Annotated in this window: 39 protein-coding genes, 1 tRNA gene and 4 pseudogenes (1 of these 44 running past the window's edge); 35 read left to right on the forward strand and 9 right to left on the reverse strand. The window is 69.3% G+C overall.

Annotated elements, in window-relative coordinates:
* The first annotated feature begins 179 nt into the window (after nucleotides 1-179).
* From icmF to ACWDR4_RS32780, 6 genes are all read left to right on the forward strand, one after another.
* A complete protein-coding gene (gene icmF, locus ACWDR4_RS32755; RefSeq protein WP_450413802.1) occupies nucleotides 180-3,407 on the forward strand; it encodes a fused isobutyryl-CoA mutase/GTPase IcmF in 3,228 nt (1,075 codons plus the stop codon).
* Between the two features lie 114 nt (nucleotides 3,408-3,521).
* A complete protein-coding gene (locus ACWDR4_RS32760) occupies nucleotides 3,522-4,607 on the forward strand; it encodes an S-(hydroxymethyl)mycothiol dehydrogenase (protein ID WP_450413749.1) in 1,086 nt (361 codons plus the stop codon).
* Complete coding sequence (locus ACWDR4_RS32765) at nucleotides 4,607-5,236, forward strand: MBL fold metallo-hydrolase (protein ID WP_450413750.1); 630 nt, start codon at nucleotides 4,607-4,609, stop codon at nucleotides 5,234-5,236. Before ACWDR4_RS32760 ends, ACWDR4_RS32765 begins: the two co-directional genes overlap by 1 nt.
* Before the next feature lie 316 nt (nucleotides 5,237-5,552).
* Nucleotides 5,553-5,915, forward strand: a complete 363-nt coding sequence (locus ACWDR4_RS32770; RefSeq protein ID WP_450413751.1) for a bifunctional 3-phenylpropionate/cinnamic acid dioxygenase ferredoxin subunit — start codon at nucleotides 5,553-5,555, stop codon at nucleotides 5,913-5,915.
* Complete coding sequence (locus tag ACWDR4_RS32775) at nucleotides 5,912-7,081, forward strand: NAD(P)/FAD-dependent oxidoreductase (protein ID WP_450413752.1); 1,170 nt, start codon at nucleotides 5,912-5,914, stop codon at nucleotides 7,079-7,081. The genes ACWDR4_RS32770 and ACWDR4_RS32775 overlap by 4 nt, the downstream gene beginning before the upstream one ends.
* A gap of 156 nt (nucleotides 7,082-7,237) precedes the next feature.
* A complete protein-coding gene (locus tag ACWDR4_RS32780; protein WP_450413753.1) occupies nucleotides 7,238-8,359 on the forward strand; it encodes an aromatic ring-hydroxylating oxygenase subunit alpha in 1,122 nt (373 codons plus the stop codon).
* A 100-nt stretch (nucleotides 8,360-8,459) separates the two neighbouring features.
* Here the strand turns inward: ACWDR4_RS32780 and ACWDR4_RS32785 are convergent, their stop codons facing one another.
* Nucleotides 8,460-9,206 (reverse strand): IclR family transcriptional regulator, encoded by a 747-nt coding sequence (locus ACWDR4_RS32785; protein ID WP_450413803.1) that lies wholly within the window; start codon nucleotides 9,204-9,206, stop codon nucleotides 8,460-8,462.
* Between the two features lie 201 nt (nucleotides 9,207-9,407).
* On the opposite strand from ACWDR4_RS32785, the gene betA reads away from it, so the two are divergent.
* Nucleotides 9,408-11,093 carry a choline dehydrogenase gene (gene betA, locus ACWDR4_RS32790; protein ID WP_450413754.1) on the forward strand — a complete coding sequence of 562 codons (1,686 nt, stop codon included), beginning with the start codon at nucleotides 9,408-9,410 and terminating at the stop codon, nucleotides 11,091-11,093.
* Nucleotides 11,094-11,096: 3 nt separating this feature from the next.
* On the forward strand, nucleotides 11,097-11,933 hold the full coding sequence (locus ACWDR4_RS32795) for a 5,10-methylenetetrahydrofolate reductase (RefSeq protein ID WP_450413755.1): 837 nt from the start codon (nucleotides 11,097-11,099) through the stop codon (nucleotides 11,931-11,933).
* A 165-nt stretch (nucleotides 11,934-12,098) separates the two neighbouring features.
* Here the strand turns inward: ACWDR4_RS32795 and purU are convergent, their stop codons facing one another.
* Nucleotides 12,099-12,980, reverse strand: a complete 882-nt coding sequence (gene purU, locus ACWDR4_RS32800) for a formyltetrahydrofolate deformylase (RefSeq protein ID WP_450413756.1) — start codon at nucleotides 12,978-12,980, stop codon at nucleotides 12,099-12,101.
* A gap of 242 nt (nucleotides 12,981-13,222) precedes the next feature.
* Between purU and ACWDR4_RS32805 the strand changes: the two genes are divergently transcribed.
* From ACWDR4_RS32805 to ACWDR4_RS32855, 11 genes and pseudogenes are all read left to right on the forward strand, one after another.
* Entirely contained in the window at nucleotides 13,223-14,695 is a 1,473-nt protein-coding gene (locus tag ACWDR4_RS32805) for an aldehyde dehydrogenase family protein (protein WP_450413757.1), read from the forward strand.
* Between the two features lie 20 nt (nucleotides 14,696-14,715).
* On the forward strand, nucleotides 14,716-15,804 hold the full coding sequence (locus tag ACWDR4_RS32810; protein ID WP_450413758.1) for a quaternary amine ABC transporter ATP-binding protein: 1,089 nt from the start codon (nucleotides 14,716-14,718) through the stop codon (nucleotides 15,802-15,804).
* Complete coding sequence (locus ACWDR4_RS32815; protein ID WP_450413759.1) at nucleotides 15,804-17,822, forward strand: ABC transporter permease; 2,019 nt, start codon at nucleotides 15,804-15,806, stop codon at nucleotides 17,820-17,822. The genes ACWDR4_RS32810 and ACWDR4_RS32815 overlap by 1 nt, the downstream gene beginning before the upstream one ends.
* Nucleotides 17,823-17,835: 13 nt before the next feature.
* Entirely contained in the window at nucleotides 17,836-18,816 is a 981-nt protein-coding gene (locus tag ACWDR4_RS32820) for an ABC transporter substrate-binding protein (RefSeq protein ID WP_450413760.1), read from the forward strand.
* Between the two features lie 392 nt (nucleotides 18,817-19,208).
* Nucleotides 19,209-21,656: a GcvT family protein gene (locus ACWDR4_RS32825; RefSeq protein ID WP_450413761.1), complete on the forward strand. Its 2,448-nt coding sequence runs from the start codon at nucleotides 19,209-19,211 to the stop codon at nucleotides 21,654-21,656.
* 129 nt (nucleotides 21,657-21,785) lie between these two features.
* Nucleotides 21,786-23,018, forward strand: coding sequence for a sarcosine oxidase subunit beta family protein (locus ACWDR4_RS32830; protein ID WP_450413762.1), 1,233 nt, complete (start codon nucleotides 21,786-21,788; stop codon nucleotides 23,016-23,018).
* 24 nt (nucleotides 23,019-23,042) lie between these two features.
* Nucleotides 23,043-26,282, forward strand: coding sequence for a sarcosine oxidase subunit alpha family protein (locus ACWDR4_RS32835; protein WP_450413763.1), 3,240 nt, complete (start codon nucleotides 23,043-23,045; stop codon nucleotides 26,280-26,282).
* Nucleotides 26,275-26,883 carry a sarcosine oxidase subunit gamma gene (locus tag ACWDR4_RS32840; RefSeq protein ID WP_450413764.1) on the forward strand — a complete coding sequence of 203 codons (609 nt, stop codon included), beginning with the start codon at nucleotides 26,275-26,277 and terminating at the stop codon, nucleotides 26,881-26,883. The genes ACWDR4_RS32835 and ACWDR4_RS32840 overlap by 8 nt, the downstream gene beginning before the upstream one ends.
* 13 nt (nucleotides 26,884-26,896) lie before the next feature.
* Nucleotides 26,897-27,085, forward strand: a complete 189-nt coding sequence (locus ACWDR4_RS32845; protein ID WP_450413765.1) for a hypothetical protein — start codon at nucleotides 26,897-26,899, stop codon at nucleotides 27,083-27,085.
* 198 nt (nucleotides 27,086-27,283) lie between these two features.
* Nucleotides 27,284-27,370 (forward strand): annotated as a pseudogene (locus ACWDR4_RS32850) (cinnamyl alcohol dehydrogenase); the annotation flags it as partial.
* A 58-nt stretch (nucleotides 27,371-27,428) separates the two neighbouring features.
* Nucleotides 27,429-27,581: a hypothetical protein gene (locus ACWDR4_RS32855; RefSeq protein WP_450413766.1), complete on the forward strand. Its 153-nt coding sequence runs from the start codon at nucleotides 27,429-27,431 to the stop codon at nucleotides 27,579-27,581.
* Here the strand turns inward: ACWDR4_RS32855 and ACWDR4_RS32860 are convergent.
* Nucleotides 27,571-30,699, reverse strand: a complete 3,129-nt coding sequence (locus ACWDR4_RS32860; RefSeq protein WP_450413767.1) for a discoidin domain-containing protein — start codon at nucleotides 30,697-30,699, stop codon at nucleotides 27,571-27,573. The two genes, ACWDR4_RS32855 and ACWDR4_RS32860, sit on opposite strands and share 11 nt — an antisense overlap.
* Nucleotides 30,700-31,412: 713 nt before the next feature.
* Here ACWDR4_RS32860 and ACWDR4_RS32865 point away from each other — a divergent pair.
* The 5 genes and pseudogenes from ACWDR4_RS32865 to ACWDR4_RS32885 form a co-directional block, all read left to right on the forward strand.
* Nucleotides 31,413-33,545, forward strand: a complete 2,133-nt coding sequence (locus ACWDR4_RS32865) for a hypothetical protein (RefSeq protein ID WP_450413768.1) — start codon at nucleotides 31,413-31,415, stop codon at nucleotides 33,543-33,545.
* 486 nt (nucleotides 33,546-34,031) lie between these two features.
* Nucleotides 34,032-35,645 (forward strand): glycoside hydrolase family 27 protein, encoded by a 1,614-nt coding sequence (locus tag ACWDR4_RS32870; protein WP_450413769.1) that lies wholly within the window; start codon nucleotides 34,032-34,034, stop codon nucleotides 35,643-35,645.
* Nucleotides 35,646-35,692: 47 nt separating this feature from the next.
* The gene (locus ACWDR4_RS32875; protein WP_450413770.1) at nucleotides 35,693-37,144 is read left to right on the forward strand and encodes a glycoside hydrolase family 76 protein; all 1,452 of its coding nucleotides are present in this window, start codon (nucleotides 35,693-35,695) and stop codon (nucleotides 37,142-37,144) included.
* A 39-nt stretch (nucleotides 37,145-37,183) separates the two neighbouring features.
* Nucleotides 37,184-38,788 carry an FG-GAP-like repeat-containing protein gene (locus ACWDR4_RS32880; RefSeq protein WP_450413771.1) on the forward strand — a complete coding sequence of 535 codons (1,605 nt, stop codon included), beginning with the start codon at nucleotides 37,184-37,186 and terminating at the stop codon, nucleotides 38,786-38,788.
* A pseudogene (locus ACWDR4_RS32885) lies at nucleotides 38,785-39,057 on the forward strand (beta-1,3-glucanase family protein); the annotation flags it as partial. The gene ACWDR4_RS32880 and the pseudogene ACWDR4_RS32885, both read left to right, overlap by 4 nt.
* A gap of 87 nt (nucleotides 39,058-39,144) precedes the next feature.
* Here the strand turns inward: ACWDR4_RS32885 and ACWDR4_RS32890 are convergent.
* Nucleotides 39,145-39,217: transfer RNA gene (locus ACWDR4_RS32890), tRNA-Arg, on the reverse strand.
* 323 nt (nucleotides 39,218-39,540) lie between these two features.
* Between ACWDR4_RS32890 and ACWDR4_RS32895 the strand changes: the two genes are divergently transcribed.
* The 7 genes and pseudogenes from ACWDR4_RS32895 to ACWDR4_RS32925 all read left to right on the forward strand — a co-directional run bounded on the left by ACWDR4_RS32895 (nucleotide 39,541) and on the right by ACWDR4_RS32925 (nucleotide 48,285).
* Complete coding sequence (locus ACWDR4_RS32895) at nucleotides 39,541-41,160, forward strand: dynamin family protein (RefSeq protein ID WP_450413772.1); 1,620 nt, start codon at nucleotides 39,541-39,543, stop codon at nucleotides 41,158-41,160.
* A gap of 5 nt (nucleotides 41,161-41,165) precedes the next feature.
* Nucleotides 41,166-43,187, forward strand: a complete 2,022-nt coding sequence (locus tag ACWDR4_RS32900; RefSeq protein ID WP_450413773.1) for a GTPase — start codon at nucleotides 41,166-41,168, stop codon at nucleotides 43,185-43,187.
* Nucleotides 43,188-43,493: 306 nt separating this feature from the next.
* Entirely contained in the window at nucleotides 43,494-43,973 is a 480-nt protein-coding gene (locus ACWDR4_RS32905; RefSeq protein WP_450413774.1) for a single-stranded DNA-binding protein, read from the forward strand.
* A gap of 235 nt (nucleotides 43,974-44,208) precedes the next feature.
* On the forward strand, nucleotides 44,209-45,633 hold the full coding sequence (locus ACWDR4_RS32910) for a Cys-Gln thioester bond-forming surface protein (RefSeq protein WP_450413775.1): 1,425 nt from the start codon (nucleotides 44,209-44,211) through the stop codon (nucleotides 45,631-45,633).
* A gap of 260 nt (nucleotides 45,634-45,893) precedes the next feature.
* A pseudogene (locus tag ACWDR4_RS32915) lies at nucleotides 45,894-47,525 on the forward strand (IS200/IS605 family accessory protein TnpB-related protein).
* A 20-nt stretch (nucleotides 47,526-47,545) separates the two neighbouring features.
* A pseudogene (locus tag ACWDR4_RS32920) lies at nucleotides 47,546-47,716 on the forward strand (UTRA domain-containing protein); the annotation flags it as partial.
* Entirely contained in the window at nucleotides 47,713-48,285 is a 573-nt protein-coding gene (locus ACWDR4_RS32925) for a GNAT family N-acetyltransferase (RefSeq protein WP_450413776.1), read from the forward strand. The pseudogene ACWDR4_RS32920 and the gene ACWDR4_RS32925, both read left to right, overlap by 4 nt.
* A 189-nt stretch (nucleotides 48,286-48,474) precedes the next feature.
* Here the strand turns inward: ACWDR4_RS32925 and ACWDR4_RS32930 are convergent, their stop codons facing one another.
* Nucleotides 48,475-49,959 carry a hypothetical protein gene (locus ACWDR4_RS32930; protein WP_450413777.1) on the reverse strand — a complete coding sequence of 495 codons (1,485 nt, stop codon included), beginning with the start codon at nucleotides 49,957-49,959 and terminating at the stop codon, nucleotides 48,475-48,477.
* Nucleotides 49,960-50,410: 451 nt separating this feature from the next.
* On the opposite strand from ACWDR4_RS32930, the gene ettA reads away from it, so the two are divergent.
* The 3 genes from ettA to ACWDR4_RS32945 are packed head-to-tail and all read left to right on the forward strand — an operon-like array spanning nucleotide 50,411 to nucleotide 53,183.
* On the forward strand, nucleotides 50,411-52,075 hold the full coding sequence (gene ettA / locus ACWDR4_RS32935; protein WP_450413778.1) for an energy-dependent translational throttle protein EttA: 1,665 nt from the start codon (nucleotides 50,411-50,413) through the stop codon (nucleotides 52,073-52,075).
* 2 nt (nucleotides 52,076-52,077) lie between these two features.
* Complete coding sequence (locus ACWDR4_RS32940; RefSeq protein ID WP_450413779.1) at nucleotides 52,078-52,506, forward strand: acyl-CoA thioesterase; 429 nt, start codon at nucleotides 52,078-52,080, stop codon at nucleotides 52,504-52,506.
* Entirely contained in the window at nucleotides 52,503-53,183 is a 681-nt protein-coding gene (locus tag ACWDR4_RS32945) for a hypothetical protein (RefSeq protein ID WP_450413780.1), read from the forward strand. Before ACWDR4_RS32940 ends, ACWDR4_RS32945 begins: the two co-directional genes overlap by 4 nt.
* 24 nt (nucleotides 53,184-53,207) lie before the next feature.
* Here ACWDR4_RS32945 and ACWDR4_RS32950 read toward each other — a convergent pair whose 3' ends face one another.
* A complete protein-coding gene (locus tag ACWDR4_RS32950; RefSeq protein ID WP_450413781.1) occupies nucleotides 53,208-53,612 on the reverse strand; it encodes a globin in 405 nt (134 codons plus the stop codon).
* Between the two features lie 100 nt (nucleotides 53,613-53,712).
* Between ACWDR4_RS32950 and ACWDR4_RS32955 the strand changes: the two genes are divergently transcribed.
* On the forward strand, nucleotides 53,713-54,708 hold the full coding sequence (locus ACWDR4_RS32955) for a methyltransferase domain-containing protein (RefSeq protein ID WP_450413782.1): 996 nt from the start codon (nucleotides 53,713-53,715) through the stop codon (nucleotides 54,706-54,708).
* A gap of 21 nt (nucleotides 54,709-54,729) precedes the next feature.
* On the opposite strand, the gene ACWDR4_RS32960 is transcribed toward ACWDR4_RS32955, so the two are convergent.
* From ACWDR4_RS32960 to ACWDR4_RS32970, 3 genes are all read right to left on the reverse strand, one after another.
* A complete protein-coding gene (locus ACWDR4_RS32960; RefSeq protein ID WP_450413783.1) occupies nucleotides 54,730-56,133 on the reverse strand; it encodes an FHA domain-containing protein in 1,404 nt (467 codons plus the stop codon).
* Between the two features lie 41 nt (nucleotides 56,134-56,174).
* A complete protein-coding gene (locus ACWDR4_RS32965) occupies nucleotides 56,175-57,521 on the reverse strand; it encodes a vWA domain-containing protein (protein WP_450413784.1) in 1,347 nt (448 codons plus the stop codon).
* 102 nt (nucleotides 57,522-57,623) lie between these two features.
* A protein-coding gene (locus ACWDR4_RS32970; RefSeq protein WP_450413785.1) for a PP2C family serine/threonine-protein phosphatase crosses the window boundary here: on the reverse strand, nucleotides 57,624-57,671 show its 3' end. The gene runs 1,320 nt beyond the window's last position; the window shows 48 of its 1,368 coding nt (coding positions 1,321-1,368); its start codon lies off the right edge, out of view; the stop codon is at nucleotides 57,624-57,626.

The raw sequence follows: 57,671 nt of genomic DNA on the forward strand, positions 1-57,671 counted from the left end.
GGGGGGGGGCGGTTGACTGATTGGCGGGGGTTATAGCGCCCCGCACTCCCCCGGGCGCGTGGGAGGGGCCCCATGTGCCCGGCGCCCGGGGGGGGGCGCGTCGCCTCCCCCCCCCCATTTACTTGGACGTCCTAGTATCCTCTTTACTAGGACGTCCAAGTAAATGGGAAGGCATGACAGTGAGCGATCTCCACCGTCCCGTGCACCCCGTCCGGCTGGTCACCGCTTCGGCGCTGTTCGACGGGCATGACGCCTCGATCAACATCATGCGGCGGATCTTCCAGTCCCAGGGCGCCGAGGTGATTCACCTGGGGCACAACCGGTCGGTGCGGGAGGTCGTGGACGCGGCGCTCGAAGAGGACGCGCACGGTGTCGCTGTCTCGTCCTATCAGGGCGGGCATGTGGAGTATTTCGAGTACCTCGTCGAGTCGCTGCGGGGGCAGGGGGCCGAGCACATCCAGGTGGTGGGTGGCGGGGGCGGCGTCATCGTGCCCGACGAGATCGCCCGGCTGCGGCGGAGCGGTGTCACCATCTTCTCGCCCGAGGACGGGCAGCGGATGGGGCTTGCCGGGATGGTCAACTCCGTGGTCCGGGACTGCGATTTTGATCTTTGGGACAGTAAGGCTGTTGACGCCGCCGCCGTTCTCACTGGTGACCGGTTCGCCATCGCCCGTGCCATCACCGGTGCCGAACTGGGCAAGCTGCCCCCCGAGTTGCTGGAACAGGTGCGTGCCGCCGCTGCCGCGCGGGTCACGCCCGTCCTCGGGATCACCGGTACCGGCGGCTCCGGCAAGTCCTCGCTGACCGACGAACTCGTACGGCGGTTCCGCGTCGACCAGCAGGACAAGCTGCGGATCGCCGTGATCGCCGTCGACCCCACCCGGCGGCGCGGTGGCGGGGCGCTGCTCGGCGACCGGATCCGGATGAACTCCCTGGACGGGAGCCGGGTCTTCTTCCGGAGCCTGGCCACGCGTGGGAGCCGTGAGCTGCCCGAGCATCTGTCCGACGTGATCGATGTGATCAAGGCCGCCGGGTTCGACCTCGTGATCGTGGAGACGCCTGGTATCGGCCAGGGCGACGCGGCGATCGTGCCGTACGTCGACACGTCCATGTATGTGATGACGCCGGAGTTCGGCGCCGCCTCGCAGCTGGAGAAGATCGACATGCTCGACTTCGCCGATGTCGTGGCCATCAACAAGTTCGAGCGGCGTGGTGCCAAGGACGCGATGCGTGATGTGGGGCGTCAGCTTGTGCGCAACCGGGAGGCCTTCGGGAAGAAGCCCGAGGACATGCCGGTGTTCGGCACCTCCGCCGCCACCTTCAACGATGACGGTGTCACCGCGCTCTATCAATATCTGAAAGCCGATCTGGCCGAGCGGGGGCTGCCGTTGTCCGACGGTGCTCTGGCGCCGGTCGCCGTGCGGCACTCCTCCGGTATCCGGCGCGTGGTGCCCGCCGAGCGGGTGCGCTATCTCGCCGAGATCACCGAGGCGGTCCGGGCCTATCACGCCCGGACCGAGACGCTTGCCGACGCGGCCCGGCGCGTGCAGCGGCTGGATGCCGTCATGGGCGAGCTGGTCGAGGCCGACGCCGATCCGGGGGGCGTCGAGGCGCTGCTCGCCGACGCCCGGCGGGCCCTCCCGCCCGACATCGGGGACCAGATCCGGAACTGGCCCGCGGTCGTGGCGTCGTACTCCGGAGACGAGCAGGTGGTGAAGGTACGGGACCGGGAGATCCGTACGGCGCTGAACCGTGAGTCCCTGTCCGGCAACAAGATCCCCCGGGTCGCGCTGCCCGCCTTCACCGACCACGGGGAGCTGGTGCGGTTCTGGCGGCGGGAGAATCTGCCCGGCCTCTTCCCGTTCACCGCCGGGGTGTTCCCCTTCAAGCGCGACGGCGAGGACCCGGCGCGGATGTTCGCCGGGGAGGGCGATCCGTTCCGTACGAACCGGCGCTTCAAGCTGCTCTCGGAGGGGCAGCCGGCCACCCGGCTGTCCACCGCGTTCGACTCCGTCACCCTCTACGGCCGTGACCCCGACGAACGCCCCGACATCTACGGCAAGGTCGGCACGTCCGGGGTCTCAGTGGCCACGCTGGAGGACATGAAGGCGCTGTACGACGGGTTCGATCTCGTCGCGCCGATCACCTCCGTGTCGATGACGATCAACGGGCCCGCGCCGACCGTCCTCGCCTTCTTCCTCAACACCGTCATCGATCAGCGGGTCGATGCCTTCCGTACGGCCGAGGGGCGTGATCCGTCGGCCGAGGAGGCTGCCGAGCTGCGGGCGTACGCGCTCGCGAACGTGCGCGGGACCGTGCAGGCCGACATTCTCAAGGAGGACCAGGGGCAGAACACCTGTCTGTTCTCCACCGAGTTCTCGCTGCGGATGATGGCCGACATCCAGGAGTGGTTCATCGAGCAGAAGGTCCGCAACTTCTACTCCGTGTCCATCTCCGGCTACCACATCGCCGAGGCCGGGGCGAACCCGATCAGCCAGCTCGCCTTCACCCTCGCCAACGGGTTCACGTACGTCGAGGCCTATCTGGCACGGGGCATGAGCATCGACGACTTCGCGCCCAATCTGTCCTTCTTCTTCTCCAACGGCATGGATCCGGAGTACTCCGTGCTGGGGCGGGTCGCCCGGCGGATCTGGGCCGTCGCCATGAAGGAGCGGTACGGGGCGAACGAGCGCAGCCAGAAGCTGAAGTACCACGTCCAGACCTCCGGGCGCTCCCTGCACGCCCAGGAGATGGACTTCAACGACATCCGCACCACCCTGCAAGGGCTCATCGCCATCTACGACAACGCCAACTCCCTGCACACCAACGCCTACGACGAGGCCGTCACCACCCCGTCGGAGGAGTCGGTGCGGCGGGCGCTGGCCATCCAGCTGATCATCAACCGGGAGTGGGGGCTCGCCATGAACGAGAACCCGCTCCAGGGGTCGTTCATCATCGACCAGCTCACCGATCTGGTCGAGGAGGCCGTGCTCGCCGAGTTCGACCGCATCAATGAGCGGGGTGGCGTGCTGGGCGCGATGGAGACCGGGTATCAGCGCGGGCGTATTCAGGACGAGTCGATGCTGTACGAGCAGCGCAAGCACGACGGCTCGCTGCCGATCATCGGTGTCAACACCTTCCGCCGGCCCGGTGGCGAGGGAACGCCTCACGAGGTCGAGCTGGCCCGCGCCACGGAGGCGGAGAAGGAGTCCCAGCTCACGCGCGTCCGCGACTTCCAGAACGCGCACGGGGCGGAGGCCGCGCAGGCGCTCGCCCGGCTGAAGGAGGCCGCCGTGGGCGGCGAGAACGCCTTCGAGGCCCTGATGGCCGCGGCCAGGGTGTGCACGCTCCGCCAGGTCACGGAGGCGTTCTTCGAGATCGGCGGCCAGTACCGGAGGAACGTCTGAGGAACTTCCAGCATTCTTGACCGCTGCTTGGCGCTCCACGATGCTGTGTTGCGGCACATGAGGTGTGTGCCGTAATGAGCAACATCCAGGTTCTGGATCAGCCGAGGAGTGGCCATGACTCATCAGGTCCGTGCTGTCGTCGCGAGGGGGAAGGGCGCCCCCGTCAGCCTGGAGACGATCCTCGTGCCGGACCCCGGTCCGGGTGAGGCGCTGGTGCAGATCCAGGCCTGCGGGGTCTGCCACACCGACCTGCACTACCGCGAGGGCGGGATCAACGACGAGTTCCCCTTCCTGCTCGGCCATGAGGCGGCCGGGGTCGTGGAGTCGGTCGGGGAGGGCGTCACGGACGTGGCCCCCGGTGACTTCGTGATCCTCAACTGGCGTGCCGTGTGCGGGAATTGTCGGGCGTGTCTGCGCGGGCGGCCGTGGTACTGCTTCAACACGCACAACGCCAAGCAGAAGATGACCCTGCTCGATGGGACCGAGCTGTCGCCGGCGCTCGGGATCGGTGCCTTCGCCGAGAAGACGCTCGTCGCGGCCGGACAGTGCACCAAGGTCGACCCGGCCGCCTCGGCCGCTGTCGCCGGGCTGCTGGGGTGCGGGGTGATGGCCGGTATCGGTGCCGCCATCAACACCGGGAACGTCGGACGCGGTGACACGGTCGCCGTCATCGGCTGCGGGGGTGTGGGCGACGCGGCGGTCGTCGGGGCCAGCCTGGCCGGCGCCGCGAAGATCATCGCCGTTGACATCGACGACCGGAAACTCGCCACCGCCCGCACACTGGGCGCGACCCACACGGTCAACTCCAAGGAGACCGACGCCGTCGAGGCGATCAAGGAACTGACCGGCGGCTTCGGTGCCGACGTCGTCATCGAGGCGGTCGGCCGCCCGGAGACGTACAAGCAGGCCTTCTACGCCCGCGACCTCGCGGGCACGGTGGTGCTGGTCGGCGTACCCACGCCGGACATGAAGCTCGAACTGCCGCTGATCGACGTCTTCGGGCGTGGTGGCTCGCTGAAGTCGTCCTGGTACGGCGACTGCCTGCCTTCCCGTGACTTCCCCATGCTCATCGACCTGCACCTCCAGGGCCGCCTCCCGCTGGACGCCTTCGTGACCGAGACCATCGCGCTCGACGACGTCGAGAAGGCGTTCGAGCGGATGCACGGTGGCGACGTGCTGCGTTCGGTGGTGGTGTTCTGATGGGCGCCCGTATCGAGCAGCTCGTCACCTCGGGCACGTTCTCGCTCGACGGCGGCACCTGGGACGTCGACAACAACGTGTGGATCGTCGGCGACGACAGCGAGGCGATCGTCATCGACGCCGCCCACGACGCGGACGCCATCGCGGCGGCCGTGGGCGGGCGGACCCTGCGCGCCATCGTGTGCACCCACGCCCACAACGACCACATCGACGCCGCGCCCGCGCTCGCCGCGCTCACCGGCGCCCCGATCCTGCTCCACGGCGACGACCTGCCGCTGTGGAAGCAGACCCACCCGGACCGGGAACCCGACGCCCCGCTGGCCGACGGCCAGGTCCTCACCGTGGCCGGGGTCGAGCTGACCGTCCTCCACACCCCCGGTCATGCCCCGGGCGCGGTCTGCCTGTACGCGCCCGCCCTGGCCGCCCTCTTCAGCGGCGACACGCTCTTCCACGGCGGCCCGGGTGCCACCGGCCGCTCCTACTCCCACTTCCCGACCATCGTCGACTCGATCCGCGACCGGCTGCTGACCCTGCCGGGCGACACGGTCGTATACACCGGGCACGGCGACACGACCACCGTCGCCGCCGAGGCGCCGCACCTCCAGGAGTGGATCGACCGCGGTTTCTGACCGCCCGGCCCGTCCACGATCCGTACGCCCCACTACTGGGGGCCCGTTACCGCCCGATGTCCGCCAGACGCCTGTCCGATGCCTGCCCGATGTCTGTCTGAGCTGCTCCGACGCGCTCGTTCCGGCATCGGGCCCGCTTGGTTTCCGGTAGGGGGCTCGCCCGGTTTCATGTTGTGCAATGTGCGTCGCGTTGTTAAGGGCGCAACTCGCGTCGGTGGCTCATCCCGCCTTCTGGACTTCTTGACAAGGGTTCTGGGCGCCCTCAAACTGACGTTGCGCTTACCGCAATCCGTTTCGCTATACGCACCGAGGTGTCATGATGATTCCCGCGTGCCGTCTCGCGGATCTCCCGCGAGGTGAGGCCTTCCGGCTCGACATCGACCCGGCCGTCTCGGTGTTCCATACCGACGACGGCGAGGTCTTCGCCATCGACGACACCTGCACCCACCAGGATGCCTCGCTCGCCGACGGCTGGCTGGAGGGCTGCGAGGTGGAATGCCCGCTGCACGCCTCCAAGTTCGACCTGCGCACCGGCGCGGTCGACTCCCCGCCGGCCAAGCTGCCGGTGCGGACCCACGAGGTCGTCATCGACGACGGCATGATCTACGTACGGGTGTCCACGGACGCTCCCAACCTGCCGCCCTGCGTCGCCGCCCGGCTCGCCGGGGGTCCCGCGTGAGAACAGTGGCCGTGGTGGGCGCCTCGCTGGCCGGACTGTCGGCGGCGCGCTCCCTCCGGAAGCAGGGCTACGGCGGACGGCTGGTCGTCATCGGCGACGAGGCGCACCGCCCGTACGACAGACCGCCGTTGTCCAAGGAGTTCCTGGCCGGAACCCTCGGCGAGGCGGACCTCGGGCTGGAGACGGACGGCGAGGACCTCGGCGCGGAGTGGCTGCTCGGCACCCGCGCCACCGGCCTCGACCGCACCGACCGGTCCGTCCGCCTCGCCGACGGCCGGGCAGTGCGCGCCGACGGCATCGTCATCGCGACCGGCGCCGCCGCCCGCACCCTGCCGGGCGCCGACGGCCTGTCCGGCGTGCACACCCTGCGCACCCTGGACGACGCCCGCGCCCTGCGCGACGAACTGGCCCGCGGCGGACGCCTGGTGGTGATCGGCGGCGGCTTCATCGGCGCCGAGGTCGCCTCCACGGCGTACGCCCTCGGCCTCGACGTCACGGTGATCGAGGCCGCCCCGACACCGCTCGCCGGCCCGCTCGGCGAGACCATGGGCGCCGTCGTCTCCGGCCTCCACGCCGACCACGGCGTACGGCTGTTGTGCGGGGTGGGAGTGAAGAGGCTGAGCGGGGAGCGGCAGGTGGACGCCGTGCTGCTGGAGGACGGGCGGAGCGTGCCCGCCGACATCGTCGTCGTCGGGGTGGGTGCGCGGCCCTGCGTCGAGTGGCTTGAGGGGTCGGGGGTTGTTCTCGACAACGGGGTCAAGTGCGGGGCCGACGGTCGCAGCAGCTTGGCCGGTGTCGTCGCGGTCGGGGACTGTGCCAACTGGTACGACCCTCGGGCGGGCGTTCATCGCCGCGTCGAGCACTGGACCGGGGCGGTGGAGCGGCCCGCTGCGGCGGTGGCCGCGCTGCTGGCCGGCGGGGCGGTGGAGCCGGGGGTGCCCCGGCCGCCGTATTTCTGGTCCGATCAGTACGGGGTGAAGATTCAGTTCGCCGGGTTTGCGGGTGTCGCTGACAGTGTGACGGTCGAAGAGGGTGCTGTTGGTGACCGTAATGTCCTGGCTGTTTATCGGCGGGGTGGGGAGCCGGTTGCTGTGCTGGGGATGAATCAGCCCCGGTTGTTTGTGCGGTGGCGGAAACAATTGGGTGTATTGCCGGGATCGCGGTGATTTTGGCTGCGGGTCGGTGGGGGCTGGTCGCGCAGTTCCCCGCGCCCCTGTCGGGTGCGCCCCTGCGGGGCGCTACCCGACATCAAGTGGGGCGCTGCCCCGACCTATCACGTTGACCGACCTTTGTGATCACTACGTTTCTCCGAGGAGTGCCCTGTGACCTCGACCAGTCTGCCCGACAGTCTGATCGCCACCCTCCCCGGCTCCTCCTATACGGACGCGGGGATCTTCGCCCAGGAGCAGGAGCGCATATTCGAGACCATGTGGTTCTGCGTCGCGCGCGCCTCTGAACTGGCGAAGCCCGGTGCCTTCCGGACCGTCGACGTGGGCCGCGAGAGCATCCTGGTGACGCGGGCCCGGGACAACTCGATCCGCGCCTACTTCAACGTGTGCCGGCATCGCGGCGCCAAGCTCTGCACCGAGGAGACCGGCGAGGTCAAGCGGGCCTTCCAGTGTCCGTACCACGCCTGGACGTACGGCCTCGACGGCAAGCTCGTCGCCGCGCCCAACCTGACCAAGATGCCGGACGTCGGGCGTACCGAGTACGGCCTGGTGAGCGTGGCCGTGCGGGAGTGGCTCGGCTATGTCTGGGTCTGCCTCGCGGAGAACCCGCCCTCCTTCGAGGAGGACGTCATCGGCGAGGTCATCGGCCGGCTCGGTGACGTCGAGTCGATCGAGCACTACGACATCGACAACCTCTCGGTCGGCAAACGGATCGTCTATGACGTGAAGGCCAACTGGAAGCTCATCATCGAGAACTTCATGGAGTGCTACCACTGCGCCACGATCCACCCCGAACTCACCGAGGTGCTCCCCGAGTTCGCCGACGGCTACGCCGCCCAGTACTACGTCGGCCACGGCGCCGAGTTCGGCGGGGAGGTCCAGGGGTTCACGATTGACGGTTCCGAGGGGCTGGACCGTATCCCGGGCGTCGCCGATGACCAGGACCGCCGCTACTACGCGATCACCGTCAAACCGCAGGTGTTCATCAACCTCGTACCCGACCATGTGATCTTCCACCGCATGTACCCGGTGGCCGTCGACCGCACGATCGTCGAGTGCGACTGGCTCTACCTCCCGCACGTCGTCGAGAGCGGCAAGGACGTCAGCCGGTCCGTGGAACTCTTCGACCGCGTCAACCGCCAGGACTTCGAGGCCTGCGAACGCACCCAGCCCGGGATGAGTTCCCGGCTCTATGCCAAGGGCGGTGTCCTGGTCCCGAGTGAGCACCACATAGGCGCCTTCCACGACTGGGTCAACGAACGGCTCGTTCAGTAGGGGGGCGCGGGCATCGGCTTTCAGGGGCGCGAGGCTGTATCTGATCTGCGGCTCCGCCGCGGGGCGCGACAAGCCCCCACCGGACCGGCACCCGACAAACTCACCCCAGATACCCCATCCGGTGACTGATCTCCGCCGCACCCTTCACCAGCAGCGGCGCCAACTCATGCAACCGTTCCGTGGTGAACCGGTAAGAGGGCCCGGACGCACTCACCGCCGCGACGACCACACCATCCCGGTCCCGGACAGGCGCGGCCATCGCGTGCAGCCCGAGCTCCAACTCCTCCCGCGTCCACGCATACCCCCGCTCCCGAGCCTCCGCAAGATCCTTCTCCAGCTTCGACTTCGCGGTGATCGTGTGCGGGGTGACCTTCTTCAGGCCGGCCCCGTTCAGCAGCGCGCCCCGCTCCTTCGTGGGCAGGTGGGCCAGCAGGATCTTGCCGCTGGAGGTGGCGTGCAGCGGGGTCAGCTGGCCGACCCAGTTGTACGCGCTGACCGCTCCGGGGCCGCGTGCCTCGAACAGGTTGACGGCGTAGTGCTCCTGCAGCACAGCGATGTTGACGGTCTCGCCGATCTCCTCGGCGAGCTGCTCGCAGACCGGGCGGCCCTGCTGGGTGATGTCGATGCTCCCCGTCACCGCACCCGCCAGCCGCACGATGCCGAAGCCGAGTCGGTACTTGCCGCGCTCACCCGCCTGCTCCACCAGACCGCGTGCCTCCAGCGCGCCGAGCAGCCGGAACGCGGTGGATTTGTGAACATCGATCTCGGCAGCGACCTCGCTGACGCCTGCCTCGCCGCGTTGGGCGAGGATCTCCAGGACGCTGATCGCGCGGTCGACCGACTGCACTCCGCCGGCCGGTGAATTGGACGTTTCGGTGTCTGTGCTGTGGTTGCTCACAGCGAAACTATACGCGCAGTAAAAAACGCCCCTGCCGGTAACAGCTTCGAAACCAAGACCTTGCATGTTGCGTGTCCCGCAACCTGGTGCGTATAGCGCTACTGGATTAGCATGCGTCGCGTATCTACGGCGCGAGCGAGACGAGAGATCATGGCTCCCCTGCAATACGACTTCGTCATCGTCGGCGGCGGATCGGCCGGCAGCGCACTGGCGAACAGGCTCTCGGCGGACCCGGCGAACCGGGTGCTGGTCCTGGAGGCCGGCCGGTCCGACTACCCGTGGGACGTCTTCATCCAGATGCCCGCGGCCCTGACCTATCCCATCGGCAGTCGCTTCTACGACTGGAAGTACGAGTCCGAGCCCGAACCCCATATGGGCGGTCGGCGCATCTACCACGCCCGCGGCAAGGTCCTGGGCGGCTCCAGCAGCATCAACGGCATGATCTTCCAGCGCGGGAACCCCATGGACTACGAGCGCTGGGCGGCCGACCCCGGCATGGAGAAGTGGGACTACGCGCACTGTCTGCCGTACTTCCGGCGCATGGAGAACTGTCTCGCCGCCGACCCCGACGACGAGTTCCGCGGCCACGACGGCCCCCTCGTCCTCGAACGCGGCCCGGCAAGCAATCCCCTCTTCGGCGCCTTCCTCAAGGCCACCGAGGAGGCGGGGTACGCGCCCACGGACGACGTCAACGGGTACCGGCAGGAGGGCTTCGCCAAGTTCGACCGGAACGTCCACCGGGGACGCCGGCTGTCCGCTTCGAAGGCGTACATCAAGCCCGTCCGCAAGCGGCCCAACCTCACGATCAAGACGCGGGCGCTGGTCACCCGTGTCCTGTTCGAGGGCAAGAAGGCCGTCGGTGTCGAGTACCAGCGGGGCAAGGGGGCGACCCAGCAGGTCCGCGCCAAGGAGGTCATCCTCTGCGGCGGCGCGATCAACTCCCCGCAGCTGCTCCAGCTGTCGGGAGTCGGCAACGCCGAGGAGCTGGGGGCGCTGGGCATCGACGTCGTCCACGACCTGCCCGGCGTCGGCGAGAACATGCAGGACCACCTGGAGGTGTACGTCCAGTACGCCTGCAAGCAGCCGGTGTCCATGCAGCCGTACATGGCGAAGTGGCGTGCTCCGTTCATCGGGCTTCAGTGGCTGTTCCGGAAGGGTCCTGCCGCCACCAACCACTTCGAGGCCGGGGGCTTCGCCCGCAGCAACGAGGACGTCGACTACCCCAACCTGATGTTCCACTTCCTGCCCATCGCGGTCCGTTACGACGGCTCTTCGCCTGCGGGTGGTCATGGGTACCAGGTCCACGTGGGCCCGATGTACTCCGACGCCATCGGCTCGGTGAAGATCAAGAGCAAGGACCCGCGCGAGCATCCGGCACTGCGCTTCAACTACCTCTCCACCGAGCAGGACCGGCGGGAGTGGGTCGAGGCGATCCGGGTGGCGCGCAGGCTCCTCAACCAGCCGGCGATGGCTCCGTACAACGACGGTGAGGTGTCGCCCGGGGCGAAGGTGGACTCGGACGAGGAGATCCTCGACTGGGTCGCCAAGGAGGGCGAGACGGCTCTGCATCCGTCCTGCACCTGCAAGATGGGGCCCGAGGCGGACGAGATGGCGGTCGTCGACCCGGAGAGTCTGCGGGTGCACGGGGTGGAGGGCCTGCGGGTCGTGGACGCGTCGGTGATGCCGTACGTCACCAACGGCAATATCTACGCGCCGGTGATGATGATCGCCGAGAAGGCCGCCGACCTGATCCTCGGCAAGGAGCCGCTGCCGGCTTCCAAGGCCGCGTACTACCGCCTCCGTGACGCCTCCGGCGACGCTCAGCAGGCCGGGTAGACGTTGGGTGCCTCAGGGCTGCGGGCGTTGCTGAAGAACGTCCGGTACGAGGTGCTGCCCGCGAAGGCGACCGAGGACAAGGTTCTGGCCCATGTTCCGCGCGACGTCGTGGTCACGGTGACGGCGTCGCCGGTCAAGGGGCTGGAACCGACCCTCGACCTGGCCGGGCGGCTGGCGGCACACGGTTATCGCGTCGTCCCGCACGTGCCCGCGCGGCTGCTGCGGGGCGACGCCCATGTGAAGGACGTCGTCGACCGGCTGCGGGATGTGGGGGTCGACGACGTCTTCGTGCCGGCGGGGGACTCGGATCCGCCGGCCGGGGCGTACGAGGGTGCCTTGCCGGTGCTGCGGAGGCTGGGCGAGCTGGGCAGCCCGTTCACGCATGTCGGCGTGACCGGTTACCCCGAGAGCCATCCGCTCATCCACGACGACGTCACCATCCAGGCGATGTGGGACAAGCGGGAGCACGCGACGTACATCGTGAGCAACCTGTGCTTCGACGCGCGCGTGCTGGGGGAGTGGGTGGGTCGTATACGGGGGCGGGATGTGTCCCTGCCTGTGTACGTGGGGGTCGCGGGGCCTGTGCAGCGGGCGAAGCTGTTGGCCATGGCGACGAAGATCGGGGTGGGGGAGTCGACGCGCTTCCTGACTCGGCATCCGGCGTGGTTTCTGCGGTTCGCGGCGCCTGGGGGGTATGTGCCGGAGCGGTTGCTGTCGCGGGTGGAGGGGGTGCTGGGGGCGCCTGGGGCGGGGGTGGCGGGGTTGCACGTGTTCACGTTCAACCAGCTGGCGGAGACGGAGAGGTGGCGCTGCGCGCTGCTGGAGCGGTTGGGTGGCTGAGGATCTGTTTTCGCCCCCGCCGCCCCTACCCGTCCCATCCCTTCCTGGGGGCTGTGCCCCCAGACCCCCCTTCGGCCTGAACGGCCTCGTCCTCAAACGCCGGACGGGCTGAGTTAGTGGGGGTCTGGGGGCGCAGCCCCCAGAGGTGGCCCCCGTATACGAACCTCAGCGGAAAACCACCGTCCGGTTGCCCTCCACCATCACCCTGCTCTCGCTGTGCCACTTCACCGCGTGCGCCAGCACCTGCGCCTCCACGTCCCGCCCCACGGTCACCAACTCCCCGGGATCCAGCGAGTGGTCCACCCGGACCACGTCCTGCTCGATGATCTGGCCCTCGTCCAGCTCGGGCGTGACGTAATGCGCCGTCGCGCCCACCAGCTTCACGCCCCGGTCGTACGCCTGCTCGTACGGCCGCGCGCCCTTGAAGCTGGGCAGGAAGGAGTGGTGGATGTTGATCGCCATGCCCTCCAACTCCTTGCACAGGTCGTCGGAGAGCACCTGCATATAGCGGGCCAGGACAACCAGGTCGATGTCCAACTCCCTTACCAGCTCCAGCAACCTCGCCTCCGCCTCCGGCTTCGTGTCCCGCGTCACCGGGATGTGGTGGAAGGGGACGCCGTAGCTCTCCGCCAGGCTCTCGAAGTCGCGGTGGTTGGAGACGATCGCCGGGATCTCGATGTTCAGGCCGCCCGTGCGGCGGCGGAAAAGCAGGTCGTTCAGGCAGTGGCCGAACTTGGAGACCATGATCAGGGTGCGCGTCGGCGTCGACGCCTCCCGTAGGGTCCAGGAGATGCCGTACGCCTCTGCCACAGGACCGAATCGGTAACGCAGGTTTTCCAGATCTGCGTTTGGATCGGAAACATCGAAGTGGACCCTCATGAAGAAACGGCCCTGAAGGCGATCATCGAACTGCTGGCTCTCCAGGATGTTTCCCGAGTTCCGGACGAGAAAGCCGCTCACGGCGTGCACCAGCCCCGAGCTGTCGGGGCACGAGAGGGTGAGGACGTACTCGCTGCCAGTCTGCGGTCGAGGGAACTTAGGGGACACGTCAGCCTCCGTCGGTGCGTATTGCACAACATGGTGAGCGATACGCAACATGGTCGGCTCGGTGGCCGGTCGCGTCAAGGGCGGTCGGGCGCGTGTGGGTAGGGTCGCGCGTGCAACCGTCACGCATGTCGAAATCGTCATCCGCCAACTACTTGACGTATGTCCGCACATTCGCCAAGGTGTTCCACCACAAGCAATTGGGTGCACGATGCGCAACGAATTCCTGCGGAAAGGCTTGGCGCGTGGCAGACCTGTATGTGGACGGTGAATGGCGGGAGCCGGTGGCCGGCGGCCACCGGGAAATCCGATGTCCCGCTGACGGCAGGCTTGCCGCGACCGTTTCGGAGGGGACACGTCCCGATGCCGAGGCCGCGATCGGCGCCGCCCGCCGTGCCTTCGACACAGGACCCTGGCCGCGTACCCCCGAACGGGAGCGCGGCGCGCTGCTGCTGCGGACCGCCGATCTCATCGAGCGCGACGCGAAGGAGTTCGCCCGCGCCGAGTCGCTGGACACCGGCAAGCGGCTGGTGGAGAGCGAGTACGACATCGCTGATGTCGTTTCGTGCTTTCGGCACTACGGCGGGATCGGGGGCGTCGATGCCGGGCGGGTCATCGACACCGGTCGTGATGACGCCGTCAGTCGGGTCGTCTATGAGCCGGTGGGTGTCTGTGGGCTCATCACTCCCTGGAACTACCCTCTCCTGCAAGCCAGTTGGAAGGTCGCTCCGGCTCTTCTCGCCGGTAACACCTTCGTCCTCAAGCCCAGTGAGCTGACCCCCTCCACTTCGATCCTGCTCGTGCGGGCGCTGGCCGAGGCCGGGCTTCCCGCCGGTGTCGCCAACCTCGTCCTGGGGGCCGGGCCCGAGGTCGGTGCGCCGCTCTCCGAGCACCCGGCCGTCGACATGGTGTCCTTCACCGGAGGGCTCGAGACCGGGAAACGGATCATGGCCACCGCCGCCGCGGGCGTGAAAAAGGTGGCCCTGGAACTCGGCGGCAAGAACCCCAACGTCGTGTTCGCCGACGCCGACTTCGAGACGGCCGTGGACTTCGCTCTCACGGCCGTCTTTCTGCACTCCGGGCAGGTCTGCTCCGCCGGGGCCCGGCTCATCGTGGAGGAGTCCATCCACGATCGGTTCGTGGGGGAAGTGGTGCGGCGGGCAGCGCAGATACGGCTTGGTGGGCCCTTTGATCCCGATGCCGAGACCGGCGCTCTGATCTCCGGCCAGCATCTTGAGAAGGTCGAGGCGTACGTCGCGGCTGGGCTCGCCGAGGGGGCCGTGCTGCGGTGCGGGGGTGCGCGGCCGGACGATCCCGCCCTCGCAGGCGGTCACTACTACCCGCCCACCGTCCTCGACGAGTGCACGCAGGACATGCGGGTCGTGCACGAGGAGTCCTTCGGGCCCGTGCTCACCGTGGAGCGGTTCAGCGGCGACGAGGACGATGCCGTCCGCATCGCCAACGACACCGAGTACGGGCTCGCGGGTGCTGTGTGGACACAGGACGCGGGCAAGGCCCAGCGGGTCGCCCGGCGGCTGCGGCACGGCACCGTGTGGATCAACGACTACCACCCCTACGTACCGCAGGCGGAATGGGGTGGCTTCGGGCACTCGGGCGTGGGTCGGGAACTGGGACCGTCCGGCCTGGACGAGTACCGAGAGCCCAAGCACATCTGGCAGAACATCCAACCCCGGCCGCAGCACTGGTTCCGCGGCTGAACGCCGAAAAGAGGTCGATCATGACCCCAGTACAGACCGAGGTGCCGCAGCGGCGCGGTACATCCCAGGACTCGGACGGCACGCCGGTCATCTCCGTGCGCGGCCTGTGGAAGGTGTTCGGGCCGAAGGCCGACCGGGTGCCGGAGTCGGAGGAGCTGTGCGGGCTCACCCGACGCGAGCTGATGGACCGTACGGGATGCACCGCCGCCGTACGGGACGTGCACTTCGACGTGTCGCCCGGCGAGGTGTTCGTCGTCATGGGTCTGTCCGGGTCCGGGAAGTCGACCCTCGTGCGATGTCTCACCCGGCTGATCGAACCCACCGCCGGTGAGATCGTCTTCGAGGGCGAGAACATCCGGGACGCGGACGACAAGCGGCTGCGCGAGCTGCGTCGGCAGAAGTTCTCCATGGTCTTCCAGCACTTCGGGCTGCTGCCCCATCGGCGCGTTGTCGACAATGTCAGCTTCGGCCTTGAGATACGTGGGATGGGCCGGGCCGAGCGGATCAAGCGGGCGCTTGAGGTCGTCGAGCTGGTCGGGCTCTCGGGGTACGAGAACTCCTACCCCGACCAGCTTTCGGGTGGCATGCAGCAACGAGTCGGTCTGGCACGGGCGTTGGCGGGCGATCCCGACGTACTTTTCTTCGACGAGCCGTTCTCCGCGCTCGACCCGCTGATCCGGCGGGACATGCAGAACGAGGTCATCCGGCTGCACCGCGAGGTCGGCAAGACGATGGTCTTCATCACCCACGATCTGTCCGAAGCCCTCAAGCTGGGCGACCGCATCCTCATCATGCGCGACGGCAAGATGGTCCAGTGCGGGACCGGGGACGAGCTGGTGGGCGCCCCGGCCGACGACTACGTACGCGAGTTCGTGAAGGACGTACCGCGTGCCGATGTCCTCACCCTGCGCTGGATCATGCGGCCGGCGGCGGACGGTGACGCCCTCGACGGTCCCGAACTCGGGCCGGACGTCGTCGTACGAGAAGCCACGCGGGCCGTCCTCGCCGCCGAGAAGCCGGTCAAGGTCGTCGAGAACGGCAAGCTGCTCGGCATCGTCGGCGACGAGGAGATCCTCGCCGTGGTCGCCGGGCGGGAAGGCGACGCGTGATGACCGTCGCCGTGGAGAAACCCCCGACGCCCGAGCCGCCCGGCCCGGCGGACGCCGTGCCCGAGGCCGCGCCCGTCGCCGCCGTACGGCAGGTCAGCCGGCGCATGGTGGTCGGCGCGATCCTCGTCGTCTGGCTGGTGCTGTTCGCCGTACTGCGCGGCACGAACACCCTGACGCTCGCGGCGGCCGACCTCACCGGGCTGCACCGGTGGCTGAACGACGTCAACGACTCGATCGGCGCCAACCGCAACTCCAACCCGCTCTTCCTCTACTTCTTCAACGAGATCCGCCTGGTCATCGACAACCTGGTGACCTTCGTCCAGCATCTGATCTCCCAGCCCTCCGACAGCCGTCCGCTGCCGCAGATCGGCTGGCTCGGGGTCGTCGGGATCGCCGGGTTCGTGTCCTGGGCCGTGGGCAACTGGCGGGTGGCGCTGCTGACCGTGGCCGGCTTCACCTTCTTCGGGCTCCAGGGCCTGTGGCAGGAGAGCATGGACACCCTCGCGCTGATCCTGTGCGCGGTGTTCGTGGCGCTGCTGTTCGCGATCCCGCTGGGGGTGTGGGCGGGGCTGTCCGACCGGGTCAACAAGGTCATGACGCCGATCCTGGACTTCATGCAGACGATGCCCACCTTCGTCTACCTCGCCCCGCTGACCCTGTTCTTCCTCATCGGCGGCGCCTCCGCGACCATCGCCACCGTCATCTACGCGGCCCCGCCGGCGATCCGTATCACCGCGCACGCCATCCGGTCCGTGCCGGAGACCACCGTCGAGGCGGCCGACTCGCTGGGCGCGACCCGCTGGCAGGCGCTGCTCAAGGTCCTGCTGCCGATGTCCAAGCGGACCGTCGTCATGGGCGTCAACCAGACGATCATGGCCGCCCTCGCCATGGTGACCATCGCCGCCCTGATCGACGCGCCGGGCCTCGGCAAGACCGTCATGCAGGCACTCCAGTCGCTCGACGTGGGTACGGCCTTCAACGCGGGCCTCGCCATCGTCGTCATGGCCATCGTCCTCGACCGGGTCACGACCGCGGCGAGCACCCGCGCGGAGACGGCCCGGCGCTCGGGCGGCCGGCTCCTCGCCCGGCGACGCCAGCTGGTGGTGGCGGGAGCGGCGGTCGCCGCGGTCCTCGTCTACCTCTCGCACACCTACGTGTGGGCGGCGGAGTTCCCCGGCGAGGGCGATGTCGGCAGCTCCGTCGCGAGCGCCGCCGACACCGCGAGCACCTGGGTGCAGGACAACCTGTCCGGCCTCACCAACGCCTTCCGCGACGCCCTCACCAACGGTCTGCTCAACCCGTTCCAGTCGCTGCTCACCGACTCGCCCTGGTGGCTCGTCGGCGCGGTCCTGATCGGGCTCGGCGTGGTGTTCGGCGGCTGGCGGGCCGGGGTGACGACGGCCGTGTGCGTCGGCCTGCTGGTCGCGACCGGCGTGTGGTCGGACAGCATGACGACCCTGGCGTCCACGCTCGTCGCCACGGTCATGACGATGCTGCTGGCCGTGATCGTCGGCGTGTGGATGGGCCGCAGTCCGCTCGCCGACCGGCTGATCCGGCCCACCCTGGACGCGGCACAGGTCATGCCGCCGTTCGTCTACCTCGTACCGTTCCTGGCGCTGTTCGGCGCGACCCGCTTCACGGCGATCGTCGCCGCGATCGTCTACGCGGCGCCCGTCGCCATGAAGATCATCGCGGACGGTGTACGGAACGTCCCCGCGACCACCGTGGAGGCGGCCACCTCCGCCGGGTGCAACACCTGGCAGATCATCACCAAGGTCCAGCTGCCGATGGCACGCGGCGCCCTGACCCTCGCCACCAACCAGGGTCTGATCTACGTGCTGTCGATGGTTGTTGTGGGCGGCCTGGTAGGCGCGGGCGCCCTCGGCTACGACGTCGTGGCCGGCTTCTCGCAGGGCCAGCTGTACGGGAAGGGGCTGGCCGCGGGGCTGGCCATCGTCCTTCTCGGAGTCATGTTCGACCGGATCACTCAGGCAGCGGCGCGGCGTACCAGCGCGTAAGGAGCTACCCACCATGGCAAGGCAAGCAACAAAGTGGAGAGTCGGCGCGGCCGGCACAGCCGTCCTCGCCCTGACCCTCACCGCCTGCGGCGGCGCGAAGGTCGGCGACACTTCATCGGGCTCCGACACGTCCTCCGGGTCCTCCGCCAAGTGCGGCACCTTCAACCTCGCGGTCAACCCGTGGGTGGGCTACGAGGCCAACGCGGCGGTCGTCGCGTACGTCGCGGAGAACGACCTCGGGTGCAAGGTCACCAAGAAGGACCTCAAGGAGGAGATCGCCTGGCAGGGCTTCGGGACGGGCGAGGTCGACGCCGTCATCGAGAACTGGGGCCACGACGACCTGAAGAAGAAGTACATCACTGACCAGAAGACGGCCGTCGAGGCCGGTGCGACCGGCAACGAAGGTCTGATCGGCTGGTACGTGCCGCCGTGGCTGGCCAAGGAGTACCCGGACATCACCGACTGGAACAGCCTCAACAAGTACGCGGCGAAGTTCAAGACGTCCGAGTCGGGCGGCAAGGGCCAGCTCCTCGACGGCGACCCGTCGTTCGTCACCAACGACGAGGCGCTGGTCAAGAACCTGAAGCTGGACTTCAAGGTGGTGTACGCGGGCAGCGAGACCGCGCTCATCCAGGCCTTCCGCAAGGCGGAGAAGGACAAGGAATGGGTGATCGGCTACTTCTACGAGCCCCAGTGGTTCATGGCCGAGGTGCCGCTGGTGAAGGTCAAGCTGCCGGAGTACACGGCGGGTTGCGACGCGGACGCGGAGAAGGTCGCGTGCGACTACCCCGTGTACAAGCTGGACAAGATCGTCAGCGCGAAGTTCGCGAAGTCGGGCAGCCCCGCCTACGACCTGGTCAAGAACTTCACCTGGACGAACGACGACCAGAACACCGTGGCCAAGTACATAGCCGAGGACAAGATGACCCCGGAGGCGGCGGCGAAGAAGTGGGTCGACGCGAACCGGGCGAAGGTGGATGCCTGGATCAAGTAGCGCCTGAGGTGGAGTGAGTTGAGCATGACGGCCCGGTGGGCGGTGCGCGTGGGTGTGCGCGCCGCCTGCCGGGCATTGCTGTGTTTTTCTCGCCCCCGCCGCCCCTACCCGTCCCATCCTCGGGGGCTCCGCCCCCGAACCCCCGCTCCTCAAACGCCGGAGGGGCTGAGTAGTTCAGCCCGTCCGGCGATTGAGGACGAGCGCGTTCAGCGCGACAGGGGGGTCTGGGGGCGTAGCCCCCAGAAGGACGGGACGGGTAGGGGCGGCGGGGGCGGAACAAGCTCCTTCTCCCGCCCCCGGGACCCTCTTGACACCCACCTGCACGGAAGGCACATTGAGTTGCGCAACCTGAATCATGTTGCGTAGACAGCAACTGAACCGGAGGTGCGGCGATGGCGGGACCCCGAGTGGTCATCATCGGAGCGGGCGTCGTTGGCGCGGCACTCGCGGACGAGATCTCCGCACGAGGCTGGACCGAAGTGACCGTGGTCGACCAGGGACCGCTCCCCGCCACCGGCGGCTCCAGCTCCCACGCCCCGGGCCTGGTCTTCCAGACGAACTCGTCCAAGACGATGACCGAACTGGCCCGCTACACCGTCGAGAAGTTCTGCTCCCTGGACGTCGACGGCAAGCCCTGCTTCCTCCAGGTCGGCGGCCTCGAAGTGGCCACCACCCCCGAGCGCCTCACCGAACTCCACCGCCGCCACGGCTGGATCACCGCCTGGGGCATCGAGGCCCGCCTGCTGACCCCCGACGAGTGCGCGGAGCAGCACTCGCTCCTCAACCCCGACCGGGTCCTGGGCGGCCTCCTGGTCCCCACGGACGGCCTGGCGAAAGCGGTCCTCGCCGTGGAGGCCCAGATCCGCCGGGCCACCGAACGAGGCGTGACCTTCCTGCCCCGCCACGAGGTACTGGACGTCCAGCAGACCGACGGCCAGGTCACCGGCGTGGTCACCGACCAGGGCGAGATCCCGGCCGACATCGTCGTGTGCTGCGCCGGCATCTGGGGCCCGAAGATCGCCCGCATGGTCGGTCTCAACCTTCCCCTCACGCCCCTGGGCCACCAGCTGGCCTGGACCGGCCCGGTCCCCGCGCTCGCGGGCCAGACCGAGGAGTCGGTCCGCCCGATCCTGCGCCACCAGGACGCCGACCTCTACTACCGCGACCGCTTCGACGCCATCGGCATCGGCTACTACGGCCACCGCCCGATGCCGATCACCGCGGACGAGATCCTCTCCTTCGACGAGGCGGACACGGCCGGGGGAATGCCCTCGGTGCTGAAGTTCACCGAGGACGACTTCGAGCCGGCCTGGACGGAAACCCAGTCGCTCCTCCCGTCCACGAAGGACGCGAAGGTCGAGGAGGGCATCAACGGCCTGTTCTCCTTCACCACCGACAACTTCCCCCTCCTCGGCGAGTCCCCGGACGTCAAGGGCTTCTGGGTGGCGGAGGCGGTCTGGGTGACCCACTCGGCGGGCGTCGGCCGTGCCGTCGCCGAGTTGCTGGTCGACGGCTACTGCTCCTCCTTCGACCTGCACGAGTGCGACCTCAACCGCTTCGAGCCGCACCAGCTGTCCCCGGAGTACGTCCTGGCCCGCGACTGCCAGAACTTCGTGGAGGTGTACGACATCCTCCACCCCCTCCAGCCGTCCGGGCACCCCCGCCCGATCCGCACCAGCCCCTTCCACACCCGCCAGCGGGACCTGGGCGCCTTCTTCCTGGAGGCGAACGGCTGGGAGCGCCCGCAGTGGTACGAGGCCAACGCGGGCCTGGTGGAAGGCCGTTCCGTGCCCACCCCGAACGACTGGGCGGCCCAGTACTGGTCCCCGATCGTCGGCGCCGAGGCCCAGGCGACCCGCGAGACGGTCGCGATGTACGACATGACGGCTCTGAAGCGCCTGGAGGTGACGGGCCCGGGTGCCGCCGACTTCCTGGAGGGCCTGACCACCAGCAAGGTCGCCAAGTCCGTCGGCTCGGTGACGTACACGCTCCTCCTGGACCACGACGGCGGCATCCGCAGCGACATCACGGTCGCCCGCCTCGCCCGCGACCTCTTCCAGGTCGGCGCCAACGGCAACCTGGACCTCGACTGGTTCACCCGCCACCTCCCGGCCGACGGCACGGTCCAGGTCCGCGACATCACCCCCGGCACGTGCTGTATCGGCCTGTGGGGCCCGCTGGCCCGCAAGGTCCTCCAGCCCCTGACCGACGAGGACTTCTCGAACGACGGTCTGAAGTATTTCCGCGCCAAGCGTGCCTACATCGGCAGCGTCCCGGTGACGGCGATGCGTCTGTCGTACGTCGGCGAACTCGGCTGGGAGCTGTACACCACCGCCGACCAGGGCCAGAAACTCTGGGACACCCTCTGGCAGGCGGCACAGCCCCTGGGCGGCATCGTGGCGGGCCGCGGCGCCTTCAACAGCCTCCGCCTGGAGAAGGGTTACCGCTCCTTCGGCACCGACATGACGTACGAGCACGACCCGTACGAGGCCGGCGTCGGCTTCGCCGTGAAGCTCGACAAGGGCGACTTCATCGGCAAGGCGGCCCTGGAACGCCGTAAGACCGATGTACGCCGCAAGCTCACCTGCCTGACGATCGAGGACCCGAGGTCGGTCGTGATGGGCAAGGAGCCGGTGTACGAGGGTGACCGCGCCGTCGGCTACGTGACGAGCGCCGCGTACGGCTACACGATCGGCAAGGGCATCGCGTACGCGTGGCTGCCCGCCGAACTGGCCGCCCCCGGAACGACGTTGCACATCGGCTACTTCGACGAGCGTGTCGAGGCGGTCGTCGCAGAGGAGCCGTTGTTCGACCCGACGATGTCCCGCCTCCGTGGGTAGGCGCTCCGCTGTAGGGGCGGCTAGGGGTTGTCGGTTCGCTGCGGCGCCGTCGTGGCTTGTCGCGCAGTTCCCCGCGCCCCTTGGGGGCGCCCCGAGTCCACCACTCACCGCAGAAATCGGAGACGCGCGATGAGCCCCCGTACCCCCGGCGCCGAGCTGCCGGAGCACCCCGACTGGCTGTGGCGTACGCCCGAGCCGAAGCGCAGTTACGACGTGATCGTCGTGGGCGGCGGCGGGCACGGCCTCGCCACGGCCCACTACCTGGCGAAGAACCACGGCATCACGAACGTCGCGGTGCTGGAGAAGGGCTGGCTCGCGGGCGGCAACATGGCCCGCAACACCACGATCATCCGCTCCAACTACCTGTGGGACGAGAGCGCCGGCATCTACGAGCACGCGCTGAAGCTGTGGGAGGGCCTGGAGGAGGAGCTGGACTACCCCATCCTCTTCTCCCAGCGAGGCGTGCTGAACCTGGCCCACAGCCTCCAGGACGTCCGCGACAGCGTGCGCCGGGTCGAGGCGAACCGCCTGAACGGCGTGGACGCCGAGTGGCTCGACGAGCAGCAGGTCAAGGAAGTCTGCCCGATCGTCAACATCTCCCCGGACGTGCGCTATCCGGTGATGGGCGGCACCTACCAGCCCCGCGCGGGCATCGCGAAGCACGACCACGTGGCGTGGGGCCTGGCCCGCTCGGCGGACGCGGCGGGCATCGACATCATCCAGAACTGTGAAGTGACCGGGCTGGACGTGGTCGGCGGGCGGGTCGTGGGCGTACAGACCACACTGGGCCCGATAGCGGCGGGCAAGGTGGCGCTCTGCTCGGCCGGCCACACCTCGGTGCTGGCGGCGATGGCGGGCATCGAACTCCCGCTCCAGAGCCACCCGTTGCAGGCACTGGTGTCGGAGCTGCTGGAGCCCGTGCATCCGACGGTGGTGATGTCCAACGCCGTGCACGTGTACGTCAGCCAGGCGCACAAGGGCGAGTTGGTGATGGGCGCGGGCATCGACTCGTACAACTCCTACACGCAGCGCGGCGCGTTCCACATCATCGAGGAACAGATGTCGGCGGCGTTGGAACTCTTCCCGGTGTTCGCCCGGGCCCATGTGCTGCGCACCTGGGGCGGCATCGTGGACGTGAGCCCGGACGCGTCACCGATCGTCGGCCTGACCCCGGTGGACAACCTGTACCTGAACTGCGGCTGGGGGACCGGGGGCTTCAAGGCCACCCCGGGCGTCGGCTGGGTCTACGCCCACACGATCGCCCACGACACGCCCCACCCCCTCAACGCCCCCTTCTCGCTCGACCGTTTCACCACCGGCGCGCTCGTCGACGAGCACGGCGCGGCCGCGGTGGCCCACTAGGGATCCTCAAGGGAGCCGAACGACATGCTGCTCATCCCCTGCCCGTGGTGCGGGCCCCGCGACGAGGCCGAGTTCCACTACGGCGGCCAGGCACATGTGCCGTACCCGCAGGACCCGTCGACCCTGACCGACGAGGAGTGGGCCCGGTACCTGTTCTTCCGCGCCAACCCGAAGGGCCCGTTCGCGGAGAGGTGGAGCCACGCGGCGGGCTGCCGCAAGTGGTTCAACGCGGTACGGGACACGGGGACGAACGAGATCCTGGCGGTGTATCGGGCGGGTGAGGAACGTCCGGAGACATTTTCAGCCCGTCCGGCGTTTGAGGACGAGCCCCTTAAGGGCGACGGGGGTCTGGGGGCAGAGCCCCCAGCGGGGGTCCAGGGGGCAGGCCCCCTGGTTTCGGGAAGGGGTGGGGTGGGGGAAGAAGAATCCCAGCCGTTCCGACTCCCCACCCGAGGTCGAACACACCGTGACGACCGTCTGACCTTCACTTTCGACGGCACCCGGTACGAGGGCTACCGAGGCGACACCCTCGCCTCCGCCCTCCTCGCCAACGGCATCATCCACACCGGCACCAGCATCAAACTCGGCCGCCCCCGAGGCATCTTCTCCGCCGGCCCCGAAGAACCCAACGCGGTCATCCAGATCGAGGCCCCGTTCCCCGAGCCGATGCTCCCCGCCACCACGGTGGAGCTGTACGACGGCCTCGCGGCAACCAGCCTCCCCGGCCAGGGCAGACTCGCCACCACCCCCGACCCCGCCCGCTACGACGCCGTACACGCCCACTGCGACGTACTGATCGTCGGCGCGGGCCCCGCAGGCCTCGCCGCAGCGGCGACCGCCGCCCGCACCGGCGCCCGCGTCATCCTCGCGGACGACCGCCCGGAACTGGGCGGCAGCCTCCTGGGCACGGGCGAGCACCTCGACTGGGTGGACGAGACAGTCACCCACCTCCAAACGGCCCCCGACGTACGCGTCCTGCCCCGCACCACCGTCTTCGGCTACTACGACGACAACCACCTCCTCGCCGTCGAGCGCCGCACCAACCACCTGGGCGCAGCCGCCCCGGAGAACGTCTCCCGCGAACGCGTCTGGCGCATCCGGGCCCGCCGAGTGGTCCTCGCGACCGGCGCCCACGAACGCTCCCTTGCCTTCGCGGACAACGACCGCCCCGGAGTGATGCTGGCCGCCTCGGCGCGTACGTACGTCAACCGCCACGGCGTCCTGCCCGGCCGCAGGGCGGTCGTGTTCACCACGAACGACAGCGCGTACGCGGCGGCACTGGATCTGGCCGCAGCGGGTGCGGACGTGGCAGCGATCGTCGACACCCGCACCGACCCGGGCGAGTGGGCGGACCGCGCAAGAGCGGCCGGCATCGAGGTGCTGGCCGGATACGCGGTCGTCGGCACGGAGGGCGACGCGCGCCTGACGGCCGTAACAGTCGCCCCGTACGGAGAGTCCGACGGGGAACTCGCCGGGCAGCAGCGGGGGTTCACCGCCGACCTCCTCCTCGTCTCCGGCGGCTGGAACCCGGTGGCCCACCTGTTCAGCCAGGCCGGCGGCAGGCTCCGCCACGACGACACGCTCGGCACCTTCGTCCCCGACAGCTGCCGTCAGGCCGTCGAGGTCGCGGGCAGCACGACCGGCGTCCTGGACCTGCCGACGGTCCTCGCCCAGGGCGTGGGCGCCGCGTCCCGCGCGATCGAGGCGGAGGGCTACACACCGAACGCGCCCCGCCTCCCCGCCCCCGATCCGGCCGCGCAGCCGCTCACCCCGCCCATGCACGTGTACGCCATACCGGACGCCTCCGACACCCGCTCCTTCGTCGACCTCCAACGAGACGTCACCGTCGACGACCTGGCCCGCGCGACCGGCGCCGGTATGCGCTCGGTCGAGCACACCAAGCGCTACACGACCGCGGGCACCGCCAACGACCAGGGCAAGACGTCAGGCCTCCTGGCCAGTGGCATTGTCGCCGCACTGCTCGGCGTCGACATCTCGGCCCTCGGCACGACCACGTTCCGGCCGCCGTACACGCCCGTCTCCTTCGCCGCCCTCGCGGGCCGCGACCGGGGCGCGCTGCACGACCCGATCCGGACGACCGCCCTGCACACCTGGCACACCGAGCACGGCGCGCTGTTCGAGAACGTCGGCCAGTGGAAGCGCCCCTGGTACTACCCGCAGGCCGGCGAGGACATGGAGACCGCCGTCCTGCGCGAGTGCGCCGCAGCGCGCGACAGCGTGGCGTTCATGGACGCCTCGACCCTCGGCAAGATCGATGTACAGGGCCCGGACGCAGGCGTCTTCCTCGACCTGCTCTACACCAACATGATGAGCACCCTGAAGGTCGGCATGATCCGCTACGGCGTGATGTGCCGCCCGGACGGCATGGTCTTCGACGACGGAACCGTCATCCGCCTCGCCCAGGACCGCTTCCTGGTCACCACGACGACGGGCAACGCCGCCGCCGTACTGGACTGGATGGAGGAGTGGTCCCAGACCGAGTGGCCGGACCTGCGCGTCCACTGCACCTCGGTCACCGAGCAGTGGGCCACGGTGGCTCTCGTCGGCCCCCGCTCCCGGGACGTCCTCGGCTCCCTCGCACCCCAACTGGCCGTGGACAACGCAGACTTCCCCTTCATGGCCTGGCGCGAGACACCCGTCGCGGGCATCGACGCACGCGTGTGCCGGATCAGCTTCTCCGGCGAACTGGCCTACGAGATCAACGTGTCACCGTGGGAGGCCCGCGCCCTCTGGGAGGCGCTGTACGAGGCCGGCGCCCCGTACGGCATCACGCCCTACGGCACCGAGACCATGCACGTCCTGCGCGCCGAGAAGGGCTACCCGATCATCGGCCAGGACACCGACGGCACCGTGACTCCGCAGGATCTCGGCATGAGTTGGGTGGTGTCGAGGAAGAAGCCCGACTTCATCGGCAAGCGGTCGTACGCCCGTGCCGACGCCGTCCGCCCCGACCGCAAGCACCTCGTCGGCCTGCTCCCGGACGACCCCGGCACCTTCCTCCCCGAGGGCACCCAGCTGGTCGCCGACAGCGTGCTGCCCGCGCCGCCCGTCCCGATGCTCGGCCATGTCACCTCCAGCTACCGCAGCGCCGCCCTGGGCCGGACCTTCGCCCTCGCCCTGATCAAGGGCGGCCGGGAACGCCTCGGCGAGCGGCTGTACGCCCCCGTGGGCGACCGGCTGGTCCCGGTGACCGTCGCGAGCCCCGTCCTCTACGACCCCGAGGGAGCCCGCCGAGATGGCTGACACCACCACTCTGCTCCGCAGCCCCGTGTCCCCCTTGTCCGACGCGGCCGACCGTCTCGCCACCGCGACCCGCACCTCCGGGGGCGCGATCCGGCTGGCCGAACTCCCCTTCCTGGCCCAGCTGAACGTGCGCCTCGACGCCAAGGGAGCGGCGGCCGACGCGGTCGGGCTCGCCCTGGGCATCCTGCTGCCCCTGGCCCCCAACACCGCTGTACGGGCCGGGGAGTTGGTCGCCCTGTGGCTGGGCCCGGACGAGTGGCTGCTCGTGGGCCCGCCCGGCAGCGAACGGGATCTGGAAAGCCGTATCCGGGAGGCGGCCGGGGACGAGCCGGTGTCCGTCATCGACGTCTCCGCCCAGCGCACCACCCTCCTCGTCACGGGCCCGCGCGCCCGCGACCTGCTGGCCCACGGCTGCGCCCTCGACCTGCACCCGCGCGCCTTCGGCCCCGGCCACTGCGCCCAGACGACCCTCGGCCGAACCCAGGTCGTCCTGGTCGCCCGGGACGAACCCAGAGCCGGCTTCTGGGTCCTGGTCCGCTCGTCCTTCGCCGGCTATCTGACGGACTGGCTGCTGGACGCGGCGACGGAGTACGTGGGCTGAGGGAACCTTCCGGTTGGCTGTGCGTGTACATGGAGGAGTCCCTCGCCATGAAGCTGCTCGTTCTCGGCGCGACCGGTCCCACGGCCGCCATCTCGTCGACCTGGCCCTGCGCTCCGGTGACTCGGTCACGGCCCTGGTGTGCGACCCGACGGCCCTGGGCGGTCTGATCGTCATCGACACGGGCGGACTGCCGGTCAGTTAGCTGGCTCCGCCGGAGAGCTATCGCCCCGCCTAGGTGGCGGCGTACATCGGATCTATTTTCGGCTGGACGTGAGAGTTGACGCGCATCTGGGGCAGTTCTAGGCCCACCCGACAGATAGATCCGATGAATCGCCACCCCCTGGAAGGGCAGATGGCAGCCGGAGGGTTACTCGCCGGAGGCACTGCCTGGCTGATGCCCACCCGGCACTTCAAGAACGGCGTCTACCACCACGGCAGCGGACGGGCCGAGGCCCGCTTCCGCAACATCACCTACTGGACGCGGTGATCCGGCGACGACCTCCAGAAGAGCGGTCATCGGATCGGCGCCGGCCGGAACAACGGCCGTGTCCCTGCCGGGAGTTGCCCAGGCGGCCGACAGTGAGGTCGACGACAGCGAGGTCGACGACAGTGAGGGTGTCACCGCCCCTCCTCCGGGCGGCCGTTGGAAGCTCCGCAACCGTATGGACTCGGACGCGGAGCCGTGGGTCACGAGGTGATGGTGAGGGCCGTGAGTGCGGTGTGGACTTCGGCCGGGGCGGTGACTCGGAGTGCCACATAGCGGGCCCTACTGTCGGTGCGGAGCACTCCCCGCGCCGTCAGCCGTGCCGCTCCGGTGTATGTACGGCCGTCCCCGCTGAACTCGGCCTGCGCCGCCGGGACGTGTCCGCCCCGCCACTGAGTGCGGATCTCCGTGATGTGCCGCTCGGCACCCAGATCGACGACCATCCGACCGCCCGGGCCGGGCGTCCATGCGGTGCCCTCGTCTCCGTCGACCGCGGCGTTCGGGTCCGTCATGCCGGGCGGCAACGGTGCGGTCGGGAAGGCGGGGCGGCCGAGTGCCAGGTCGGCGAGCGGGTACGCCGTGGCGCGCGGCACGGTGACCGTGGTCGTACGGCCCGCACGGACCGTGGCGTCGAGGCTCCTGCCCTGAGCGGAGACGGTGACGTGGCAGGAGGGCCCGCCGAGTCGCACCGTGCGGCCGTCGACCACCTCGGCGCGCAGACCGACGGGAACGCGCTCCCCGGAGAGGACGAAGCGCGCCGGCAGCAACACGGCGGAGGCGGCGGGCAGTTCGGCTCGACAGGCCGTGCCCGATTCGGTGACGGTCTGGACACCCTCGTACAGGCGGATTCCGTCGGTGCGCGAGCCCGGGATCGTCACGGTGGTGGTCACCGGATCCGAGGAGAGGTTGAACAGGCTCAGGTAGTCGTCGGTGAGAGCGGCCTTCACCTGGGCGGACCGTGCCGAGGGGCTCTTGCGGGCGGCTGCGGCGCGCAGCCGCCCGGGAGTCGCGCCCGGGAGGCCCTCGACCAGAAGGCCCTCGGCCGGTCCGTCGGAGAGGACGACCGTGTTGCCGTACACCGAGATCGGGTTGGTGCCGCCGCGCACGACGAGACCGGCACGGCCGTCGATGTCCAGCCAGCCGCCGCTGCTGGTGACGTCCGCCTGCGGCCAGGCGACGAGGTCGGTCCATGTCTGCCCGTCGACCGATCCCTGTATCCGGTACGCGCGGCCCGCCGCGGTCTCCCAGCGCAGCGTCACCCGGTCCAGGTCCAGGGCCGTGCCCAGATCGACGGTGATCCAACTGTCCACGCGAGGACGGTCCGCACGGGACACCGCCCAGCGGGTCGAGCCGTCGCCGTCGACCGCGAGTGCGGGCTCCTTGCCCGGGTCGAAGGAGGACGCGGAGGCCGTCGCCCCGGCGCCGCGCGCCAGGTCGACGCCGGTGACTCCGTCGCGTATCTCGAAGGCGTACAGCGAATAGCCGTACGAGGGGTCGGGGCGTGTCCCGAGCATCCGAAGATGGCGGAACCGGCCGCGAGGGAAGGTGAGTTCGTCGATCCGGGGGCCGGCGGCGGGAGCCGAGGTGCCGGCCTGTGCCGCGATCGTCGTGCTGCCTTCGGCCGCCCGGTACGTGCGGCTTCCGTCCAGCCCCGGCATCCCGGGCATGTTCAGGTTGTGCACCTCGATGTGGCCTTCCCCGGCGGCCGTACCGGAGGTCGCGTAGACGACGGCGCCGGACGGCAGAGTGGTGAACCCCGCGTACCCGGCGTCCAGCGTGAGCAGGCTCGCGCTGCCGTCGAACCCGTCCCGCAGCCGGGAGTACGCGACGACCGACCGTCCGGTGACCTTGGCGCCGGTGCTCGGCAGGAACATCGGCGTCGTACCGCTGAGCGCGAACAGCCAGTCGTCATGGGCCGGTTGCCAGGCGAACTTCACGAAACCGGCCTTGCTGACCGCACCGGCCCACGCGCCCGGTGACTGATGGGAGACGAGGCCGGGAGCCGAGCCGTAGTCGGTGACGCCGCTCGCCTGCTCGAAGAGCTCGCGCTGTGACAGGGGACGCACGGGTGCGTTCCCCGACCGCGCCCGCCACTCGTGGAGCAGATAGCTGATGGCCAGTTCGGCCCGGGCCTCCGGCTCGTACTTGGGCTCGCCCGAGAACTTCGCGAGGCGATACTGCGGCGGGTACTCCTGATACGCCTCCAGCCGCTCGGCCAGGGCCAGTTCACAGCGCGCCGCCGCGCGGTCGCCGACGACCTGGGCCAGGAAGGCGAGGGGAATGACGTCCCGGCCGTAGAGGTGTTCGCGGTCGGCGACCATCGGCATCAGGGGCTCTCCCGCGTCGCTCATCACCCCGAGCAGGGTGCGCCACAACGGCGCGGCATTCGGCTGCTCCGTGAGTACCTCGGGCAGGGCGCGGCCCGCCACGAGGAAGTGGGCGCTGTTGCGTCCCGACGTACGCCAGAGTTCTTCCTGGTAGTGCGGGCCGAACGAGCCGTGGTTCTCGACGATGAACGTGTCGTAGAGGTTCCGCGCGGTGTTCTCGCTGACGGCGACCCCGTCCACGCGGGCCGGGTTGGCGAGGTCGGCGGCCGGGAGCCCCGCCTCGTTGCGGCTCCACCGGCCGAAGGCGGCGCGCCACGCCTCGTACCGCGGATCGTCGCCCGCCCAGGCCAGACCGGGTGCCAGCGACTGGGTGTAGACCCCCATCTCCTCCAGCTTGGTGTCGCCTTCGAACCCCCCGCTCAGGCCGTGCGGGGTCCAGCCGGCGGAGTCGGGATCATCGGCCGTGCCCAACTGGGCGGTGTACTGCGCCTGTTCGCGGGCGATGGTGTCGACGTTGCGGCGCGTCACCTCGTCGAGGTCGTCCCACAGCAGGCGGGCCGCGAGCACGAAGTACGACTGGAACGTGGTGTCCCAGAACAGCTTCCGCCCCCACAGGGCGCCGCCGGTCAGCCGGTTGGATGCCGCGAAGTGCTTCACGGTGGCGAGGGTTCTGGCGCGCAGAGTGTCCTTGTCGACTCCGGCACGCTCGGCGTCGTACGGGCCCCGGGTCAGCAGGACGGCGTTGCCGAGCACGACCCCGAAGCCGAAGTCCTTGTCGGTGTAGTGGCCTTGGGCCGGGTCCCATTGCTGCTCCGACCACCGGGTGTGGGAGAGCAGGACGCGGTAGTACGTGTCGGAGACAGGGTCCCCTCCTGGGGCGTCCGCGGTTGTCGCGGCGGAGGCCCGACCCGAACCCAGGGCGAGCGGGAAAGCGGCCATGGTGCCGGTGGCGCCGATCAGTTGTACGGCCTGACGGCGGGTGAACCCCACGACGTGCTGCGACATTCGGCGATACCCTTCGACAACGTTGTCAGAGTGTGCGGTCATTCTGTGGCCGCGCCGTGTGCACGTCAAGGCTCTTGGGGCCCCCTGTGGCACTCGACGGGTCACGCGTGACGATCGATGCGCCTGCGCACCTGGCCCAATCAAGCATTTCCCGCAGCCCCATTGACCGACTGGTCGAACGCCACTTAGGTTCCCCGGAGGCGAAAGCGCTTGCCGTCGCCCACCGTTCACCCCGCGCAGCCCCATCGGCTGCTTTCCCGCGCCACGTCTCGCTCGCCTGACGGAGAAATCCTCGCGATCATGCGCACACCGCTATCTCCCCTCCGGCGCCCGCCCGCCGTATGGCAACGTTGTCATCACGGCGGGTCGAGGACCGTCGTCAAGGGGGGTTCGCGGGTTCCTGGTCGCGTACCTCGCACGCTCTGTCGGGGAAAACCACCGCGCCTGAGCCCTCGCCCTCCGCACCGCCGCGGATCCGGAGGCGGCGCACGGCTGGCGTCCGGCCCTGCGCCGAGCCGCGACACGCTGCGTTCCCGATCCGGCGGGGTGCACCCTGATCGCGCCCGACATCGGACTGTGCGTCGCGTTCCTGTGGATGCTCTCGCTGCTCGCCCCCCTTCTGCCCGGGCCGCTCTGCCCGGGCCGCCGGCCTTCGCCATCACGGCCGTTGAACTCCGGAACGAGCCTCCCCCCGACGAAAGGTGATCTCCGCCGTGCCCCCTCTGAGCCGCCGTCTCTTCCTCGGCGCGGCCTCGGCCGCCTTCCTTGCCGCGGGCGCCGGACCCGTCGCCGCGGTGTCGGACACCATCCGGCACAGATCCAGAGACTGGACCTTCGAGAACGACTCCCTGCATGCCACCGTGACCTACCGGAACGGCGGGATCCACCTCACCCGGATCCTCAACAAGCGTGCCGGAAGCGACTATCTGAGTGCCCCCTCGTCGCTCTTCGCCCACGAACTCGACGGCGCCGACACCGTACGCGCGGACGACGGAGGGTGGCGCCTGGGAGCGACGACCAGGGAACTCATCACCGTACGCACGAAGGAGAGGTCCTGGCGGGTCGGGGAGCGCGTCCGCATCGCCCTGCGCAGAACCGTGCCCCGCCCGTTCCGCGTCACCCTGGTCTTCGAGATCTACGACGGCGACGCGGGCCTGCGCTACTTCACGCTCGTCCGCAACGAGGACCCGGCCCGCGATCTCACCCTCACCCGCTCCACCGTGATCGACCTGCGGCTGCCCAACCAGCCGCACACCCTCCACTACGTCCCGAACATGAAGTGGTTCAGCACCCGCGGGTCGCTGAGCACCGACCCCGTCGGCAGGTCCTGGCCGAAGAAGGCCCTCACCGTGTACGACACCGGGCACGGCTGGAGCGTGAGTCCCGAGCTCAACTGGAAGACCCAGCGGGGCAACGGCAACTACCCGACCGACTACATGCTGCCGCCGTTCGCCGGCATCAACGCCTGGCACGAGCAGGACACCGTCTCCGTGGACACGCACCCCGAATCGCTGCGACTGACACTGCGGCCGGGGGAGGAGTTCGAGTACCTCGCGGTGAACCTGACCGTGTTCGAGGGGGATGTCGTCGACGGCAAGATGGCCGACGAACTGCACTTCCGCAAGCGCTTCAAGTACCACCACACGACCGCGCTCTTCCACCAGAACGACTGGGACTACCGCGGCGGCCCGGGCCACGAACTGCCCGCCGGCTACTACTACGACACCGTCATCCCGCAGACCAGGCGGGCGGGCCTCGACATGGTGATGCTCGACGACTACTGGAACACCACGCGCGACTCCATCGAACCCAGCGATTCGATGAAGAAGTCCATCACCAGCCTGGGCACGCTCTCCAGGACCCTCAAGGACAACGGACTCGGCTTCGGCCTCTGGTTCTCCCTGACCGGAGACGGCCACCTCAATGGCCGCGACCTCGCCGACCCGGCCCAACTCGCCTACAAGCGAGGCCAGATCGAGACGCTGCTCAACGACTACGGCGTCACCCAGCACATGATCGACCTCACCGAGTACTGGCAGAACGAGCAGACGACCGCCTACTCGCACCCGAGCGACAACGTCTACCGCAAGGTCGTCCTCACCCGGACCATGCTCGACGACCTGGTGACGAAGAACCCCCAGTACCTGCCCAAGCTCACCAGCGAACTCGACATCGCCCCCACCCAGGGCGACCGCAACAACGGTCTGCTGCACATCGCGTACAACGGCTGGAACACCTCCAACGGAGGCGTCACCGGAGAGGACCTGTCGCTGCGCACCGCGCTCACCGCGTTCGGGCACCTGCCGATGGGGGCGACGTACATGAACGGCGGAAAGATGACCGGCCGCATGGAGGACTACTACTCCTACATGGCCGTCCGAGCGGTCAAGTTCGGCCAGGATCCGGGCGACCCGAGCAAGTGGCCCGAGGCGGCGGTGAAGCTGATGGGCGTGTTCAACGCCTGGCGCAGGCGGCCCGAGATCACCGCCCTGACGGACGGCCAGTTCCTGCCCGTCCACCTGGGCCAGGGCTGGGACACGACGGAGTGGGACAGCGCCAAGGGCCCGTACGTGTGGATGTGGACGGATGCCTCGCGCCGCACCGCCCTTCTGATCGCGACCGCGGCCGGAACTCCCCAGACCACCGTCGATGCGAAGGTGCGCTGGCTGAAGGGCCGTACGACCTACGCCGTCACGGACATCACGATCGACGACGACGGCAGCCAGGCCCACGCCGCGAAGGGGGAGTTCACGGGTGAGCGGCTGCGCACCGAGGGACTGCCGGTCGACCTGTCCGAGAACACCTCGAAGGGCAAGGCGTTCTGGTTGGAGGCGGTGGTGCGGTGAGGTGCCGGGACCAGGGCCGAGCGAAAGACCAGGAGCGGCAGGGGCGTTCGGCGCACTCATACCGGCAGGGCGTCGCTCCCCAGGCTTCGGCCCAGTCGTGGACGAGGGTCTCCGCACCGGCCCGCCGACGACGAGGAGCCGTGGTGGACAGCCAGTCGAGAGGTTCGACGCCACCGGGTGTACCGCCGTCCAGCGCGATCCTGATGGCTGCGGCGAGGTCGGTGTCCGTGCGGTCCGTGCGGGCCGCGGGAGCCCTCCAGGGATGGGGTGATGGAAACGTTCCTACTGAGCCGTGGGGTCGTCAACGCTCCTGCAGGCATGAGTAGTTAAGCCCGACGGCAATTTGGTACGGACCATTGACGCCTGAACCTGGCTGATGGGATGTTCTCGGTGGTCACGTTTCCAAGACGCTCCGCCCCCCGACTGGACAACGTTGTCCAGCACGTGAGTTCGTCCGGCCCCGCACGGCGAACAGGAGACATCGGCATGACTCTCCCGTCACCCCTCATGAGACGCCTGAGCGCCGCCCTCACGATGGTGCTTCTGCTGGCCCTCGCCCCGGCTCTGCTGGTGCTCCGCGCCGCACCGCCCGCGCAGGCCCTCGAGAACGGCCTGGCCAGGACGCCCCCGATGGGCTGGAACGACTGGAACGCCTTCGGCTGCAACGTCACCGAGCAGCTGGTCAGGCAGACCGCCGACCACCTCGTCTCCTCCGGTCTGAAAGACGCCGGGTATCAGTACGTGAACATCGACGACTGCTGGATGGCCTCGGCCCGCAACTCCGCGGGCCAACTGGTGCCCGACCCGGTCAAGTTCCCCAGCGGCATCAGCGGCACCGCCGCCTACGTCCACAGCAAGGGCCTCAAGCTCGGCATCTACGAGAGCGCCGGCACCGCCACCTGCCAGGGCTACCCCGGCAGCCTCGGCCACGAGCAGACGGACGCCAACAGCTTCGCCGCCTGGGGCGTGGACTACCTCAAGTACGACAACTGCAACCACCAGAACGTGCCCGACCAGCAGCGCTACACCGCCATGCGCGACGCCCTGGCGAACACCGGCCGCCCCATCGTCTACAGCCTCTGCAACTGGGGCCTGGCCAACGTGTGGACCTGGGGCGCGGGGGTCGGCAACAGCTGGCGCACCACCGACGACATCAACCTCAACTTCTCCACGGTGGTGTCGATCTTCAAGGCCAACGTCAAGCTCGCCCCGTACGCCAAGCCCGGCGCCTGGAACGACCCGGACATGCTGGAGGTCGGCAGAGGCATGTCGTTCAACGAGGACCGTTCCCACTTCAGCCTGTGGGCCGAGATGGCCGCGCCGCTGATCGCCGGGAACGACATGCGCAATGCCTCCGCCGCCACCCTCTCCCTCTACGGCAACAAGGACGTCATCGCCGTGGACCAGGACTCCCTGGGCAAGCAGGGCACCGAGATCTCCTCGGCAGGCGGTCTGCACGTGCTGGCCAAACCCCTCGCGAACGGTGACGTGTCGGTGGTCCTGTTCAACGAGAACGCGAGCGCGGCCACGATCACCACCTCGGCCTCCGCGGTGGGCCTGCCGGCCGCCTCGACGTACCGGATCGACAACCTCTGGACGCATGTGATCAGCAGTACGAGCGGCAGCATCGCGGCCAACGTCCCGGGGCACGGCTCGGTCATGTACCGGGTGTCCGTCGGCAGCGGAACCAGCGTCGGGACGACGCACCCGCTGATCGGCGCCTCCTCCAACCGCTGCCTCGACGCGTACGACAACCAGACCGCCCCCGGCACCAAGATCCAGATCTGGGACTGCGGGGGCGGCGCCAACCAGGCCGTGACCCTCACCGCCGCCGGTGAACTGCGCCTCTACGGCGGCACCCAGTGCCTGGACGTCAACGGCAGCGGGACCACCGCCGGCACGAGAGTGCAGCTCTGGCCCTGCACCGGTGGCGCCAACCAGCAGTGGCGCTTCAACGGCAACGGCACCATCACCGGCACCCAGTCCGGCCTCTGCCTCGACGTCATGGGCGGCGACCAGGCCTCCGGCAACGTCAACGGCACCGCGCTCGAACTGTGGACCTGCAACGGCGGCGCCAACCAGCAGTGGCGCCTGGGCTGACCGACCTCAACGGAGCTGACATGCAGTCAAAGACGACAAGAACACGCATGCTTGGGACCGGCCTGCTCGCGACGGCGGTGTCCCTGGCACTCCTGATCCCGGCGTCCGGAAGCGCCGAAGCAGCGACCGCAGCGGTCCAGGCGACCGTCTGCAACAAGTACTGCGACGCGCGGGACCCGGCCCTCAGCAGCCAGGACCGCAAACCCGTCACCGCCACGCTCTTCTCGCGCACGTTCGTACTGCACTTCGACGACGCCGACGCCATGGGCTGGGCGTCCATAGGCAACGGCAGCCCCGGGGACGAGGTGTGGATGGACCGCTCGTTCGACGGCGGGCGCACCTGGTCCTCGGACAGCAGGATCGGCGCCACCACGATCCCGGCGGGCCAGACCGGCTGGCGGACCATGATGTACAACGTCGACGACTGGGCGAACCACGGCGTCGGCGCCCTGCGCGCCTGTGGCAAGGCCGCCGACCGCACCGACATCGTCTGCACGCCCTGGGCCCGCTCCACCTGGAACGCCGGCGACCGGCGCACCGCGGCGGCCACCGCGCAGATGCAGTTCTACAACTACGGCACCGGCCTCTTCGACACCACCGGCTGGTGGAACTCCGCCAACGCGCTGAACGCCGTCATCGACAACGCCCGGGTGACCGGCATGCGGAGCTACACCTACGCCATCGCCCGCACCTACGACCTGCAACTCAACGCCCACGCCGGGCAGTTCCGCAACGACTACATCGACGACACCGGATGGTGGGGCCTCACCTGGATCGCGGCCTACGACCTCACCGGCGACCCCCGCTACCTGGCCACGGCACGGGCCGACGCGGACTACATGGCCTCCTACTGGGACAACACCTGCGGCGGCGGGGTGTGGTGGAGCACCGCGAAAACGGTGAAGAACGCCATCCCCAACTCCCTCTACATCGAGCTCAACGCCGCCCTGCACAACCGCATCCCGGGCGATACGACGTACCTTGCGCGGGCGAAGGCGGACTGGACCTGGTTCCAGGGCACCGGCATGGTCAACTCCGACAACACGGTGGGCGACGGCATCAGCCTGAGCACCTGCAAGAACGGCAACGCCACGGTCTGGTCGTACAACCAGGGCCAGTTGGTCGGTGGTCTGACCGAGCTGTACAAGGCCACGGCCGACTCCTCCGTACTCGCCGCCGCCCGTCGGATCGCCGACGCCAACACCACATCGAGCAGGCTCAACACCTCGGCCGGCATCCTCAAGGACCCCTGCGAGAGCGGTGACTGCGGCGCCGACGGGCCCTCCTTCAAGGGCGCCGACGTACGCGGCCTGGCGAAGCTCAACGCGGTTCTGTCCGACCGCCCCTACACGGCGTACCTCAACAAGCAGGCCGCACAGGCCTACACCTCCGACCGCAACGCGCTCGACCAGTACGGCCTGCGCTGGTACGGCCCCCTGGACAAGACCGATGCCGCCCGCCAGCAGAGTGCCCTCGATCTGATGAACGCCGCCTCCTGACCCCCCACCAGCCGCCCGTGCCGCAAGAGGAGGAGAACCATGTCCGTGTCCGTCCGCCGCAGACCCCCATCCGCGCACCGCGACACGCGAACCCGGCGCCTGACGCGGCGGGCATCCGCCGCGGTCCTCGCCGCCGTCGGCGCGGTTCTCCTGGCACTCGTGCCGGCAGGACCGGTCTCCGCCCAGACACCCGTCCCTCAGTTGCGGGTCATGCCACTGGGCGACTCGATCACCTGGGGCGTGGGCAGCGCCACCACGTCGTCGTACCGGGCGCCCCTCGCGCGTCTGGTGGCCGGCCAGTCCGCGTACACCGTGCAGTTCGTCGGTTCGCAGAGCTCCGGCACGCTGGCCGACCAGTCCAACGAGGGACACAGCGGATACGTCATCTCCCAGATCCGCGACGGCATCGACGGCTGGATGTCCGCGGCCCGCCCCGACGTGGTGATCCTGCACATCGGCATCAACGACCTCCACCGGGGCGTCGACGTGGCGAACGCTCCCGCCCGGCTGACCGGCCTGGTCGACCGTATCTACGCCGACCGGCCGGGCACCAGCGTCATCATGCTGGGCCTCATCCCGACGACGCCGGGCCTGGGCTCGCAGGTGGCGACGTACAACGCGGCGGCCAAGCAACTGCAGGTCACCGAGCAGGCCGCCGGGAACAAGTTCCTCTACGTCGACCCACCCGCCCTGACCTCCGCCCAGTTCGTCGACGACCTGCACCCGAACGACGCCGGCTACCAGCGCATGGCACAGGCCCTCTCCCCGGCCCTCACCAACGTGTTCGACGCCGGATGGACCGCCGGAAGGCGCCAGTTGGACGCGGGCACCGAGTCCGGCACCACCGGCAACGTCCGGTGGGCGGACTTCGACGGCGACGGCCGGAGCGACTACGTCCTGCTCGGCTCCAGCGGCGCGGTGTCGGTGTGGCTCAACCGGGGCGGCGACGGCCGCGGCGGCTGGTCGCCACTGGGTCAGGTCGCCTCGGGCCTGACGGCCGACGCGGTCCGGGTCCGCGTCGCCGACTTCGACGGCGACGGACGAGCCGACTACATCGTCCTCGGCTCCACCGGCGCGGTGACGGTCTACCTCAACCGTGGTGGTGACGGCCACGGCGGCTGGTCCGTCCTCGGCCAGGTCGCCACCGGCCAGACCACCGACCCCAACCAGGTGAAGTTCGCCGACTTCGACGGCGACGGCCGGAGCGACTACGTCCTGCTCGGCTCCACCGGCGCGGTGTCGGTGTGGCTCAACCGGGGCGGCGACGGCCGCGGCGGCTGGTCGCCACTGGGCCAGATCGCCTCGGGCCTGACGGCCGACGCCTCCAAGGTGCGCTTCGCGGACCTCGACGGGGACGACCGCGCCGACTACACGTGGCTGAGTTCCACCGGCGCGCTCTCGGCCTACCTCAACCGGGGCGGCGACGGCCGTGGCGGCTGGCTGGGGCGGGGGCAGGTCGCCTCCGGGCTGACGGCTGACGCCACCCGCGTGTCCACGGCCGACTTCACCGGCGACGGCAACGCCGACTACGTCCTCGGGGACAACACGACCAACGCCGCCACCGTCCATGCCTGGCAGGGCGGGGACGGCCACGGCGCCTGGAACGACCTCGGGCGCGTCGCCGGCGGCGTCACCACCGGCTGACCCCGTGCCAAGGAGCAACAAGCAGTCAGGCCCAGGCCGCCGTGCCCAGCACCATCCCGCTGACGATCAGCAACGACTCGGGGCGCGGTGACCAGGTCTACGTCTACAACATCGGCACCCTGCTCACCACCGGCCAGGCCATGACGCTCCGGATGCCGAAGTTCTCCGGTCGGGTCTGCTTCTCCTACGGCCAGAAGCTCGTCTTCAAGCTGACCACCGGCGGCCTCGTGCAGCCCGCGGCGCAGAATCCGTCCGACCCCAACAGGTCAGGGCAAAGCGCCCTCCGGGGGCAATGAAAAACCTTCCCCAGCGATCTCGCGGAGGGCTTGAAAGCAGCTCTGACCTGCAAAAATGGGCGCCCCCGGCAGGACTCGAACCTGCGGCCAAGCGCTTAGAAGGCGCCTGCTCTATCCACTGAGCTACGGGGGCCGGGTGTGGTGGCCTCGGTCGTGGTGGGCCCGGGTGTGGGCTGGTCCTTGACGTTGCCGGGGACAAGGATAGGGCTCCCGGGTCCTTGTCCTGGTTGCTTCGCCTCCGTGGCTCAATGTGGAGGTTCAGTGAAGCGGTCCTGATAATCGCAGGCAGGTACGAATCGTGCACCGATTTTGGCGTCTCGCGCATCGGGTGTTGTGCACTCGTTATGCCTGGACTATGCCTACGTCCCAGTCGTCCCTTCCGTCCCTTGTGTTCCGTCGGCGCGCAGACATGCCCATATGCTTCAGAATTCCCCTAAAATTGGGCATTCTTCGCATGTGGTGACCTTGGACGTACGGCCCCAGCTGCTCGACGCACTCTCCGCCCTGCGCGACCGTGTCGCCGCCGCACGCTTCCCGCTGCCCCTGGCGGGGGCTCCACGCGCGCGTGCCAACCGCGACGAACTGCTCGCGCAACTCGACGACTACTTGGTGCCCCGCCTGAGGGAACCTGAAGCGCCCCTGCTCGCCGTTGTGGGCGGGTCCACCGGGGCCGGGAAGTCGACCCTCGTCAACTCCCTTGTGGGACGCCGGGTCAGCGAGGCCGGCGTACTGCGGCCCACGACCCGGACACCGGTCCTGGTCTGCCATCCCGAGGACCATCACTGGTTCAGCGGGATGCGGGTACTGCCCGACCTCGCGCGCGTGTGGGTGCCCCAACAGGAGGCGGGACGCGACCCCGACGACGATCTGCTGCTCCCCGGCGAGGAGGGCGCACGGGTGCTGCGCGTCGAGACCGCCGACAGCATGCCGCGCGGAATCGCCCTCCTCGACGCCCCCGACATCGACTCCCTCGTCGCCGACAACCGTGTCCTCGCCGCCGAACTGATCTGCGCCGCCGACATCTGGATCATGGTCACCACGGCTGCCCGGTACGCCGACGCCGTCCCCTGGCACCTCCTGCGCACCGCCAAGGACTACCAGGCCTCCCTCGTCACCGTCCTCGACCGGGTGCCCCACCAGGTGGTGTCCGAGGTGTCCCGGCAGTACGCCGCGCTCCTCACCAAGGCCGGCCTCGGCGACGTACCGCGCTTCACCGTGCCCGAACTGCCCGAATCCGCCTGGGGTGGTGGGCTGCTTCCGGCCACCGCGGTGGCGCCGCTGCGCGCCTGGCTCACCCAGCAGGCGCAGGATCCGGCCAGCCGCCAAGAGGCCATGGCTCGTACGGCGTACGGCGTCCTGGACTCCCTCAAGTCCCGCATTCCCGAGCTGGCGGGCGCCGCCGCCGCGCAGTACTCGGCCGCCCTGCGGCTCACCGCGGCCGTCGACGGGGCCTACGACAGCGAGCACGCGCGCGTACGGGGGCGGTTGCAGGCCGGTGCCGTGCTCGCCGGGGACGCGCTCAAGCGGTGGCGCGCCTTCCCGCTCGACTGCTCGGCGGGCGAACTCCTCGACGCCCTCGTGGAGAGCCTCTGCGCCCTCCTGCTCTGCTCCGTCACCGCCGCCGACGAACGCGTCGACGACGCCTGGCGCCGCGAACCCGCCGCGGGGGCCCCGGAACTGACGGCCCCCGAACCGTCCCAGGAGAGCGTCGAACACCGTATCGGGATGGCCGTACGGCGATGGCGGCGCGAGCTGGAGGAGTACGCCGAGGAGGAACTGCGCGACCTCGACCGGAGCGTCGCCCCGGACGTCGAGGCGGTCGCCGCGCTCGTCGCCACCGCACTGCTGGGCGGCCGACGGGTCCGGTCCGCCGGTGAGGGCCTCGCCGAGCGCATCGGCGCCCACGGCGCCCTGCGGCTGCGCGACCGCGGCGGACGGCTGCTCGCCGACCACCTGGACCGGGTCATGCACACCGAACGCGAGCGCCGCCTCGCCCCGCTCGACGCCCTCGACGTCCATCCGGAGCCCCAGGCCGAACTCATCGCCGCGCTGTCCGTACTGCAGAAGGAGAGGTGACCGCGGTGACCGCCGTCACTGACCACGACCACCACGAAGCATCGGGGACCGGGGCCGCGGAGTCCACCGAGCCGACCGATCCGCAGCCCCCGGCCGAAAACGCGCCTCCACAGGAGGGGCTCTCCGACGACGACAAAGCCGAGGACAAGGAGGAAAGCCTGGGCGATGGCGGGGCGCCCGGAAGCGACACCTCCGACGCCCCCGGGGAGGCCGCTTCCGCCGACGGCGACGGCCACGCGCGCGTGGAGAGCGATTCCGGCACCCGCGCTCCTTCCACCCGTAAGGACACCGGCAAGGATCCCCGAACCGGACCCGAGCCCTCCGGCGCCTGGGACGACGGGCTCATCGCGCGTCGTGTGTCCGAGACGGACGGTCCCGCGCGCGAGACGGTCCTCGAGCCCCGGATCACCAGCACCCCCCAGCCCGTGATGCCGCTGGCGTACGACGGACCGCTGCGCTCCCGGCTCGACGCGCTCCGCGAACTCGTCGGGCTGTCCCGTACCCGCCTCGACAGCAGAACCCTCGCCGAGGCCGGCCGGGTCCTCGACGAGGCGGTGGCCCGGCGCAGGCTCTCCGGGCAGCACACCGTCGTCGCCATCGCGGGCGCCACCGGCAGCGGCAAGTCCCAGCTGTTCAACGCCCTCGCCGGAGTGGCCATTTCGGAGACCGGGGTACGCCGGCCCACCACCGCCGCGCCCATCGCGTGCAGCTGGAGCGACGGCGCCGCGACCCTCCTCGACCGGCTCGGCATCCCGGGACGGCTGCGCCGGCGCCCCCTGCAGAGCGCGGAGGCGGAGGCGCAACTGCGCGGCCTGGTCCTCGTCGACCTGCCCGACCACGACTCGGCGGCCGTCCAGCACCGCGAACAGGTGGACCGCGTACTGGCGCTCGTCGACGCGGTCATCTGGGTCGTCGACCCGGAGAAGTACGCGGACGCCGTGCTCCACGAGCGCTATCTGCGGCCCATGGCCGGCCACGCGGAGGTCATGTTCGTCGTCCTCAACCAGGTGGACCGCCTCCCCGGGGAGGCCGCCCACCAGGTCCTCGACGACCTGCGGCGCCTGCTCGACGACGACGGCATCGCCCTGGGGGAGTACGGCGAACCGGGCGCCACCGTACTGGCGCTGTCCGCGCTCACCGGCGACGGCATCGGCGAACTGCGCGAGGCCCTCGGGCAGTTCGTGGGCGAACGCGGGGCCGCGGCCCGCCGGATCTCCGCCGACCTCGACGCCGCCGCATGGGAACTGCGGCCCGTGTACGCCACCGGACGGCGCGCCGGGCTGAGCGAACGCGCCCGGGACGAGTTCGCCGACCGCCTCGCCGACGCGGTGGGCGCCACCGCAGCAGGCCAGGCCGCCGAACGAGCCTGGCTGCGCAACGCCAACCGGGCCTGCGGCACCCCGTGGCTGCGGCTGTGGCGCTGGTACCAGGACCGCCGCGAACCCTCCACCGGCCGCTTCGCCGTACGCACACAGCCTGACGAGGAGGCCACGGCCCGCCAGCGGGTCGAGCAGGCGGTGCGTACGGTCGCGGAGCGGGCGTCGGCCGGGCTGCCCGCGCCCTGGGCGCTGGCGGTGCGCGAGGCGGCCGTACGCGGCTCCCAGGGCCTGCCCGAGGCGCTGGACGACCTGGCGGCCCGGGCCGGGACACCGTCGGGACGGCCGCCCCGGCCGGGCTGGTGGCCGGTGGCCGTACTGGCGCAGGCGTCCATGACGCTCCTTCAGATCGTCGGCGGGCTGTGGCTGGTGGGCCAGATCGTCGGCGTCATGGCACCGAACCTGGGTGTGCCGGTGCTGCTGATGTCGGTGGGCATCGTCGGCGGTCCGGGCGTGGAGTGGAGCTGCAAACTGGCGGCTCGCGGCCCTGCCCGCAGGTACGGCCTGGAGGCGGAACGCCGACTGCGGGAGGCGGCGGCCGGCTGCGGCCGGGCCCGGGTACTGGATCCGGTGGCGGCCGAACTGCTGCGGTACCGCGAGGTACGGGAGCAGTACGTGCGGGTCACGGGGGCTCGGTCGGTGGTGGGGTGAGTGCGGGGGAACCGTTGGAAAACGGCAGGTCAAAGGGGGCGAACCGCGGAGGAGTGAGGCGAGGGAGGGAAGTGGATCACTCGGTCGGGTGACGGAGTTGTCCACAACCGGCCGGTAGTCCACAGCGCTCAGCGGGCTCGGCCCGGCGGATGCATTCTGGCTTCGCGGCGATCACGACGGACGCGATCGACGCGGGGCGGTGACCGGGGAAACACGCGGTCGCCGTGCCGGAATCAGCCGTACGGGACGGGCCCGTACGGGTATCCGCCCGGCGCGAGTGCGCCGGGACCGGGAGGGGTGGTCCGCATGAACGAGACGATGGTGTGCGCGGTGGGCAACGTGGCGACGCAGCCCGTGTACCGAGACCTGGCGTCGGGCGCGTCGGCGAGGTTCCGGCTCGCGGTGACCTCGCGTTACTGGGACCGCGAGAAGAACGCGTGGACCGACGGACACACCAACTTCTTCACGGTGTGGGCGAATCGGGCGCTCGCGACGAACGTCGGGGCGTCCCTGACAGTGGGCGAACCGGTCATCGTGCAGGGCCGGCTGAAGGTGCGCACGGAGGTGCGCGACGGGCAGAGCCGGACGTCCGCCGACATCGACGCCGTGGCGATCGGCCACGACCTCGCGCGGGGCACGTCGGCGTTCCGGCGCTCGGCCGGGCCGCTCAAGGGCGAGGCGGGGGCACCGTCCCGCCCCGAACCCAGCTGGGAGACACCGGTGGCCGACGAGGACGGCGCGGGGGCGGGGGCCCAACAGCGGCGGGAACCGGCGGCGGTGACATGACATCAGGCCGGGGTGGGCGTGGGCGCTGACCGAACTGAGGCTTATCGGTGAACTGACCGGCATGCGGATGATCTTGGCGATAACGATTCCGAGTCGGATCGGTTATCCGATGACCGGACTGGGAAGTGCGGTCCGCCCGCGTCCCTAGGATGCCGGGCATAGCTCACGGGGCCTCTGATGCTGCTGGTGGGACCGCACCCCCCACGTCAACGAGTCCTGTTCGAAGGGGAATTCTGTGTTTTCTTCGTTCTCCGCGCTGTCCGGGCGCGGGCGAGCGGCGGCGGCCCGGCTCGCCGCCGCGACGATGGTGTCCGGTGTCGTCCTCACGGGCGCGCTGGTCACCGCCGGTACGGCCGTCGCCGACGGGACTCCGCAGCAGCAGGGCGGGGCGACCGCCACCATAGGCGGGCTGAAGACGTACGGCGCGGCCGTCGTCCACGGGGACGACGGGGACGAGCAGATCTCCGCGGGCCTGTTCGAGATGTCCGTCGACAACGGCGGCATGCTGCAGACGTACTGCGTCGACCTGCACAACCCGACACAGAAGGACGCCAAGTACCAGGAGACCTCCTGGAGCGGCACCTCCCTGGGCGGCAACAAGGACGCGGGCAGGATTCGCTGGATCCTGCAGAACTCCTACCCGCAGGTGAACGACCTCGCGGCGCTGGCCGACCGGGCGGGCGCGGCCGGCCTCACCGAGCAGGACGCGGCGGCGGGCACCCAGGTGGCCATCTGGCGCTACTCGGACGGCGCGGACGTGGACGCCGTGGACCCGGCGGCCGAGAAGCTCGCGGACTACCTGGAGAAGAGCGCGGAGAACCTCGCGGAACCGGAGGCCTCACTGACCCTCGACCCGCCCGCGGTCTCCGGCCACCCCGGCGAGCGGCTCGGACCGGTCACCGTGCACACCAACGCGGACAGCGTCACGGTGATACCGCCCGCCGACGCCGCGACGAGCGGGGTACGGGTCGTCGACCAGGACGGCAGGGCCGTCACCTCCGCGCTCGACGGCGGCCAGGTCTTCTTCGAGGTGCCCGAGGACGCGCTGGACGGTTCGGCCGCCCTGAGCGTCCAGGCCTCGACCAGCGTGCCGGTCGGCCGTGCCTTCACCTCCGACAGCAGAAGCCAGACCCAGATCCTCGCCGGCTCCAGCGAGTCCACGGTCTCCGCGACGGCGACCGCGAACTGGGCGACGACGGGTCCAGTGCCCGCGCTGTCGGCACAGAAGAACTGCGCGAAGAACGGTGTGGACATCACGGCCGCCAACAAGGGCGACGAGGCGTTCACCTTCCAGCTCATGGGCTTCCAGCACACCATCGAGGCCGGGGAGTCGCGGACAGTGACGATCCCCTTGCAGGAGGACCAGCCGTACGACTTCACGATCCAGGGGCCGAACGGCTTCGAGCAGCGGTTCACGGGCGTCCTCGACTGCGAGACCCAGGGCGCCGCGGGCGGCGAGTCGGTCCAGACGCTCAGCGAGCCGAGCCCGGCCCTGGCGGGCGACGACACCACCACCGGGGGCGTCAACCTGGCCGAGACCGGCGGTTCCAGCGCGACGCCGATGATCGCGGGCATAGCGATCGTCCTGCTGGTGATCGGCGGCGGCGTGGTCCTCCTCGTCGGCAAGAAGGAGCCGCACGGGACAGGCGCCCGGGAGTGAGCGCGAGCGACATCGCACCTTGACAACTCAACAGCGTGTGACCGCACGGTGACCCACTGGACCACGCGGCCCCGGCCCGCCCTTCTGGCGCCCGGGGCCGCTGACGTACTCGTTTCCCCGCAGGGGCCAGGCACCCCGGTTGTGGTGTTGGCCTTCCTCGGGGAACTGGCGTTCCCGCATCGAATGCGTGACCTTCGTGGGTGGTGCTCGTTGGACGCGGTGGTAGGGGGCTTCGGGTAGGGCTGCTGGTAGGGGGCGGGGTGGGAGAGCCGAGAAGCGTGGCGCTGTCGTTCGTCACGTCCGGGCCGAGCGGTGTGGCGATCCGTACCCGTCTCAAGGACTTGGCGCCCGGGGATGAAAAGGTGCTCCGCCTGGTGGGCGCGCATCTGGGGTCGCTGGCTTCGCAGGATCTCAAGGCGCGTTGCCGGGACGGTCTGTCGCATTCCGGCGGCACGTGGGCGGTGCGTAAGCGGGAGTTGACGCCGCTGTCGTCGTCGCGGTGGGCAGGCAGTATCACCAAGGCATCGCACGACCAGTGGGCGTTGGCCCGCCGCAGTCAGTTGGCGCACATCAGATCCCTGGAAGCGGGCGTCCGTACTCTGACGCACCGGCTGTCTCTGCCGATCGGGCAGAAGGGCACCAAGCAGGCGCCGGGGGGTTATCGGTCGAGGCGAGAGTGGCACGTCAAGTCCCGGCGGCTGCATGTGCTGGAGGACCGGTTGGCCGCCGCGCGCGCGGACCGCGAGGCTGGAGTGGTGTGCGTGGTGCGAGGAGGTAAACGGCTTGCCCGCGCGCGGCACCACTTGGAGGAGGCAGGGCTCACCGAGGGTGAGTGGCGCGGGCGTTGGGAGGCCGAGCGCTGGTTCTGTGAGGCGGACGGTGAGTCCGGTAAGCGCTACGGCAATGAGACGATCCGTATCAGCCCGGACGGCGAGGTGAGCATCAAGCTTCCCGCGCCGCTCATAGGTCTGGCCAATGCCCCGCACGGCCGGTACGTCCTCGCGTCCAAGGTCGCGTTCGCGCACCGAGGTACGGAGTGGGCGGACCGCGTCGAGGCCAACCGGGCCGTGGCCTACCGTCTCCACTACGACACCGGCCGGGGCCGCTGGTATGTGACCGCCTCCTGGCAGATCCCACTCACCCCGACTATCCCGCTGGAGGCCGCGCTCTCCCACGGTGTGATCGGTGTGGACATGAACGCCGACCACCTGGCGGCCTGGCGCCTCGATATCCACGGCAACCCGATGGGCGCCCCGCGCCGTTTTTTCTACGACCTGACCGGCACCTCCGAACACCGTGACGCCCAGGTCCGCCACGCCCTGACCCGCCTCCTGCACTGGGCCCGCACCTGCGGCGTCCGTGCGATCGCGGTGGAGGACCTGGACTTCGCTGCAGAGAAGACCCGGGAGAAGCACGGCCGCAGGAAACGCTTCCGCCAGCTGATCTCCGGCATGCCCACCGCGAAGCTCCGAGCCCGGCTGGCTTCGATGGCGGACCAAACCGGTATCGCGGTCATCGCAGTGGACCCGGCCTACACCAGCCGCTGGGGCGCCCAGCACTGGCAGAAACCCCTCACCACGAAGAACCGTAGGACCACTCGCCACGATGCTGCTGCCGTGGCGATCGGAAGGCGCGCCCAGGGACACCCGATTCGGCGACGGACGGCACCGCCCCCTGCTCACCAGAGAGATGAGCAGAGGCATCGGACCGCCCAGGCCAGACCGGGCGTCCCCGGGCGTGAGGGAACCCGCCCCCGCATCCCCGGACCACGGACACGATCCGTGCGCACCGGATGCGGATCGAACGCGGGCAACCAGAACGCCCAACACCGTTCGGGGCGTTCGACTGAGCATGGATCCTGGCAACAGGACCCACTCCCGCTCAGCCTCTAGAAACGGTGGCGGTACGGCAAGATGAGGCCCGTCTACTTGAGATTGGAGCCGGTGTGCCGGTCATGCTCTGGACGAGAACGGGCTACTCGCCGGATAGGCCCATCCGGTGCACGATCACGACGTTTCGGGGCGACCTGAACCGGATGAACTACGAGATCGGCGAGCTGTCCGCCCGAAGCGAGAACACGTGATCATCGCCCCGGCAGAGCCGTATGACGTGGCCAAGCTGCTGGCCTTTCGGGAGGAGGCGGCGGCTTGGCTGCGAGGTCGCGGCTCCGACCAGTGGAGTCCTCCGTACCCGGCTGACAAGCTGTTGGCCACGATCGAAGCGGGCACCGTGTTCATGCTCCGGGACGGGCATACGACGGCCGGCACGATCACGCTCACACCAGACGCCGAAGAGAGGCTGTGGACTGCCGAGGAGTTGGCCGAACCGTCGATCTTCGTCAACAAGCTCACCGTTGCACGCGAGTACGCCGGGCAGAACCTCGGTGAACGCTTGCTTGATTGGGCTGGCGACCGTGCGCACCGTGCAGGTACTCAATGGCTCCAGCTGGATGCCTGGACGACGAACGTGGGGCTCCAGCGGTACTACCTCGCACAGGGCTTCACGCACGTTCGCACTGTCCATGAGGGCGCGGCGGTAAATGGCGGGCCACGGGTTTCCGGATGGCTCGCGCAGCGGGAGGCGCGGCGGGCGACGGAGCACGGATTCGCGGACCGTACGCCGCCCCCTGAGCGGCTCCGATTCGCGGCCTGAGCTGCCCCAGCGACGGAATCCTCCGGCCATCCCTTGGCCAACACGGGACGGGTGATGCGCTCCAGAACATCGCATAAGACCATGGCCCGACGTCAGGCTTTAACGGAAAATCTGCCCGACTCGTCGGAAGCTTAAGAGGGAATCATTGCTCGCCCCAAAACAGCTCCCACTTAAATCTCGCCCGCCAACCTAGCAGGCCAGTTCTGGTTTGCAGCGTTTGCAGAGTGCGGCCGATTCAGGGTCGATTTGGTCGACTGTTTTTCGCCTGAAATCACTGCGCACCAATTGGCACTTCTGGAGATGCAGGGTACCTGACTTGGGATTCTCGTAGAGAATTACGTCGGAAAGATGCCAGCCCTCAGGAACCTCCATTCGTCGAGTCAAAGCAACATAGGCGTCCGTTCCGCGCAGTGGTTGCAACAGCGGCCACTCGATGATGTCTTCGAAGCCCAACTCGCCAGCCGAGTGCAGAGACTCCAGTAGAGACATAGCCGGTTGCTCTTCGCCCAGGAGGCAATGTCTGGCCAGCTTATACCTTGCACTGAGAGCCATGACGTCCCAATTTTCGACCTCGGCGCGTACAGATTCGTCGCCCATTCTCTGCCTGGCGATCCATTTGTTAACTCGGCATGTCAGCTCATCGTCCATATCCTGAGCAAAATTCTCGCCAAAAGTTGCGCACTTCTCTACGATTCGGTAGCGATTTCTTACGAGATTTCGGTAGATGAACTTATGTAGCGTGCTGTTGAAGTACTTGATTTCTTTCTTAGCCAGTTTCGCGCCCATTGCAGTGGCTAGTAGAAATCCGAAAGTGAGCAGCTCGTTTGCCGCCTGAACTACATAATCGTGGTCAACTGGAAGGAGGTCGCCCTCTTCTACTTCGGCCGAGTATTTGGGGGCTACGTTGCGCAGGTATCTGCCGCTCGCCATCCCGCCATTGTGTACGATAACGTGGCGCCGCTGAAATACTTCCTGCAGGAATTCCCAGTCAATTGCGTAGTCTTCGAACTTCAGGTTCATTTTTTCGGAAAAGAACTTCCTCCATTCGGAAAAGCTGCCGAACATAAGCTCGTCTACGCGCCTTCTGATGGCTATGTCAATGGCATCGGTCAGGCTATCCATTTCTTTCAGTTCCCTTAGGGAAAACTCTTTCTCCTTCTCTCGTGAAACGGCCTCAAGGGCTTGCGGTGTCATGCTGTAATACGCTCCTACGAGCCCGGAAAATAGTACCTCAAAATTACTTACAGCGGATACTGTGGTGGACTGTAGAAAGATGGGCAATCTGGGTGGCCTCTGCATGGATTCGTGGAGGTGCATCATGAATGCTGGGCCCCAGGTTTCAGATTTAACCTCGCCCCAAATAACCTCCATAATGTGGGGATCGTCGTCAGATTTTTCAGAACCTTTCTTCAGGATCGATTCGTACTTTTCGAATGCGTTTGCAACTTTCTCTATGCTCCCGTCGCTCAGGCTTGACATCATCTTTCGGAAAGTTGACGAGGATTCGTCTAGTGAGTCAAGCTTCGCGATTTCTGGAATGGAAACATCTGCCACCTCTAGCAAAGCGTCCATACGCCACCAGAAATAATCAGCCATAAAATTGATGTGACCAGCAAACATTTCAGTCCGAGGGGCGGTGGAGGCGTCCGAAGGTGAAAGCTTCTTTTGTGACATGCGTCACATGTTAGCGTGATGATGTGTGCCATGTCCCTGGATCAAGGATTTAGGGACATGGCAGATCGAGGTCTGCCGTCGCCAGTCGCCATACGTCGCCCCTCCATCTGCGTGCCAGTAGTGCAGGGTCAGGTCCGACAACCGCAGCAACCGGCCCCGCGTGGGCTGTGCAAGGTCGACCGAAGCTGCGGGGGAGTGGGGCCGTGGATACTCGCCGTGTCCCGTTATCGCAGCAGGTCGGAGCCCCATCGCTCGAGCCGTCTACGGGCCGTCCGAGGGCGGCCAGTGACGGCCAACAACGACCAACAACAACGGGTACCGAGCGCGGGGCCGTCGGCTGCGCCCCTGGTCAGGGTCACCCCGCCATACGGGTTTCCCCCCAGGGGTGGCGGTCAGGCAAGATGGGGTGTATCCCACCACTGCCAGAATTCAAGCTGCCGGACGGTTTCTCTTGGCTGAGTACATTTACACCATGCGCAAGACGCGCAAGGCGCACGGCGACAAGGTCATCCTTGACGACGTGACGCTGAGCTTCCTGCCCGGCGCGAAGATCGGTGTGGTCGGCCCGAACGGTGCCGGTAAGTCCACCGTTCTCAAGATCATGGCGGGCCTTGAGCAGCCGTCCAACGGCGACGCCTTCCTCTCGCCCGGCTACACGGTCGGCATGCTCCTCCAGGAGCCGCCCCTCGACGAGTCCAAGACCGTGCTGGAGAACGTCCAGGACGGCGCCGCCGAGATCATGGGCAAGCTCAGGCGCTTCAACGAGGTCGCCGAACTCATGGCGACGGACTACTCGGACGCGCTCCTTGACGAGATGGGCAAGCTCCAGGAGGACCTGGACCACGCCAACGCGTGGGACCTGGACACCCAGTTGGAGCAGGCCATGGACGCCCTGGGCTGCCCGCCCGGCGACTGGCCCGTCACCAACCTCTCCGGTGGTGAGCGCCGCCGCGTGGCGCTGTGCAAGCTGCTCCTGGAGGCCCCCGACCTGCTGCTCCTCGACGAGCCCACCAACCACCTGGACGCCGAGTCCGTGCAGTGGCTGGAGCAGCACCTCGCCAAGTACCCCGGCACCGTCGTCGCCGTGACCCACGACAGGTACTTCCTGGACAACGTGGCCGGCTGGATCCTGGAGCTGGACCGCGGTCGCGCCATCGGCTACGAGGGCAACTACTCGACGTACCTGGAGAGCAAGGCCTCCCGGCTCAAGGTCGAGGGCCAGAAGGACGCCAAGCGCGCCAAGCGGCTGAAGGAAGAACTCGACTGGGTGCGGTCCAACGCCAAGGGGCGTCAGGTCAAGTCCAAGGCCCGTCTCGCCCGTTACGAGGAGATGGCCGCCGAGGCGGACAAGATGCGGAAGCTGGACTTCGATGAGATCCAGATCCCGCCGGGCCCGCGTCTGGGCTCGATCGTCGTAGAGGTCACCAACCTCTCCAAGGGCTTCGGCGAGAAGCTCCTCATCGACGACCTGTCCTTCACCCTGCCGCGCAACGGCATCGTCGGCGTCATCGGCCCCAACGGCGCGGGCAAGACGACCCTGTTCAAGATGATCCAGGGCTTCGAGACCCCGGACTCCGGTTCGATCAAGGTCGGCGACACCGTCAAGATCTCGTACGTCGACCAGAGCCGCGAGAACATCGACCCGAAGAAGTCGCTGTGGGCCGTCGTCTCGGACGAGCTGGACTACATCAACGTGGGCCAGGTCGAGATGCCGTCCCGCGCGTACGTCTCCGCGTTCGGCTTCAAGGGCCCGGACCAGCAGAAGCCGGCCGGCGTCCTCTCCGGCGGTGAGCGCAACCGCCTCAACCTGGCGCTCACCCTCAAGCAGGGCGGCAACCTGCTGCTCCTCGACGAGCCGACGAACGACCTCGACGTCGAGACCCTGTCCTCGCTGGAGAACGCGCTGCTCGAGTTCCCGGGTGCCGCGGTGGTCGTCTCCCACGACCGGTGGTTCCTCGACCGGGTGGCGACGCACATCCTCGCCTACGAGGGCGAGTCCAAGTGGTTCTGGTTCGAGGGCAACTTCGAGTCGTACGAGAAGAACAAGATCGAGCGACTCGGCGCCGACGCGGCCCGCCCGCACCGTGCCACCTACAAGAAGCTGACCCGGGACTGATCTTGCGGCACATCTACCGCTGCCCACTGCGCTGGGCGGACATGGACGCGTACGGCCACGTCAACAACGTGGTCTTCCTCCGCTATCTGGAGGAAGCCCGTATCGACTTCCTGTTCCGCCCGGACAAGGATTTCCAGCAGGGGTCCGTGGTGGCACGCCATGAGATCGACTACAAACGGCAGTTGGTCCACCGGCACACGCCCGTGGACATCGAGCTGTGGGTCACGGAAATAAGAGCGGCGTCCTTCACGCTCACCTACGAGGTCAAGGACGAGGACAAGGTGTACGTCCAGGCCTCGACGGTCGTCGTGCCGTTCGACTTCGCGACCCAGCGTCCGCGCCGCATCACCTCCGAGGAGCGGGAGTTCCTGGAGGAGTACATGCACGCGGACGACGAGGACGACGACGAGGGTGGGGCCGTCGCCGCATGACGGTCCTGCACCTCGCCGACGAGGGAGAGGCGGCCGACCTCGCCGCCTTCCTCGGCCGGCTGCTGCACTACGACCGTGGAGCGGCGGTGCGCCTCCAGGCGCACGGCACCGCGCTCGCCGTGTTCGGGCGGCCCCCGTCCTTCGAGGTCCTCGCGATCCGCGCGGCCCGGCTCGCCAAGCCGTACGAGAACGGGCTGGACGTCGCCCTCGACGTCACCGTGTCGGCCGGTGAACTCCTGGAGAAGGTGGACGAGCCCGCCGCCACCCTCACCGTCCCCGCCACGGTGACCGGCCCGCCGTGGGCCGGGGTACTGCCCCCGCGCGGCGGCTGGCGACCGGAGCCCGGCCTGCCCGCCCCGGACGCGCTGCGCGCGATGGTCGCCGCGGCGGTCGCCGAATTCCGGTCCCGTACGGGGGAGTTGGCGCCCGAGCTGCGTACCCGCCCGGAACTCGACCGGATCGGGCGGGAGATCTGGACCCGGACGGTCGGCGACACCCACCTGCCGGTACGGGCCGTCCACGCGGCCCAGTCCCTGGGCTTCCTGCGACCGGCGTCCTCCGGTGACACACCGCTCGCGCTCGTCTCCTCCGGGGCGTGGCTGCGGCTGCGCACGCCGTACGGCTCGATCGCCGTACGCAGGGCGGGCCTCGGAGCGCTGGACGTCAGCGTCCGCTGACAGCCCGGCCGGCCGGAGGCCTGCTCAGCCCTCGGTGTTCACCATGGAGGCCGCCGCGTACGTCAGGTAGTTCCACAGCGTCCGCTCGTGCTCCTCGGAGAGGCCCAGCTCCTCGACGGCGACCTTCATGTGCTTGAGCCATGCGTCGTGCGCGGCCCGGTCCACCGCGAAGGGCGCGTGGCGCATCCGCAGCCGGGGGTGGCCGCGGTTCTCGCTGTACGTCGTGGGGCCGCCCCAGTACTGGATCAGGAACAGCGTGAACCGCTCCTCGGCCGGGCCCAGGTCCTCCTCCGGATACATGGGCCGCAGCAGCGGGTCCTCGGCGACACCCTCGTAGAACCGGTGCACAAGGCGCCGGAAGGTCTCCTCGCCGCCGACCTGCTCGTAGAAGGTCTGCTCCTGAAGCGTGCCGCGCGGAATCTCGTTCACCTCACCATGGTCTCAGACGGGGAGACGGAGGACTCCAGTCCTAGGACCACCCGTACAGCGCCCCATGGCGTCCCGGAGCCAGGCGCAGGACAGTGGACGTATGAGCGCGCACGCTCTCCACGAGGGCAGGGACAAGGACCTCGATGACCTCGCCGCCACGGCGCGGGCCGAACTCGTGCGGCTGATCGAGGCGAGCGGGGCCTGGGACCGCGACCCGGTCTGGCGGGAGGCGTTCGAGGCGGTGCCCAGGCATCTGTTCGTGCCGTACTACTACGCCGGTGCCGTGACCGGGCAGCAGCGGCTGTGGGGCGAGAGCCCGGACCCGCGCACGCGTGAGCGCTGGGTGCGCGGTGCCTACGCGGACTCGCCGCTCGCGACCCGGATGCGCGACGGCGAGCTGCTCTCCTCCAGCAGCCAGCCCTCGCTCATGGCCGCGATGCTCACCGAGCTGGAGGTCGAGGACGGGCACCACGTCCTGGAGATCGGCGCAGGCACGGGGTACAACGCGGCGCTGCTCGCGCACCGGCTCGGCGACGCGCACGTCACGACGGTGGACCTGGATCCGGAGATCACCGAGTCGGCCCGGCTGCATCTGGCCGCCGCAGGGCACCACCCGGTCGTCGTCACCGGCGACGGTGCCCGGGGAGTGCCCGAGCGGGCCCCCTTCGACCGGATCATCGCGACCTGCACGCTCACCTCGGTCCCGCGCGCCTGGCTCGCCCAGTGCCGCCCCGGAGCCCGCATCCTGACGCCGTTCGCCACCGGCCTGGCCGCCCTCACGGTCCAGGACGCGGAGCACGCCGAGGGCCGCTTCCTGCACACGTCCGCCTACTTCGTGCCGCTGCGGGGCGGAACCCGGCCGGAGCCCGACATCCCGCACCTGGGCGCGCTCCCGCGCCGGACGCGCGAGCACGAGCTGTTCCGGTTCCTGCTGGCGCTCACCCGGGGCAGCCTGGACCCGCAGGAGGCGTACGCGCTGTGGGAGCGCGAGGGCAGGCCGGTGCGGGAGCGGTACGGGATCACCGTCAGCGGCGACCGGGAGTGGGCCTGGCTCGACGAACCCACGGGTCCGTACGCCTGGCCCCTCCCCGGCTGACCGCCGACAGGCGGCCCGGCTCTATCCCCGGCGGATCGTGATCGTCGTCCACGCGCCCACGTGCACCCGGTCGCCGTCCTGCAGCGGTACGGGGACGAAGGGCTGGATGGGCTCCTCGGAGCCGTTGACCGTCGTACCGTTCGTCGAGTTCTGGTCGACGACCGCCCAGCTGCCGTCGGGCTGCTGGACCAGCACCGCGTGCTGGTGCGAGACGCCCGGGTCCTCCGGCGGCACCGCCAGGTCGATGTCCGGGGACTCGCCCGTGGAGTGGCGGCGGCGGCCGATCGTGATCTGGTTGCCGGTGAGCGCGCGCTGCTGCTCCGGCGAGTACGCGGGCAGGTTCAGGCCCGCGGCCTCGGGGCCGGAGCGCTGCATCATCGCCATGAAGTACTCGCGGTCCGGGCCGATCGTCGCGGACCAGCTCAGCGGCTGCTGCTGGCCGTAGCCGCCGCCGGGTCCGGGCGGGGCCTGGGTCGGGCCGGGCTGCGGATAGCCGTAGCCGCTCTGGGGCGGGGCCGACGGTCCGCTCGGGCCGCCGGACGGCGGGGAGATCACCCAGTCGTCGTCACCGCCGAAGCCGCCGGGGCCGGGCTGCGGGCCACCGCGTCGGCCCGCCTCCTGGGGGAACGCGGGCGGAGAGGGCGGAGCGGACGACTGGTACGCCTGCGGAGCGCCTCCGGGCCCTCCGGGGCCGCCACCGGGCGGCGGGTATCCCTGCGGCCCTCCCGACGTGGGAGGAGGCGGGTACCCCTGCGATCCACCCGACGTGGGAGGCGGGTATCCCTGCGATCCACCGGGCCCATTGGGCGGGTACCCCTGCGGGCCACCGGGGGACGTGCCACCAGGGCCACCGGGACCGGCCGGGCCGCCGGGCGCGCCGGGTGTGGGACCCGGCGGCGGGGGGACCGGGCGGGACGGGTCGCCGCCGAAGGGCGGGATCGGTTCGGCGGGGCGGTTCACCTGCGACGGACGCGAACTCTGGTAGTCGTACCCGTCACCACCGCCGCCGTAGGACGGTCCGGGCGGCGGGGGCTGGTAGCGCTGGCCGGGGCCCGCGCCACCGGGACCCGCTCCGTACCCCTGGCCCTGGCCCTGGCCCGGTCCGGGGGCCGGCGGGCGCGGGGCGGCCGGGGTGTACGAGGTCGCCGTGTTCGTCAGGAAGTTCCACCGGCACTCCTCGCAGAACGGAGCGCCCCCCTCACGCGGGGTGCGGCACTGCGGGCACAGTTCCTGCTCGGCGTCCGGTACGGCGGACAGGTGCGAGCGGCTGCCGGGCGCACCGGTGGCGGAGCCCGGCGGCGGATAGCCGTAACCGGGCGCCGGGGGTGGCGGCGGGGGCGGGGGCACGGCACCGGCCATGCGGTGACCGCAGACCTCGCACCAGTCGTCGGAACCCGACTGGTGTCCGTTCGGGCAGGTCGGCATGTCGGCGCTTCCCCCTCTCCTCTTCGCTACGTTTTGTGTTGCTACTTCTTTACACGAACAGTCTTTGTGGACCGTGTTTCGAGTGTCATCTCGTCGGCCTCTTCGACCTTCGCCTTCAGTCGCACAGTACCTGCCGCGGCGTCGACCACGTCCACCACCTTCGCAAGGAGTTTCGCAGTATCCGCGTTTCCGGAGGCGCTGGCGAGCTGAACGGCCCGTCCCAGCTTGGCCGTTGCGCCGTCGACATCACCCGCTTTGCGGGCATCAAGACCCTGTTGGATGACTTGTGCCAGTTCCGCCTGACCTGTGTAGTGCGCGACCTGGGGGTTGATCGACGTCGAGGCCGCCATGTCATCGGTCCACACGGCCCGTACGAGGCCCTGCGCGCCGAGGTTCTGGGCGCCGCCGTCGGGCTGCGGGATCACCAGGGAGACCCGGGCGGCCAGCATCTCCTGGCCGAGGTTCGCGGAGGGCACCTCGACGCACACGTGGTAGTCGCGGGACTCGTCGCCCCAGGAACCGGTGGGGTAGTCACCGGCGCGCGGGCCCGCCTCCGTGCGGCGGTCGGTCAGCTCCTCGACGGTGGGCGCGACCTGCTTGACGAACTTGATCTCCGTCCCGACCGGGGTCCACAGCCGCAGGGCGACGTCCGCGACCTCCTTGCCCATGGCCGTCTCCATCATCTGCGTGAAGTCGGCGGCGAGACCGGCCGGGTCGGCGACGATGTCGGCGGTGCCGAGGAGCGCGGAGGCGATCCCGGTGACCTCCTTGACCTCCCAGTCGGTGCCCACGCCCCGCGCGTCACAGGTGAAGCGGCCGGCGCAGGAGTCCAGGGCGGCCTTCAGGTCCTCCGCCGACTCGTGCTCGTTGCGGCCGTCGGTGAGCACGATGCCGTGCCGGATGGCGACGTCGGCTGAGGACAGCAGGCGGTCGGCCAGCCGCAGCCAGGTGCCGATGGCCGTGCCGCCGCCCGCGCTCAGCCGGCGCAGGGCCTGCTTGGCCTGCTCGCGGGTGGTCGCGTCGGCGACCGCGAGCCGCCCGCTGCCCGGATAGACCTCCTTGGCGAGATGCGTGCCGCCGATCACCGCGAAGTGCACCCCGTCGCGCACGGCGTCGATCGCGGCGGACGTCGCCTCCCGGGCGCCCCGCATCTTGGTCGGCGGGTAGTCCATCGAGCCGGAGCAGTCGACCATGATCGCCACGGCCGCGTCCGGGCCCTGGCCGGGCGAGTAGAGGTGCGGTGCCGCGACGGCGGTGCCGACCGTGCCGCCGCCGGTGGCGGTGACCGTCACGATCGCGCTGACCTCACGGCCGCCCTCGGGCAGGTACTCGTTCTGGTAGACGTCGACCGAGAACTGCGGCACGTTCGACTTCGAGAAATTGGCCATGCGTGCTTCGCTCCCCCTCGAAAACCCCACGCCTGTGGAGCTGTGACTGTATGCGGACCGGTCCCCTCCGGTCCTCCTGAGGACACCCCCGTGTCAGTGCCCTCAGGCCGATCCTGCCCCCTGCGAAGGGGCCGGGAACGGCACGACGGC

It is taken from the genome of Streptomyces sp. NPDC000878 (assembly GCF_053599695.1).

Bases quoted from the DNA above. Each gene is read 5' to 3' on its own strand.
- ACWDR4_RS32760 (WP_450413749.1), top strand. From the start codon at position 3,522: ATGACTCATCAGGTCCGTGCTGTCGTCGCGAGGGGGAAGGGCGCCCCC.
- ACWDR4_RS32765 (WP_450413750.1), top strand. From the start codon at position 4,607: ATGGGCGCCCGTATCGAGCAGCTCGTCACCTCGGGCACGTTCTCGCTC.
- ACWDR4_RS32770 (WP_450413751.1), top strand. From the start codon at position 5,553: ATGATGATTCCCGCGTGCCGTCTCGCGGATCTCCCGCGAGGTGAGGCC.
- betA (WP_450413754.1), top strand. From the start codon at position 9,408: ATGGCTCCCCTGCAATACGACTTCGTCATCGTCGGCGGCGGATCGGCC.
- ACWDR4_RS32810 (WP_450413758.1), top strand. From the start codon at position 14,716: ATGACCCCAGTACAGACCGAGGTGCCGCAGCGGCGCGGTACATCCCAG.
- ACWDR4_RS32815 (WP_450413759.1), top strand. From the start codon at position 15,804: ATGACCGTCGCCGTGGAGAAACCCCCGACGCCCGAGCCGCCCGGCCCG.
- ACWDR4_RS32820 (WP_450413760.1), top strand. From the start codon at position 17,836: ATGGCAAGGCAAGCAACAAAGTGGAGAGTCGGCGCGGCCGGCACAGCC.
- ACWDR4_RS32825 (WP_450413761.1), top strand. From the start codon at position 19,209: ATGGCGGGACCCCGAGTGGTCATCATCGGAGCGGGCGTCGTTGGCGCG.
- ACWDR4_RS32830 (WP_450413762.1), top strand. From the start codon at position 21,786: ATGAGCCCCCGTACCCCCGGCGCCGAGCTGCCGGAGCACCCCGACTGG.
- ACWDR4_RS32835 (WP_450413763.1), top strand. From the start codon at position 23,043: ATGCTGCTCATCCCCTGCCCGTGGTGCGGGCCCCGCGACGAGGCCGAG.
- ACWDR4_RS32840 (WP_450413764.1), top strand. From the start codon at position 26,275: ATGGCTGACACCACCACTCTGCTCCGCAGCCCCGTGTCCCCCTTGTCC.
- ACWDR4_RS32860 (WP_450413767.1), bottom strand. From the start codon at position 30,699: ATGTCGCAGCACGTCGTGGGGTTCACCCGCCGTCAGGCCGTACAACTG.
- ACWDR4_RS32870 (WP_450413769.1), top strand. From the start codon at position 34,032: ATGACTCTCCCGTCACCCCTCATGAGACGCCTGAGCGCCGCCCTCACG.
- ACWDR4_RS32875 (WP_450413770.1), top strand. From the start codon at position 35,693: ATGCTTGGGACCGGCCTGCTCGCGACGGCGGTGTCCCTGGCACTCCTG.
- ACWDR4_RS32880 (WP_450413771.1), top strand. From the start codon at position 37,184: ATGTCCGTGTCCGTCCGCCGCAGACCCCCATCCGCGCACCGCGACACG.
- ACWDR4_RS32905 (WP_450413774.1), top strand. From the start codon at position 43,494: ATGAACGAGACGATGGTGTGCGCGGTGGGCAACGTGGCGACGCAGCCC.
- ACWDR4_RS32930 (WP_450413777.1), bottom strand. From the start codon at position 49,959: ATGTCACAAAAGAAGCTTTCACCTTCGGACGCCTCCACCGCCCCTCGG.
- ACWDR4_RS32945 (WP_450413780.1), top strand. From the start codon at position 52,503: ATGACGGTCCTGCACCTCGCCGACGAGGGAGAGGCGGCCGACCTCGCC.
- ACWDR4_RS32955 (WP_450413782.1), top strand. From the start codon at position 53,713: ATGAGCGCGCACGCTCTCCACGAGGGCAGGGACAAGGACCTCGATGAC.
- ACWDR4_RS32960 (WP_450413783.1), bottom strand. From the start codon at position 56,133: ATGCCGACCTGCCCGAACGGACACCAGTCGGGTTCCGACGACTGGTGC.
- ACWDR4_RS32965 (WP_450413784.1), bottom strand. From the start codon at position 57,521: ATGGCCAATTTCTCGAAGTCGAACGTGCCGCAGTTCTCGGTCGACGTC.